The sequence below is a fragment of the Ottowia thiooxydans DSM 14619 genome (genome assembly GCF_000422885.1).
Taxonomy (GTDB): Bacteria; Pseudomonadota; Gammaproteobacteria; order Burkholderiales; family Burkholderiaceae_C; genus Ottowia; species Ottowia thiooxydans.
In genome coordinates, this window is sequence record NZ_AUGX01000010.1 from 57360 (window position 1) to 115030 (window position 57671).

General features: G+C 57.6%; 53 protein-coding genes and 1 tRNA gene (2 of these 54 cut by a window edge). 27 read left to right on the forward strand and 27 right to left on the reverse strand.

All coding sequences use genetic code 11. The features are described from left to right. Positions 1 to 458 carry the 3' portion of a 4-hydroxy-tetrahydrodipicolinate synthase gene (gene dapA, locus G518_RS34340; RefSeq protein ID WP_051236231.1) on the forward strand. The gene continues 490 nt to the left of window position 1, outside the view, so 458 of the gene's 948 nt are visible here — the last part of the coding sequence; the start codon falls outside the window, past its left edge; its stop codon occupies positions 456 to 458. Positions 459 to 618: 160 nt separating this feature from the next. Then, entirely contained in the window at positions 619 to 1380 is a 762-nt protein-coding gene (locus G518_RS0107980) for a GntR family transcriptional regulator (protein ID WP_028602080.1), read from the forward strand. Between the two features lie 43 nt (positions 1381 to 1423). On the opposite strand, the gene G518_RS0107985 is transcribed toward G518_RS0107980, so the two are convergent. The 3 genes from G518_RS0107985 to G518_RS39875 all read right to left on the reverse strand — a co-directional run bounded on the left by G518_RS0107985 (position 1424) and on the right by G518_RS39875 (position 7534). After that, positions 1424 to 1726, reverse strand: coding sequence for a YciI family protein (locus tag G518_RS0107985; RefSeq protein ID WP_028602081.1), 303 nt, complete (start codon positions 1724 to 1726; stop codon positions 1424 to 1426). Between the two features lie 66 nt (positions 1727 to 1792). Further along, positions 1793 to 6784: a DUF2298 domain-containing protein gene (locus G518_RS0107990; RefSeq protein WP_028602082.1), complete on the reverse strand. Its 4992-nt coding sequence runs from the start codon at positions 6782 to 6784 to the stop codon at positions 1793 to 1795. Between the two features lie 228 nt (positions 6785 to 7012). Next, complete coding sequence (locus G518_RS39875) at positions 7013 to 7534, reverse strand: hypothetical protein (RefSeq protein ID WP_156909319.1); 522 nt, start codon at positions 7532 to 7534, stop codon at positions 7013 to 7015. 168 nt (positions 7535 to 7702) lie between these two features. On the opposite strand from G518_RS39875, the gene G518_RS34350 reads away from it, so the two are divergent. The 12 genes from G518_RS34350 to G518_RS0108060 all read left to right on the forward strand — a co-directional run bounded on the left by G518_RS34350 (position 7703) and on the right by G518_RS0108060 (position 19611). Further along, positions 7703 to 8404 (forward strand): glycosyltransferase family 2 protein, encoded by a 702-nt coding sequence (locus G518_RS34350; protein WP_051236233.1) that lies wholly within the window; start codon positions 7703 to 7705, stop codon positions 8402 to 8404. After that, positions 8404 to 10479 (forward strand): DUF2298 domain-containing protein, encoded by a 2076-nt coding sequence (locus G518_RS0108005; RefSeq protein WP_028602083.1) that lies wholly within the window; start codon positions 8404 to 8406, stop codon positions 10477 to 10479. Before G518_RS34350 ends, G518_RS0108005 begins: the two co-directional genes overlap by 1 nt. A 178-nt stretch (positions 10480 to 10657) precedes the next feature. Further along, positions 10658 to 11170: a sigma-70 family RNA polymerase sigma factor gene (locus G518_RS0108010; RefSeq protein ID WP_028602084.1), complete on the forward strand. Its 513-nt coding sequence runs from the start codon at positions 10658 to 10660 to the stop codon at positions 11168 to 11170. Then, positions 11167 to 12234 (forward strand): FecR domain-containing protein, encoded by a 1068-nt coding sequence (locus G518_RS34355; RefSeq protein WP_084651582.1) that lies wholly within the window; start codon positions 11167 to 11169, stop codon positions 12232 to 12234. Before G518_RS0108010 ends, G518_RS34355 begins: the two co-directional genes overlap by 4 nt. Positions 12235 to 12315: 81 nt before the next feature. Beyond that, entirely contained in the window at positions 12316 to 14790 is a 2475-nt protein-coding gene (locus G518_RS0108020) for a TonB-dependent receptor (protein WP_028602085.1), read from the forward strand. A 160-nt stretch (positions 14791 to 14950) separates the two neighbouring features. Further along, positions 14951 to 15340: a hypothetical protein gene (locus G518_RS0108025; protein ID WP_028602086.1), complete on the forward strand. Its 390-nt coding sequence runs from the start codon at positions 14951 to 14953 to the stop codon at positions 15338 to 15340. 10 nt (positions 15341 to 15350) lie between these two features. Beyond that, entirely contained in the window at positions 15351 to 15950 is a 600-nt protein-coding gene (locus G518_RS0108030) for a hypothetical protein (protein ID WP_028602087.1), read from the forward strand. 73 nt (positions 15951 to 16023) lie between these two features. After that, entirely contained in the window at positions 16024 to 16986 is a 963-nt protein-coding gene (locus G518_RS0108035) for an AAA family ATPase (protein WP_028602088.1), read from the forward strand. A 109-nt stretch (positions 16987 to 17095) separates the two neighbouring features. Then, the gene (locus G518_RS0108040; RefSeq protein ID WP_169457916.1) at positions 17096 to 18466 is read left to right on the forward strand and encodes a phage/plasmid replication protein, II/X family; all 1371 of its coding nucleotides are present in this window, start codon (positions 17096 to 17098) and stop codon (positions 18464 to 18466) included. Positions 18467 to 18574: 108 nt separating this feature from the next. Further along, positions 18575 to 18814 (forward strand): AbrB/MazE/SpoVT family DNA-binding domain-containing protein, encoded by a 240-nt coding sequence (locus G518_RS34360; RefSeq protein WP_036594034.1) that lies wholly within the window; start codon positions 18575 to 18577, stop codon positions 18812 to 18814. A 69-nt stretch (positions 18815 to 18883) separates the two neighbouring features. Continuing rightward, the gene (locus G518_RS0108055) at positions 18884 to 19213 is read left to right on the forward strand and encodes a toxin-antitoxin system TumE family protein (protein WP_051236303.1); all 330 of its coding nucleotides are present in this window, start codon (positions 18884 to 18886) and stop codon (positions 19211 to 19213) included. Next, positions 19210 to 19611 (forward strand): HVO_A0114 family putative DNA-binding protein, encoded by a 402-nt coding sequence (locus tag G518_RS0108060; RefSeq protein ID WP_028602091.1) that lies wholly within the window; start codon positions 19210 to 19212, stop codon positions 19609 to 19611. Before G518_RS0108055 ends, G518_RS0108060 begins: the two co-directional genes overlap by 4 nt. Before the next feature lie 138 nt (positions 19612 to 19749). Here G518_RS0108060 and G518_RS0108065 read toward each other — a convergent pair whose 3' ends face one another. The 6 genes from G518_RS0108065 to G518_RS0108090 form a co-directional block, all read right to left on the reverse strand. Further along, on the reverse strand, positions 19750 to 21891 hold the full coding sequence (locus G518_RS0108065) for an ankyrin repeat domain-containing protein (protein WP_245597922.1): 2142 nt from the start codon (positions 21889 to 21891) through the stop codon (positions 19750 to 19752). A 59-nt stretch (positions 21892 to 21950) separates the two neighbouring features. Further along, complete coding sequence (locus G518_RS0108070; protein WP_205904793.1) at positions 21951 to 22190, reverse strand: hypothetical protein; 240 nt, start codon at positions 22188 to 22190, stop codon at positions 21951 to 21953. 14 nt (positions 22191 to 22204) lie between these two features. Continuing rightward, positions 22205 to 22375: a hypothetical protein gene (locus G518_RS39210; protein ID WP_084651585.1), complete on the reverse strand. Its 171-nt coding sequence runs from the start codon at positions 22373 to 22375 to the stop codon at positions 22205 to 22207. Between the two features lie 165 nt (positions 22376 to 22540). Further along, positions 22541 to 23503, reverse strand: coding sequence for a site-specific integrase (locus tag G518_RS0108080; RefSeq protein ID WP_240939491.1), 963 nt, complete (start codon positions 23501 to 23503; stop codon positions 22541 to 22543). Between the two features lie 116 nt (positions 23504 to 23619). Then, positions 23620 to 24015 (reverse strand): hypothetical protein, encoded by a 396-nt coding sequence (locus G518_RS0108085; protein ID WP_028602095.1) that lies wholly within the window; start codon positions 24013 to 24015, stop codon positions 23620 to 23622. Position 24016: 1 nt separating this feature from the next. Further along, a complete protein-coding gene (locus G518_RS0108090; protein WP_051236236.1) occupies positions 24017 to 24319 on the reverse strand; it encodes a hypothetical protein in 303 nt (100 codons plus the stop codon). Positions 24320 to 24613: 294 nt separating this feature from the next. On the opposite strand from G518_RS0108090, the gene G518_RS0108095 reads away from it, so the two are divergent. Further along, positions 24614 to 24847: a hypothetical protein gene (locus tag G518_RS0108095; RefSeq protein WP_028602097.1), complete on the forward strand. Its 234-nt coding sequence runs from the start codon at positions 24614 to 24616 to the stop codon at positions 24845 to 24847. Positions 24848 to 24884: 37 nt separating this feature from the next. On the opposite strand, the gene G518_RS0108100 is transcribed toward G518_RS0108095, so the two are convergent. From G518_RS0108100 to G518_RS0108160, 13 genes are all read right to left on the reverse strand, one after another. Then, the gene (locus G518_RS0108100; RefSeq protein ID WP_028602098.1) at positions 24885 to 25526 is read right to left on the reverse strand and encodes a hypothetical protein; all 642 of its coding nucleotides are present in this window, start codon (positions 25524 to 25526) and stop codon (positions 24885 to 24887) included. Beyond that, entirely contained in the window at positions 25513 to 26562 is a 1050-nt protein-coding gene (locus G518_RS0108105) for a hypothetical protein (RefSeq protein WP_028602099.1), read from the reverse strand. The genes G518_RS0108100 and G518_RS0108105 overlap by 14 nt, the downstream gene beginning before the upstream one ends. A gap of 44 nt (positions 26563 to 26606) precedes the next feature. After that, positions 26607 to 29699, reverse strand: a complete 3093-nt coding sequence (locus G518_RS0108110; protein ID WP_028602100.1) for a type III restriction-modification system endonuclease — start codon at positions 29697 to 29699, stop codon at positions 26607 to 26609. A gap of 75 nt (positions 29700 to 29774) precedes the next feature. After that, positions 29775 to 32771, reverse strand: coding sequence for an ATP-binding domain-containing protein (locus G518_RS0108115; protein ID WP_028602101.1), 2997 nt, complete (start codon positions 32769 to 32771; stop codon positions 29775 to 29777). Positions 32772 to 32921: 150 nt separating this feature from the next. Next, the gene (locus G518_RS0108120; protein ID WP_211231687.1) at positions 32922 to 34865 is read right to left on the reverse strand and encodes a site-specific DNA-methyltransferase; all 1944 of its coding nucleotides are present in this window, start codon (positions 34863 to 34865) and stop codon (positions 32922 to 32924) included. Between the two features lie 38 nt (positions 34866 to 34903). Further along, positions 34904 to 37027, reverse strand: coding sequence for a GmrSD restriction endonuclease domain-containing protein (locus tag G518_RS0108125; protein WP_028602103.1), 2124 nt, complete (start codon positions 37025 to 37027; stop codon positions 34904 to 34906). A gap of 9 nt (positions 37028 to 37036) precedes the next feature. Beyond that, positions 37037 to 37873, reverse strand: a complete 837-nt coding sequence (locus G518_RS0108130; protein WP_028602104.1) for a DUF4391 domain-containing protein — start codon at positions 37871 to 37873, stop codon at positions 37037 to 37039. Next, positions 37870 to 41103 (reverse strand): helicase-related protein, encoded by a 3234-nt coding sequence (locus tag G518_RS0108135; RefSeq protein ID WP_028602105.1) that lies wholly within the window; start codon positions 41101 to 41103, stop codon positions 37870 to 37872. Before G518_RS0108135 ends, G518_RS0108130 begins: the two co-directional genes overlap by 4 nt. Positions 41104 to 41157: 54 nt before the next feature. Next, positions 41158 to 41577, reverse strand: a complete 420-nt coding sequence (locus G518_RS0108140; protein ID WP_028602106.1) for a hypothetical protein — start codon at positions 41575 to 41577, stop codon at positions 41158 to 41160. 4 nt (positions 41578 to 41581) lie between these two features. Continuing rightward, positions 41582 to 41884, reverse strand: coding sequence for a type II toxin-antitoxin system Phd/YefM family antitoxin (locus G518_RS0108145; protein ID WP_028602107.1), 303 nt, complete (start codon positions 41882 to 41884; stop codon positions 41582 to 41584). 70 nt (positions 41885 to 41954) lie between these two features. Further along, on the reverse strand, positions 41955 to 42266 hold the full coding sequence (locus G518_RS0108150; RefSeq protein WP_028602108.1) for a hypothetical protein: 312 nt from the start codon (positions 42264 to 42266) through the stop codon (positions 41955 to 41957). Between the two features lie 72 nt (positions 42267 to 42338). Further along, positions 42339 to 43118, reverse strand: coding sequence for an alpha/beta hydrolase (locus G518_RS0108155; RefSeq protein ID WP_245597923.1), 780 nt, complete (start codon positions 43116 to 43118; stop codon positions 42339 to 42341). Positions 43119 to 43160: 42 nt separating this feature from the next. Further along, positions 43161 to 43781, reverse strand: a complete 621-nt coding sequence (locus tag G518_RS0108160; protein ID WP_028602110.1) for a hypothetical protein — start codon at positions 43779 to 43781, stop codon at positions 43161 to 43163. A gap of 120 nt (positions 43782 to 43901) precedes the next feature. On the opposite strand from G518_RS0108160, the gene G518_RS0108165 reads away from it, so the two are divergent. Further along, positions 43902 to 44204, forward strand: a complete 303-nt coding sequence (locus tag G518_RS0108165; protein ID WP_028602111.1) for a helix-turn-helix domain-containing protein — start codon at positions 43902 to 43904, stop codon at positions 44202 to 44204. A 17-nt stretch (positions 44205 to 44221) separates the two neighbouring features. On the opposite strand, the gene G518_RS0108170 is transcribed toward G518_RS0108165, so the two are convergent. Together G518_RS0108170 and G518_RS0108175 are read right to left on the reverse strand one after the other, a co-directional pair. Further along, entirely contained in the window at positions 44222 to 45040 is an 819-nt protein-coding gene (locus G518_RS0108170; RefSeq protein ID WP_028602112.1) for a hypothetical protein, read from the reverse strand. Then, on the reverse strand, positions 45030 to 45746 hold the full coding sequence (locus tag G518_RS0108175; RefSeq protein WP_028602113.1) for a cysteine peptidase family C39 domain-containing protein: 717 nt from the start codon (positions 45744 to 45746) through the stop codon (positions 45030 to 45032). Before G518_RS0108175 ends, G518_RS0108170 begins: the two co-directional genes overlap by 11 nt. Before the next feature lie 363 nt (positions 45747 to 46109). Between G518_RS0108175 and G518_RS0108180 the strand changes: the two genes are divergently transcribed. Both G518_RS0108180 and G518_RS0108185 read left to right on the forward strand, forming a co-directional pair. Further along, positions 46110 to 46185 (forward strand) — tRNA-Thr (locus G518_RS0108180). 91 nt (positions 46186 to 46276) lie between these two features. Then, complete coding sequence (locus tag G518_RS0108185) at positions 46277 to 46666, forward strand: hypothetical protein (protein ID WP_028602114.1); 390 nt, start codon at positions 46277 to 46279, stop codon at positions 46664 to 46666. Here G518_RS0108185 and G518_RS0108190 read toward each other — a convergent pair. Together G518_RS0108190 and G518_RS0108195 are read right to left on the reverse strand one after the other, a co-directional pair. Further along, entirely contained in the window at positions 46659 to 48182 is a 1524-nt protein-coding gene (locus G518_RS0108190; protein ID WP_028602115.1) for a hypothetical protein, read from the reverse strand. The two genes, G518_RS0108185 and G518_RS0108190, sit on opposite strands and share 8 nt — an antisense overlap. Next, positions 48179 to 49348 carry a tyrosine-type recombinase/integrase gene (locus G518_RS0108195; protein ID WP_028602116.1) on the reverse strand — a complete coding sequence of 390 codons (1170 nt, stop codon included), beginning with the start codon at positions 49346 to 49348 and terminating at the stop codon, positions 48179 to 48181. Before G518_RS0108195 ends, G518_RS0108190 begins: the two co-directional genes overlap by 4 nt. Positions 49349 to 49503: 155 nt before the next feature. Here G518_RS0108195 and G518_RS0108200 point away from each other — a divergent pair, with 155 nt between their 5' ends. Then, complete coding sequence (locus G518_RS0108200; RefSeq protein ID WP_028602117.1) at positions 49504 to 49791, forward strand: TonB-dependent receptor; 288 nt, start codon at positions 49504 to 49506, stop codon at positions 49789 to 49791. Position 49792: 1 nt separating this feature from the next. Then, positions 49793 to 51082: a PepSY-associated TM helix domain-containing protein gene (locus tag G518_RS0108205; RefSeq protein ID WP_036594038.1), complete on the forward strand. Its 1290-nt coding sequence runs from the start codon at positions 49793 to 49795 to the stop codon at positions 51080 to 51082. Between the two features lie 204 nt (positions 51083 to 51286). On the opposite strand, the gene G518_RS0108210 is transcribed toward G518_RS0108205, so the two are convergent. Further along, on the reverse strand, positions 51287 to 52321 hold the full coding sequence (locus G518_RS0108210) for an AraC family transcriptional regulator (RefSeq protein WP_084651589.1): 1035 nt from the start codon (positions 52319 to 52321) through the stop codon (positions 51287 to 51289). A gap of 108 nt (positions 52322 to 52429) precedes the next feature. Between G518_RS0108210 and G518_RS0108215 the strand changes: the two genes are divergently transcribed. The 7 genes from G518_RS0108215 to G518_RS34365 form a co-directional block, all read left to right on the forward strand. Then, entirely contained in the window at positions 52430 to 53620 is a 1191-nt protein-coding gene (locus tag G518_RS0108215; protein WP_028602120.1) for a lipid-transfer protein, read from the forward strand. Further along, a complete protein-coding gene (locus G518_RS0108220) occupies positions 53617 to 54057 on the forward strand; it encodes a MaoC family dehydratase N-terminal domain-containing protein (RefSeq protein WP_028602121.1) in 441 nt (146 codons plus the stop codon). Before G518_RS0108215 ends, G518_RS0108220 begins: the two co-directional genes overlap by 4 nt. 14 nt (positions 54058 to 54071) lie before the next feature. Beyond that, on the forward strand, positions 54072 to 54479 hold the full coding sequence (locus tag G518_RS0108225; RefSeq protein WP_028602122.1) for a MaoC family dehydratase: 408 nt from the start codon (positions 54072 to 54074) through the stop codon (positions 54477 to 54479). A 43-nt stretch (positions 54480 to 54522) separates the two neighbouring features. Beyond that, positions 54523 to 55353, forward strand: coding sequence for an SDR family NAD(P)-dependent oxidoreductase (locus tag G518_RS0108230; protein ID WP_028602123.1), 831 nt, complete (start codon positions 54523 to 54525; stop codon positions 55351 to 55353). A 5-nt stretch (positions 55354 to 55358) separates the two neighbouring features. Continuing rightward, complete coding sequence (locus G518_RS0108235) at positions 55359 to 56510, forward strand: acyl-CoA dehydrogenase family protein (RefSeq protein WP_028602124.1); 1152 nt, start codon at positions 55359 to 55361, stop codon at positions 56508 to 56510. Between the two features lie 100 nt (positions 56511 to 56610). Beyond that, positions 56611 to 57396 carry an ABC transporter ATP-binding protein gene (locus G518_RS0108240; protein WP_028602125.1) on the forward strand — a complete coding sequence of 262 codons (786 nt, stop codon included), beginning with the start codon at positions 56611 to 56613 and terminating at the stop codon, positions 57394 to 57396. After that, a protein-coding gene (locus G518_RS34365) for an AMP-dependent synthetase/ligase (protein ID WP_036594040.1) crosses the window boundary here: on the forward strand, positions 57393 to 57671 show its 5' end (the start). 1680 nt of this gene lie beyond the right edge of the window; 279 of the gene's 1959 nt are visible here — the first part of the coding sequence; its start codon is at positions 57393 to 57395; its stop codon lies off the right edge, out of view. The genes G518_RS0108240 and G518_RS34365 overlap by 4 nt, the downstream gene beginning before the upstream one ends.

The following is a 57671-nucleotide window of genomic DNA, read 5'->3' on the forward strand; positions in this document are numbered from 1 at the left end:
ACATCAAGGGCATTAAAGATGCGTCGGGCGATCTGGTGCGCGCCCAGCAGCTGGCCGCCGCCTTGCCCGATGATTTCATGCGTTACAGCGGCGACGACCTGACCGCCGCCGCCGCGCTCGCCCTGGGGGCACACGGCATCATCTCCGTCACCGGCAACGTAGTCCCGGCGGCGGTCCAGGCGCAATGCATGGCCATTACGGAGGGAAAGCTCGCGCAATCGCTAACACTGGTCGCCGACCTCTTCGAGCTGTCCCAAGCGCTGTTTACCGAGAGCAACCCCATTCCGGTGAAGTACCTGGCCAGTCTCATGGGCCTTTGCCAGAACATCTTGCGCGAACCGCTGGTCCCCGCCAGTTCCGCGTGCTCCAAAGACTTGGACAGGCTCCATGTGCAGTCGCCACTCATTGTCGATGCGGCTCAGGCCTTCGCCGATGATCGGGCCTTGTCTGTGGCGTGAACTAGAGGGCCCCCGAGCACGGTTAGGCTGGGGCAATGAGCGGTAGTACAAGGTGTAAAATCACGGCAAACGAAACTGTCTACACTTGTTGCAACAAAGTCGGTGGGATCACGAAAACCTGTCACGGCCTCCTTGAAGCCAGCCTCCCTCTCCCTTAAATATGGCCACCACCCCTGCTCGCCGACGCGCTGTCCCCCGACACATACCTCAACCGCGGGACGAAAGCTCTGTGGAGCGCCTGTATCTCCACCTCCGGGACCGCGCGATGCGCTACGAATTCCGTCCGGGCACCCGTATCAACGAGCAAGCGTTAGGCCGTGAGTTCGGAGTGAGCCGCGCCCCTCTGCGAGAGGCCTTGAACCGGTTGGTGGCAGAAGGCCTGCTGGATTTCGTCATGAACAAGGGGTTCTTTCGCAAGAACATCAGCGTCGACGAGGTGTTCGACCTCTACCAGGTACGCATTGCTCTGGAACGCCGTGCAGTTTACCTGGCCCTGCAACGCGCCACCGACGCCGAAATCGAAGCGGTTCGGCAATACTGGAGCGAGGTGATGTCGCGCGCAGCTGAGATGACTTCTGACGATTTCCTGCTGGCAGACGAAGAGTTCCACCGCCGCATGGTCGCGCTGGCCAGGAACAAAGAGCTGAACGCCTTCATGGAAGTGGTCACCCGGCGCATCCACATTGCGCGCCACATCGACATCCAGCAATCGGCTTGGAACACCAAGGCTTTCGATGCCCACTTCGAGATCCTGCAACTGATGCAGGATCGCAAGAAGGAAGTTGCATTGGAGTGCATCACCGAGCACATCGACATGAGCATGAAGCGGGCGGTTGAGATCACCAAGGAGATGGTGGCCAAGTTCTTTTTGGTGAACTCATCGATGCCCGAGACTTCGCCTACCCCAGCACAGGACCACTGACCCGGGCAAGAGAACAGGCATCTGACGCCGCACTGGCAGAGCATCAGCTCTGCGGTAATAACCGTATCTCTACCGTGCCGCCTGCCTCGTAGACCGGGTTGCCCGGCAGGAATACTTTCGCGTCTTCAAGGCTGGCAGCGCGTACACGAATAAATCCACCCAGATCGTTGCGCGACGGTGCAGCAGAGCTGTTTTTTCGAAACCGCTCTCCGTCCCCAATAGAGCTGCCACCATCGAACTGCCCAGATTTCCGGAGCGTGGCCAGATACTCCCCCCATAGAACCAGGTCATTAGCGACGTCCTGGTTCAATGAGTCCTGGTGCATTAGCAGGATGTATTCGTTCATGGATTTTTTCCTCACTCAGTGAAGTCTGCGTATCCAACTAAATGACGGTAACGCCCGCCATAGGCTCTACCAGGCCGGCGCTGTCGGCACCGTGGTTCCAATGACTCGATAGATGCGGTCGTCAGCCCCCTGGAACGCCACCTCAAGCTCGCCGGCGGCGACCAAGCGTTCGAATTTCGCCAGCCCCGCAACTGGGTAGACGGTACGCTCAAGCCCACCCACAACGATGTAGCGAACGCCATAGCGGCGTAGCGTTTCAATTGTGGCGCCCTCTTCTACTCCGGCGTAAAGAGCGGCCACGTTGCGGCGCCGCAATTCGATCGCTTCATGCAGGGCCGGCAGCGGACGTTGCTGGGCCTCATGGTAGCGATAGCCCAGCAGCGTAGGCAGGCCGGTGTGCACGGAAATGCGGCTACCCCAACGGTGTTCTGGAAGCTGGGCTTCAAGGATGATCGAGTCCATGGCCGCATGCGCGCGCAGCCATTCGATGAGGCGTTTATCGTCCGTTAGCGGAAGTTTATGGCCTTCGTAATCGTAGACGGCGTGCGTGAGGAAGGCTTCCCCATCCAGTGTTGGGGCAGCGCCGGGGTCGAAACGGGTCATTGCCCGCCCTACCGTGCCCGCAGGCAGGTAGAGCAGCCCTATGAGCGTAGCTAAGGTGAAAACACAGGCCCATGTCCCAAGCAGTCCGCGCTGCAATCCTCCAGCGCGAGCACGCCATCGGGGGCGAAACACGATGGAAAGCCGCGCCAATGCGATGCCAGAGGCGATCGAGAGCAGCACCCAGGCTTGCATGTGCAGCTTGAAGTAGGTGTTCATGCGTCCCATGTCTCGGCCGATGACGAAAAACTCAACGAACAGGGTCAATGCGAGACCGGCGAGCGTCAGTACCAGCGCGGCGCGTGTGGCATTGTCGGTACGTGTGCGTAGCAGCGTCTCGCCCGCCCAGGCTAGCAGCGCAAACTGAAGACCTAGCGCTGGCACGCTAGGGGTCGCACCGACAAGATACGCTCCGGCAGCGATCAACGTAAACAACACGCCGAGCTTGCGCAGGCGTTGCAGCGCCGTCGCGGCAAAACTAACCGTCGTTGCCGCCCATGGTGGAGCCGGTGGAGCAAGAGGCGTGGTCGGTCTGATCAGCCATAACCAGCCAGCGATGACTACGATAAACCATCCTTGTATGGTGACCCAGTCGACAAGCGACGTGAAACGACCGGTATATAGGTGCAGCGACACCGCTCCGGTCGCAAAGCTTGCGAACGGCCAGCGCAACACGTGCTCAAGGAACACGAACAGCAGGAGCCCCAACCCGGCCTGGGTTACGCGCACACGTAAATCACCTGTTTTTTCATGACCCAGTGGCCATGGCCAGGCAAATAGCACCGTGGCCATGCAGGCGAACACCATATAGAAAGGCCAGTCCCACGCGTTGGTGGCGCGTAGCAGCGCCACGGGAACAGCGAGAAAAGCAACGGTTGTATAGACCCGCCAGAGCTCAATCCCGCGTTGCGCACCTCCTGCGGATGGCTGTCGGGAAAGCCTGCTGATGGCCATGGCGGAAATGGCGAACAGTGCCATCAGCTGCAGAGGAAGCGCCAGCAAATGCGGGTGCAGATCCCCAAGCAGGAAAGAGAACGCTGGGAACTCATTCACCTCGAAACTGGCGCCGGGCTGCCGCCCTATCGTGCGCGAAGGCGCCCAGAACCAATCTACGGGGCGCAACTCCGCCATTGCCCCGGTCAGTCCGCTTACTGTTGCAAATAAGCCCGGCCCGGCGATACGCGCAAGATCCATGTTACCGAGCAATGCCGCCGAGACCAACGCAAACCCACCAGCTATCCAAGCGACGTACCGCCGCCTCTGTTGAAGTCCAAGAGCCGCCCACAAATTGCATGCGATGCCTCCTACACCGATGCCGAGCATGGCGTACCAGGTCGCGAGCGCAAAATTGAACGCCATGGCCGAAGGCGTTTGGGTCAGCTTGGCCAGCACGCCAACCAGTACATAGCCAAAGTAATAATAATTAAGACGCCCTCCCGCAAACCAGGGGTCATCCGGTGGGAAGCTGCTCGAATCCAGTACCCGGTTGAAGATGGCGAACTCCATCGGTTTCTCGCCTCCGAGGCCTGGCGACCACAGATCAGGATGGAGCAACCGCAGGAGCAAACCCAATGCGAAAAGAGCCGCGAATACAGCTTCAATGATCAGAGCACGCCGTAACACCGGCGCAGGAAGGATGGATTGCAAGCCACCGAAGCTTTTCGAAGCGATGAGGGTCAGCACCGTCATGCCGCCAGAGATCGCAAGCAAACCACCGAGCGACCACGCCGGGATATTCAGGCCTGCCAGCCACCACGCCGGTAGCGCACACGCGACCAGCCCGGTGATGCGCGCAACCGCATAGCCGCGATCCGGCACTTGGGGCCACAGCCGTGCAAGCCAAACCCAGGCCACCAGCCCTAGCCAAACAGTAGCCCCATACCAGAGCAGAACAAACCAAAGCTGCAGGTGCCATGGCACGGGATACGCCGGGTGCCGCTCACTGGCGTCCCGCACCGCGATGGTGCTTCCCTTGCCGTTAAGTGGGATGGCCAGCATGCCGTCTGGTGCCTGATCGGCTTCGCGTGTAGACCAGGTCAACCTGCCGGCAACACGTGGAACTGAGCTCTCCTTCGCCTCCTCCAACGTGGTCAGGTTGATGTCTGACAACAGCGCCCGGACGCGGCCACCGGCTTCACCATCTGCCTTGCGAAAAATCATCACCGCAGGGTGGTCGTAAACGCTGAATGCTTCCTCCGCTGCCAGTGCCTCAGGAACCTCAATGGAGCACTGAGGATCTTTAACAGGGACTTTATGGTCGCAAATCGAAAGCGGTCCAAGCCGTGGCCATGAGGTGGAGGTCAACGCAAGCTCGTACCCAAGCGTGCCGTCAAAAAGCCCTTGGTAGAACGCTACGGTCATCGGGAAGCGCAAAGGGTTGCGCCTCATCGGCGTATAGAGACGCTCGTTAGGCACCACCAGCCAGTCCATCTCGCCTGCCGCCGCGATCAATCGTTCACGCTTGCGGGCATCATCTGGCTCGACCATGGCAAAGTCGAGGGCTCGGTAGTAGCCGTGCGCAAACGGGTCAATATTCGGGTTGCGCCAGTGCGTCGTGCCCGAGGGGCTGCCCGCCTCAACGCTCGCGCCAAAGGGCTGCCTCGATATCCGCATGGGAATCTGGTCTGTCCAGCCGCCCTCAGTTCCGATGGTGGCGGCTTCAAGCGTAGCCAGCCCCCCTGTCACACTGACCTGCACTCGGTAAGCTTGGCCTTCCACGAGCGTCACCGCCCGGCTGAGCGGCAGGCGAACGTTCTCAAGCACATCCGATGCGCCGAACTCTAGCGCGGCCGGCAAACTGCGGGCGATGAGCTTGTCCTGCTCGTCGTATATTTGCACAGAGACTGCAGGCTCCCCCTCCTCGCGTCGGATTCTGAATAGCGAAGCCGTCTCTATATCCCCGCTCGCCATCGCCACTGAGCGAACCCCATCGCCCGGGGCCTGAGTGTCGCCATAACGCCCGGCAAGACCCCAACCAATCGCGATGGATCCGCTCTCAGCAGTTCGCGCATAGACCGGCGCAGGCACATTGCGCAGCATCCAGTGGGTCGCCGCGACGTAGGGGTGCAATGAGCGGTGTACTTGGTGAAACGCAAAAGCCCACAGTAACGATGCCGTGATGACCACGAGGGCCGCGACAGGGTACGGACGATGGGTAAACCGAGCTGTGCCATTTGTACGCCTCGGATGCGCGAGGCGCCGCTTTCGCCAGCGGGTGACAAGCCAAGCGCCCGCGAACACGCACAGCACGGGGTAGATCGGCAAGAAGTAGCGCATGCTGGAAACCCACTGCTGCCCCATCCAGACGAAATAGCCCACTGCCCATAGCCAGGCGAGCGCACGCGCTCGGTTCATGGGGGAAACGCTGGCGAAACGGGGAATTTGCAGCACCAGCGCAATCGCCGCCGCAAACCCAAGCGCTGGCCCCAGACCCCACACGACCAGATTCATGCCTGGCCAGACCCAGGGCGTGCGGCCTAGCCATTGCCAATTGGGAGGAATATCAACGAATCCCAGGGAAATTTGACGTGTACGCTCGGTTTGCTCGATGAACGACTGCGCTGGCCACAAGTCAATCCACCCCGCCCCGCCAAAGGCAGCCGGCGAGGCCAGGCGGAAAGTGAGCCAGACGGCGGCTAGTCCGACGATGACCGGCGGCAGGCGTACCAAAATTCTGGTGAAGAGATCTGGGCGTTTGGCGAAGGCCAATCGAATCGGTGCCCACGCCGCTGCCAGAGCAAGCATCACGATCAGCGGTGCGATGCTGATCTTGCAAGCAAGCCCTAGTCCGAACGCAATACCGAACGCAACCGCGTCGCCAAGTTGCCCGAAACGCTGCAACCGGATCAGGAACAACAGCGCAAGCGTTGCAAACAGCGTCGCGCTGGTATCGACCGTGAAGAAATGTGCCAACTGGATTGGCAGAACGGCAAAGCCATACAGCGCCGCAGCCAGCACCCCAACGCCACGCCCCCACAACTGGCGGCCAAGCAGAAAGACGACCAGCACAGTAAGTAGATCGCAAACGGCCGAAAAGGCGCGGCCAATCTCAACGATACCGCCAAGTTCTGTCCAATCAGCGCGTCCGGTGGCCTGTGCAATTCCCACAGCGGCCTGGCGCACGACCAACAACGGCAGTTGGCCATAGGCGAAATCCTTGAAGCCCGCATTCAGAGGATTCAGGTCGCTGCAGGCGCCATCCAGCCAACTGCCAACGCCTTCAGGGCCATGCCGCCGCCGGCACTCTTGAAGCGCGGCTTCACTCAGGCCGATGAGCCGCCCCGATCCGAGGCCACTCGCGACCATCGCCATATGCCGCTCATCCGGGTGCGCATAACTACCGTCGTCCCAGCGTGCTCCGTCGAAACGGAACCAGGCCGCCAACAGCACGGCAACTGCAAGGAGCAGGATCCGGACAGCCGGGGAGCGTTGTAGCACGACACCAATGTCTAGTTGCATAAGTCCAGTTGCATTCAAGCCGCCCGGCCTCCCCCGCTGCTGCGTTGCAACAAGCCTTACGCAACTCACACACATGCGCCTTGCGGAAGAGGCTTAAGCCACGAACAGGTGCCTTCGCGGGTGTGTTATGACCCGGAATGTATCTGATTCTATAATCCCACTTATCCACCGACCGTTGGACTCCTCCGTCTGAGGATCCGGCAGTGGCGGCATTTGCCAGGAAGGCAGTCAAGTGGACAGCAACAAAATCATGACTTTGACAGCGCGAGGGCCTGCGCTGTTGATCGCATTGGCGTTCACCGTGTCGAGCGTTTGGGCCCAGGTAAATACGCCCACACCCACCCCGACCAACACGCCAACCAACACCCCGACGCCCACACCGACTAATACGCCGACGAACACTCCGACGCCCACACCGGTTACGCCGACCAACACGCCGACGAACACTCCGACGCCCACACCGGTTACACCGACCAACACGCCGACGAACACCCCGACGCCTACGCCGGTTACGCCAACCAACACGCCAACCAATACCCCGACGTCCACACCGACGCTTACCGGGACGCCAACCAATACCCCGACCAACACTCCGACATCCACCCCCACACCTACAGGAGGGCCAACCGTCACCTTGAGCCCTTCGCTGACCCCCAGCCTGGCGCCCACGATCACCCCGTACGCGACACCCACACCATTCAACGTACCGACAAACAGCTCAGGCAGCTTGGCCGCCTTGGGAATTCTCATTTCGGCGGTAATTTGGTTGACTCGGCGCTCCATTCGCCGCAGGTAGGAGGCAGCCTCCTATGCGCGGCGACAAGAAATTCTTCTTGAATCTCTTCTTCAAACGAAAGTCGGCTCGACTCACGTAGCGTCTGTCAGGACGCCTTCACTTCGAGAATCCCAGGGAGAGATGTGCTGCTTCAGCTTTCGGTGATCATGCCCTGCTACAACGAAGCCGGCAGTATCTCTGCTGCTATCGAAGAAGTGGTCGTCAATGTCTTGGCCCTCGTCCCCGCTTCCGAACTCGTCGTCATGGACGACGGCAGTACCGATGACTCGGCTGAAATCGCCCGCCAGTGGTCCGCGCGTGACCCGCGTGTGCGCGTTGTATCTCAGCCGAACGCGGGCCATGGCCCTGCCCTGGTAAACGGCATCCGCGAAGCGCATGGTGAATGGTGCTTGCTGCTGGACAGTGACCGCCAGGTTTCCCTTGAGGGCTTCGGCGACACCTGGGCATTGGCTTCAGAGCACGAAGCGGTACTCGGCATACGCCGGCCGCGTTTTGATCCCAAACACCGGCTCGTTTTGAGCGCTGCAGTACATTGGGTTCTGGTGAACTGGGCAGGCGTGCGCGTCACCGACGCGAACGTCCCCTATAAACTGATCCGCCGGCGCTTCCTGCTCGACGCCGTTGCAGCCATGCCGGTGCGCCCTCGCATACCTTCCATTTTGCTGACCGTTTACCTCTCGCACCTCGGCGTTCGCATTGCCGAGCAGCCTATCCAGCATCGCGCGCGAACCACTGGCCAGAGCGTGCTTCGCCCGTTAAAATTGGCACGCTTTTGCGCGGCCTCGGCACTTGAGCTCTGGCACTTCCGCCGCTCTCTGCCGTGATGGAAGGAGCGGTTCCGGCGCTAGCCGATTCTTTCACGCATGCGCTGCGCTGGATCACCATGCTGCTGGTCCTGCAGACCGCAGGGTGGTTAGCCATAGGCCGTGCCACAGCGACCTGGCGAGACCGGGGTTTCGCCATGGCTCTGCCGCTCGCCATGCTCGCGCTGGCGGTGCCGGTGTTCGCGCTCGCACACCTGGCTCCGGTGTTTCGAACGGACGTGCTTCGATCCACGGTCGCATTGGCACTGCTGTGGCTGCTGTTGCGTGGAGTCCCAAACATGGATTCGGGCGCGCGCATAGCGCTTGGGGTCGCCCTGCTGCGCTTCCTGCTGGCCTTTGGCTTCTACACGGCGCTGCGCGGCCTCAGCCATGACGTGATCGGCCTGGAAAAATTCATGGACTTCGGCTTCTTGTCCGCCACCGCGGGCGTAGAGCGTCTTCCAGCGCCTGACCCCTGGTTCAGCGGCCACCCGATCAACTACTACTACTTTGGCCACTATCTCGCGGCGCTGCTGTGCAAATTATCCGGAGTTCCGGTGGCCTTCGGCTACAACCTGATGTTGGCCACGCTGTTCGCGATGGTGTTCTGTCTTGCCTTCGCGTTCGTTACCGAGATGACATCGGGTCTTGGCAAATCGATTCAGAGTTCCATGGCACTCGTTGCGGCGCTTTGGCTTTCACTGGGCGGCAACATTCACGGCTTTTTATATGGGTTCGTCCGCCCCTGGCTAGTAGGCGCAGGGCTGGCGCAAAAGCCAGAAAGAGATTTCCTGATTTCGGATCCCACACGTTTCGTTGGTTGGAATCCACCTACCAATGACAAGCTAATCCACGAGTTCCCTGCCTACGCCTTCTATGTGGGAGATCTTCACGGGCATCTCATCAACCTGCCTTTTGTGCTGCTGCTGTGCTGCGTTCTTCTGGCGTGGCTGCGTGCAGACGCGCATCGCCAGCCATCAAGCCTGGGTTGGCTCGCAGTGGCTGGCGCGCTCACCGGCGTGTTCGCAATGACCAACACGTGGGATGCCGCCATGTACGCCGCACTCCTCGGCACCTTGCTCCTAGGCAAGACGATCGTTTCGGTGGTCCATGGGCGGCGTGCCTTGGCCACAGCGATTAGCCACGGACTTCTGGCAGGTGCAGCCTCCGTGATCGTCGCTCTAACATTCTTGCTCAGTTTTGTAGCGCATAGCAGGGGCTTCTTCCCGACTCACTCGCACACCCCGGTTTGGCAATGGCTAGTCCTTTATGGCTTGCAGAGCTTTTTGGCAGTGGCCGGCGTGGTGCTCGCGTTCGGGAAATGGTCCAGCTCGCGGCCACAACCCGAACGCTGGCTGCTCACCGCCATGACCGCATTCGGAATCGGTTTTGCGCTGCTGCCGGAGTTTATCTACCTCGAAGATATCTACGACAAATCTTTCTATCGTGGCAATACTGCTTTCAAGTTCGGCTTTCAGGCCTTCACCCTACTTACGCTTGCGGCCTGTATCGCATTGGCGATGATCGCGCGGATAGCGCGAGAGCGCTCCAGAGTACCCCGTACAGCGCTGGCAATCTTGCTGCAACTCGTGCTGGTGCCCCCGCTCTACTATGGCTGGTTCGTTTTGCAAGGCGGTTTTGGAGTCTGGGCGGAACGCGAATGGACACTTGATGGCCAGCGCTACCTCGCGCTTTCACATCCGGAAGACCGTCAAGCGGCTGCCTGGCTGACAGCCAACGCGGACCGGACTGCACCGCTGGTGGAGGCGGTTGGAGACAGCTACACCTTCGCCGCGCGTATCTCCGCAAACACCGGGCTTCCCACCGTAATCGGTTGGCCGGTCCACGAGCAACTCTGGCGCGGAAGCGACCCGGATGTCTGGAAACGGCGCGATGACGTGAACCGCCTGTACGAAACTGAGTCGCTCGAAGAGGCGCGAACGGTACTCAGCCGCTATCGCGTGCGCTACATCGTTGTGGGCCGCTACGAGCGAGAGCGCTATGGTGCCAAGCTCAATCCGGACCGACTTACTGGCTTGGGGCGCGTGGTCTTCCGGGCTGGTGAGACTTTTATCGTCGACACAAGTCCGAGCTGATTCAACACGCACGGATTTTTGGGGCGCCGTTTCTCTGAGCGGGACGCCACAACAACGTCGTGCGTTTACCCCCTCTCACACCCAAGACTATGAAGAGGTCAATTCGCTTCAGTTAAAATGATAATGAGTCTTATTTGTATGTAAGAAGGTGCAAAGCGCCTCATTGAAAGGAGTGAAAGTGCAGGCCGCTGAGTCTTCTTTGAATCAGGAAGTTCATTCTCTCTACCTCAATCACCACAGTTGGCTTTATCGGTGGCTCTGGAAAAGATTGGGCAACTCCTTCGATGCCGCCGATCTCGCGCACGATACTTTCACTCGCCTGCTGACACGCGACGCGCCAATCGCGGCCCAAGAGCCGCGCGCATTTCTCACGACCGTGGCGCAAGGCGTGGTGTCCAACTTCCATCGGCGCCGCAAAGTGGAAGCAGCCTACTTTGAGACGCTCGCAGGCCTGCCGGAGCCGCAGGTGCCATGCCTGGAGACACGTGCGATCCTGCTCGAAACCCTCATCGAAATTGATCGCAGGCTCGACGGTCTGAAAATGCCAGTCCGCCAAGCCTTTCTCTTGTCGCAGCTCGACGGCTTGACCCAGCCGCAGATTGCCGCTGAGTTGGGGGTTTCGCTGGCTACGGTGCAACGCTACATCGCCAAGGCTGTGCAACAGTGCTTCTTTGGAGCCGAAAGAAATTGAACGCACAGCCCCAGGCTTCTCTTCTGCTGCCCGAGCTGCAGGGCCCACGCATCACGCAGGCGGTCAGCTTGCAGGCAGCGCAATGGCTGGTGGCGTTACAGGCTGCTGATGTAAATCCGGAGGACCAAGCAGCGTGGAAAGCGTGGCGCGCCGCTAATCCTGAACATGAGCGGGCCTGGCAGCACATCGAGTCGTTTGGAACCAGCCTGCGCGAGCTAAACCTGCCGTTGGCCCATGCAGCACTCGCCGGTAGCGATGACAAGTTGCGCCGCAGCCGCCGGCAGGCGATCAAAGTGCTGACTATCGCTGCATTCGCAGGAACCGGCGCATGGTGGATGCGAAGTAGCGCCCCATGGGGTGATTGGCAAACCGACCACAGCACGGCCATTGGTGAGCGCGCGAACGTTACTCTGCCGGATGGCACGGTCATCATCCTGAATACCCGGACAGCCGTTGATGTGCGTTTCGACTCGACGCAACGCCTCGTGTCCCTGATTCGGGGTGAAATCCTGATCACCACCGCCCCAGATCCACAAATCAGCCACACAGGCACCGCACGCCCTTTCCTGGTGGATACCACTGAAGGCAGGCTTCGCGCACTGGGTACGCGTTTCGCAGTGCGTCAACACGAAAGCCGCAGCCAGGTCAGCGTCTTTGAAGGGGCTGTAGAAATTCACCCTACGAGCGTCAGTGCCCCTTCCATGGTGCTGCAAGCCGGCCAAGAAACCTTCTTCACACGCCATAGCGCAGAAGCGCCGCACGAAGCCCACGCACTCACAGCAACCGCATGGACGACAGGCATGCTGGTCGTTCATGAGATGCCGTTAGGAGACTTCATTGCCGAGCTGGCACGCTATAGGCCAGGCCGGTTGAACTGCGCGGCATCCATCGCCAACTTGCGCGTCTCTGGCATCTACCCGGTGACGGACACTGAGCGCGTGCTCGACATGCTGCAGCGCACTTTGCCTGTCGAACTTCAGAGCTTTACTCGCTACTGGGTTACCGTGCGAGGTCGGTACGGGGCCTCACAAGGCCATTCATTTCAGATCAATCAAAAAAACTGACCAAAAACTGAGGTGTTTTTATTTCTCGCGGGGCATAGGAGATAGGAGCCACATCTTCAACCCCTGACAAGGAACACCCTCATGGGCCAACGCCTGCACCGCGCACCTGCGGATACCTCGCTACAACAGCGCAAATGCCATGCGCTAGCCATTGCCGTTGGCCAGGCGCTACTGGTCGTGACCGCATTGGCAGCCTTGCCAACGGTGGCTCAGACGCAGATCGTTCGAGGCACCTATGCCATTGCCGCTGGTCCGCTCGAAGTTGTTCTGGTGCGCTTCGGACAGGAAGCGGGCGTGATGATTTCCTACTCCGCTGCTTCGATCACCGGCAGGCATAGCCCGGGCGTCAGCGGAAATCGAACCGTGAGCGAGGCACTCCTCAGCATACTTCAGGGCACCGGATTGGAGGCTGTAGCGCAGCCCAATGGAGGCTACGCCATTCGGCTCGCTGCGCCGGTGCAGACTCCCATCGCCGTCGATACGAACAACACTCTCGCCGTGGTCACGGTGACTGCTCAGGCGATTTCCAGTGATCTACCCAAGCCTTACGCCGGTGGGCAGGTCGCACGCGGTGCCCGGCTCGGTATCCTGGGCAATGCGGACTACATGGACGCACCGTTTTCAGTCAAGTCCTTCACCCGCGAATTTCTTGACAACCAGCAGGCTCAAACGGTCAGTGACGCCATCCGCTACGACGCATCTGTGCAATCAGCGCAGGCATCACCGAACGGCATCAATGATGTTTTCTACATACGGGGGTTCCAGACCCACGCGGGCCGTGCATCCTTTGACGGTCTGCCCAATCTACTCAACCGCATGCTGCCCCTGGACGTGGTGGAGCGCGTCGAGCTATTCAAGGGGCCAAGCTCATTCCTGAATGGGCGAACCGATGCAGTGGGCGGCACCGTGAATCTGGTGCCCAAACGCGCAGGTGAGAAACCGCTGAACCAGATCACAGCGAGCTACGAGTCAGCCAGCGTTTTGGGCGTTCATGCAGACTTGAGCCGACGCTTCGGTAAGGACAATGCTTGGGGTCTGCGCGTCAACGCCGCGAAAGAAGATGGCGAGACGTCGGTTCGGCCATCGTCGCGCGACACCACTTCCGCCGCCGTCGCCCTTGACTACCGTGGTGATGCGGTGCGTTTTTCGCTCGACTACATCCACCAGCAACGGCGTCAACAGCCCAGCACAGGTGAATCAGTCATCCTGAATAACAATGTACCCGTACCGGCTGCTCCGGATGCGGCGCGAGCATTTGGTCAGCGCTGGACTTCGTACGACCGCGAGTTCAACCTGTTGGTAGCGCGCGCGGATTGGGACATTGCTCCTGATCTCACCGCCACCTTGTCGTACGGTCATTCAGACGACAAGGAATCTCAGTTCAGCCCGATCTCTCGCGTGACAAATGCGACAGGCAACATCACAAATCAGTCGTTCGACTACACCCTGGCGCCCATCGTTCAAGATTCTGCACAGGCGTTATTGACTAAGCGGTTCAGGACCGGAGGTTTGGCCCACACGCTGACGGCCGGGTTCAACGCAACCCGCTACGACCAGCGCAATGATCGCCGCACCCTGACCAACGTCTACGCCTCTAACCTCTACGCCCCGGTTTTCTACGATGCGCCGGTGGTGCCCGCCGGTTTCAACCGAAGCGAGCGTACGCGTGTTTTCAACAACGCTGTTTTCATTGGCGATCAGATTTCTGCTTTCGACGACAAGTTGTTGCTGACACTCGGCCTTCGTCACGTCAAGCTCAAGACTGACACGCGCAACTTGATGACCGGCATTCAAACCGCCGCGTACGAAAAGGGCAAGATCACACCGGCATTTGGCTTGCTCATCAAGGCATCTCCGCAATGGTCCTTCTACGGTAACTACGTCGAAGCACTGGAGCAAGGCGGTACAGCACCCGCCACGGTGAGCAATGCGGGAGAAACACTGCCGCCCTTGATGTCCAAACAATTCGAAGTGGGGGTAAAAGCCGATTTCGGTGTGGTGGGGGCAACGCTCGGCGCGTTTCACATTCAACAGCCCGCAGAAATCACTCGAAACGGCGCGTTGGTGCAGGAAGGAAAGCAGGTCAACCAAGGGCTGGAGCTGAGTGTTTTTGGATCCCCTCTCAAATCAGTTCGGCTATTGGGCGGCCTGACTCTGATCAATGCACGGAACAGGATCACAGGGGATGCGCTGCTGGACGGCAAGACCTCAATCGGTGTGCCACGCGTTACAGCAACCGCCAATGTCGAATTTTCTCCGGCTGGTAAATCAGAATTATACAGAAACAACAGCGACTGTAAGTCATTGTCGCCATTGAAGTTTCCGCACTCTGCGCTGAAGGTGGGTGCAACGCAACCTCCTGCAAAACGCTCCATGAGTGTGCCAGAGCTGTGCCGCGCGGATCAACGCGCTGTGCCAGCCAAGAGCCGTGGCCCGCCAGTGCCAGCGGCCACCCGCGATAAAGCACGACACAGCAGCTTTGCTTGCTTTGGTGCGGCTAAACGTGACATCGGGCTTATTTCCCCACGGCAGATTTTCAGTCGATCTGCCCATTGAAAGAGGCGTCTTCTCCAGCGAAGACGCCTCTTCTTTTTTGTCCGCTCGTCATCGCGCTGTGTCGCAGCTTATCGCCCCGTGACCCATTCAGCCGCCATCGACATTATTCACCCCGTTGGCCAACACAACACGCAATTCAACAGATCAAAGGAGCCTAAACATGGCACGACATCACAACCAATTTCCGTCCTTGAGCCCGTTCTCAGGACTGGCGTCACCTTACGGTGCCGTCACCATCAATCGCATTACGCCGATGCAAGGATTCCATCACACGCCGCAGCCTCAACCGGCCATGCAAATCGAAGCCGCCCCGGTGTCACGGTATTTGCCAATCAAGAAGATGGCACTGGCCTACAGCGACTTTGTCAGCGAAGGGGCACTGCGCCATTTGGTGTGGCAGGCGGAGGCATACGAAAAAGCGCCGAAATCGGGGCTCAAGTCCAACGGCTTCTTGGCGGTGATCGTTCGGCCACCGGGTCAGCGCAAGGTTTTGCTCGACCGCGTCGAATTTGAAAAGTGGTTGACCTCCCAACAACGCAACGCACGCTAAGGAGCACGAAATGGAATACGTCGTGGACGCTTGTGTGCGAGAAACCGAAGAGCTTTTTGAACTCGCTAAGTCATGGTTTCATCAGTGTCGTAGCAACCCCTTCTTGGCTCTTGAAATCCAGCGAGGATATTACTTTGAGATCGGCGTTTTTGATGGGAATGTGATGAACATCGCGCTGGATGAAAACGCCGAGGAAACACGCATCTTTGTTAGTGAAGATAACGAGGGCAGTGTTTTACTTACCCTGCCACAACAGCATCACTGGGAGAGCGATATCTCCGTGGAAAAGCCGCCGAAATGGGTACGCATGGCATTCAACAGGTTTTGCGGGCAGGGCGGCCTGGTACTTCATTGCCTTCCTTATTGGGACGGAAAGTTTTCCTTATCGGAAGTGGCAGCCTTTCTGAATCGACCTGTGGCAGAGGTCGCAAAGGATGTATTGGAGGCCGATGCGAATCGGCTTGATACGGGCCAGCAAGTCTTGGCGCTTTCCGTGGATATGACTGCAGAAAACCCCGCCAATTGGATGGTCGATATCCGTGGCTTCTTGCTGGGCAGTTTGTATACCGAATACCCCCGAGAAATCTACGGCGGGATGGTCCGCCGCTGAACTCCTGCTACCACTGACTTTGACCATATGACCCCGGCCACGACCTCGTGGCCGCATTCAACCAAGGAATGACATGAACCAAGAAACACCTGAACCCAAGCGTGTCCGTGCCGTGCAACTCGGCCAGATGCTCAAGATGAAGTTCACACCCGATATTCAACTGCTGGGGCAGTTGATCTTTGCAAAAACCATCGGAATGATCGCAGGCCCGCGTGGCGGCGGCAAGTCGCTTCTGAGCATGCTGATGTCTTATGCAATCGCAGGCGGAAAACCGCTGGAACCCTGGGGTTCTGGCAGTGGCATGCCGGTAGCCTATCTCGATGGGGAGATGCGGGCGATTGGCTTTCAGAGTCGGCTGCGCTTGCTACATGCGCGGAATCAGGACCCTGAGTCGATTCGCAAAGTGCAGCAGAACCTCCACATCATCAGCCGCGACTTTGCGAAGGATGTGATTGGTTCGATTGACCAAGTGGAAGGTCAGCGCCGCATTGATGCCTTGATTCCTGATGAGGTGAAGTTGATCGTCATCGACAACCTCTCCGCATGGACCAGCGGCGGACGTGAGGACGGGGGCAGCTGGGCAACCATCAAGTCCTGGCTGATTGAAAAGCGGCTTCAAGGCAAGTCGGTCCTTTTGGTGCACCACACGGGCAAGAACGGCAAGCAGCGTGGCTCCAGCGCCCATGAAGACTTGCTCGACTACTCGATTCTTCTCAGCCCGATGGCTAGTAACGGCGAAGAGCAAGACACCCGATTCACGGTGGAGCACACGAAGCTACGTGACCATCTGCCGCATCTGAAGCAGCGGTACGAATTCGCGATCTACACCAAGGACAACAAGCTGTTCTTCGATGTGGCACCGGCAGGTGTTCGCATTTCGGAGCATGCGCAGGAGATGCTTGAAATGCACACCAACAACATCCCGATGTCGGAGATCGCCGAGAAGTTCAAGGTCAACAAGTCAACCGTCAGCCGGACGATTCAGCGCCTCAAGGCCGCTAAATCTGGTCAAGAGATCGAGGTCGCCGTTGCGTAGTTGCAATCCCTAGGCACACGCGCCCGTGCAACGCAACGTGCGGACAGAAATGACTTGCAACGCAACGGCAATGAAGGCCGTCTGCGGGGCACCAATAAAAGGAATGGAAATGAAAGAAAAGCCGAAAGCCCCACTGGCAGGGTTTAATACACGCACCACTAAGATTGTCAGCGCACTGGCAGGGAAGCCGAAGCAGCAGCAAACCGTCGCCGCTCGTGCCATCAGTAATACCGTAAGTAATACAGCAAGCCAGCCAGACTTGATGGTGTATCAGCAACTGGTTGAGAAGTGCATCAATATCGACACGGTGGGGGTGGTGCTGGACTACAGCGATGCCGATTTGCCGAAGACATTCGCCGTGGTGTCAGACAGCGATGACGTAGAACCCGATAGCCATCGAGGATGGGGCAGGGCCGAATCGGATTTCGGTGCCAAGACGATCCGTGTTGAATGTCGTAAGCGCAGGGCCAAGAAGGGTGAGCCTGTTACCGACAGGAAGAAGCTTCTATACATCGAAGGAAGCCCGTCGTACCACTACCAAGGGCACAACGTCGCGTCGTCCGACGATCTGGTCATGCTTACCCATGATTTGGTCAAGGCCGTGCACCAAAGTCACCCGCTCAATATTCCACGGCCTTTGCGTGCGTTGCTGGCCCAAGGTCGGTATGGCGAAGTGACTCGGCTGGACGTGGCGATTTTGGTCCGCGTGCCGGACGGTGTGTCCAAGGCTGCGCTGATAAATGCTGTCGCCCTGGCGAACGTGATGGCGGGCGCGAATATGAGTCTGTATGCCAACGAATCGACCTACGGTGACCCCAGCTCACAGTTGAGGGCGTGGAAGCTGTACGACAAGGCGCTGGAAATTCAGCGCAAGGGTAAACAGGCGCTGCCCGATACCGAAGCCGGGAAGGCGCTGGCCCACCTCTGCGAGCAGACCGTGCGCTTGGAGTTTGTGTTCCGCAAAAAGTACTTTGCCAACCACGCCTACTTCAAGGGCAAACCGGTCTACCCGATGCGACTTACCCGCGAAACGATTGCTTGGATGGTTATTGAAGAACTGCACCGCTTGCAGCTCAAGGGCAAGGTGCATCGTCGCTACGGCCTGAATGAGCTGTTGATGATTCCCATGCCTTACAGGAGCACGCTGGCCCACTGGCAAAACAAGCTCAAGGTGCGGAATTTCTTGGAAAGTGACCAAGAGGCCAAAAGGCACTGGCGCTACCTGAAGAATCGGCTGGGAGTCGATGTCTTTGGTGAGCCGCCCGCTGAAATCGAATTGCCGATATCGCTTCTTGAGGTTTTGCACCCAAATAATTTTGTGCCAGTCCCTGCGTCCATCAAAGCTGACGCATCGGTCTTTCACCAGTCGGACATGAACGCGGCGCTCCAGTGCCAACTGTCCAAAATGGACCGCAAGGCGCGGGGTGTCGGTTTGGTGTGGGTTGACCCATACGGCGATCCGTTGGATGAAGCGGCGTGAGCGCCACCAAGGTATCAAGCTGGCTGGCATCAAAACCGGCCAGCTTCGTGTGCAGTTGGCCGCGCTTGGCAATTTGTAGCCGTTGTATATCAATGGAGCAAACCCGCTATGGCAACCGTTTCCGCCTGGGGCAACAGCCTCGGACTCAGACTTCCCAAATACGTGACGGAGCGTGCAGCCATCCGGGCGGGCGATCAAGTCTATGTGCGCTTGCTCGACTCGGGCGAAATCCTGGTACGAGTAGTCAAGGCGCGGGACATTCCCGCAGTCTTCAAGCCGCTGGTCGGAGACGGGGTTCCTACTGCTGCCAAGCCTCTCTCAGACGAAGAGGTCGCGGCGCAGTGGTGACCCCCCGCAAGGGCAATCCGCCCGCGCCACTTGACAGCAGGCATGACTTCATACATCATTACTGAAAACATGAAGCAACCCAAAAAGCAGGAAATCTACGCCCCGTCGGACGTGAAAATCCCCAGCCGACTGGGCGGAGGAACCTTGAAAGAGCGGGTGATTCGTGAACTGCCTTCAAAGAAGGTCGTCAGCTATGCGCTCGCGTACATCAACCCGCGGATCTTCAGCGGCGACAACGGCCGGGTGCTTGGGTATGACAACAGCCACGATTACTCTCATCGCCACTATATGGGTTCTATCGCCGCTGACCCATTCACCAGCTACGAAGAGTTGTATGAGCGGTTCGAGCGGGAGTGGCAGGCGATTGCCATCAAGTTCGTCAACGGAGAACAGATATGACGAAACAAAAGATCACTTTGGCAGACTTTGCGAAAAGTCCAGCCCTGAAAGCTCACTCGTTGAGGAGCAAAGCGGTTGCGCGTGCCTTGGATGAACAAGCCGAATCGTTGCCCTATTCAAAGGTCTTTACCAGCTTCGAGTTTGAAGACTTTCTGACTCAGCTCACCCCGAAGCGGTTCGAGCTGCTGCGTATTGCCAGCAAAGGGCGGCATTCGATTGCTGACCTCGCCATCGCATCGCATCGCAACCCGAGTGCGGTGTCGCGGGACGTGTCCAAACTGTCAGAGCTTGGGCTCGTCAAGGTGGAGTCAGTCAGCAATGAAGGACATGGCCGGAAGAAGGTCGTGATGCCGGTGGCAAGCACCATCTCTATCAACGCCTCGATTGCTGCTGCATAGAGACAAGGAGCCTCCTGAGGTGAAATCCGCCGTAGGGCTTGCACCTGGCAAAGTCACGGCATAACAGCGTCTTTGGTAATTCCCGAGTGCAAAGAGAACTCCGCATTACCTTTTGATAAGTGATGCGGATTTCAAACTTCAAAAGCCTCGACTCCGAAGGTAGCCCATGATTTTCACTGACCTGAACGAGGCTGCGATTTGCATGCAGTTCTGACCAGCAGTATCTGGCCGTAGTGGTTCTCCGCCATGTTGCATCATGAGGTCAAAAACCTCTGGTAGGTCGCTTTCAGCCGCCAGCATTAAGGGCGTGCGCCCTGGAACCGGATAGTGGTGTGGGGCGTTGGGGCTAGCCTTGGACTCCAGCAGAATTGCCGCAATCTCAGTCAACTTACCGACGGTGTGCCGTTTGGTGTGAAGATTTACGAGTGATCTAGCCGTCGCCAAGGCCCATTCAGGGTTGGATCGCACGAGATCGGTATCATTACCGAATGTGCCCGAAAAACCAACCCCAAACCGTCTCATCGTGTCCTGTTGAACGAGATCGGGCTCGGTGAGCAGCGCCAGAGTCAACTTTTCAAGCATCCTATTCGGATTCACCTTGAAAAACAGTTGTGAGACCAGGTAATACAGTGGCGTCTGGTTGTCTGTGAGCGCGTGTTGGTTTTTGTCGGCCTTCTGATCTAACAATGCTCGGACTACATCTGGCGCCCCCAAATCAATGGCGCACATAAGTGGAGTGAGGCGCTTTTTGTGCGTCATGGCATTGATGGTCGCCACTTGGTGAGGGATGACCAAGAGCAAGTCGAGTACATCACGGTTTCCGGTGGCTTCCGCGTATTGCAATGCGCAGAGAAGTGCCGAAGCACCGGAACTGTCCAGATCGTCGACCGGGGCACCGGCATCCAGCAAGGCTTTCACTTGAGATGCCTGACCGAATGACGCAAAGAGCCTGAGTTGTGGCCAACGCCGCACCTCGCCGCTGGCAAACTGCACTGACCGGACGCGATCAAGTTTTTTGAGGTCTATCTTGAGTTCTTCGACCGTTTCCTTGGATATAGCCATGAGGCCGGGCGCAGGTAGCTCCGACAGGTCTGGCTCACATTCAACGAAGCGCCCTCGTGTTGGGAAAAGCCTGGGCAGCATCTGCACAAACTGCTCTATTTCCCATTCGTCAAGCACGCCCGTACCGGACGCAGGTTTCCGGAACAGGCCCAGCGTGATTCCAACGTGCTTGAGCTGCTTCAGGAAGTTTTTCTTCGCTAGAAAGCCAGCGACGCATGCGGATTCTTCGATGAGGTCCTTGATCTGACGTCCTACGCGGTAGCTCGCCAACTCGAAGGCCCGCTGGTAGTAAGGAAGGGCATCTTGATACTGACCAGACAAGGTGTGCCAGCGAGCCCTCATCCATTCGTAGTGGTAGGCCGTCAGCCCATTTGGGTCGCATTCAGCAGCCCGCGCTTCTAGTTTGCTGATCTCATCCCGTGTTCGCTGTTGGTCGCCCGCTTGTTTGGAGGATGTTCGCCTCAATTCATACCAAAGCTTCCTGCCCGGCTCTGCTAGTTCAGGCCAACTGTGGCCAACGCGCCCGACCAGCTCCCACAGTCGGTCTTGCACTGCATGATCGGTAGGTGATCTCTCAAACCCTCGAATAATCAACGGCCTGACTGGCCTGCTCCAATCGCGTTCGAATCGAGTGAGGGCCGTGGCGATCATTAGCCACAATGCGGCGGTGCTGCCTTTTGTGCTGTCGCGCTTTACGTCCAAGACCCGTTGCGAAAACAGCTTGATACCCTGTGCAGAGGGCAAGTCAATGCCATTACGCCACTTGCTTACCTTTTCGCGATCCGTGCGATCTGTCCCGGTGCTTTCTGGATACAACAGCTTTTCTGTTGGACCTTGCAGATACCCGTCCAGCCACCCGAAAACGACAGCAAGCGGTGAATCCGCGGTACTCAACATCAGGGACAAGTCAGGGCCAGGCGACAGAGCCTGCGCTTTCAGCAGAAACTGGGCCACGAAAGGGATGAAGAAGTCCTCGATCAGAATTGGCAGTGTGTCGTCCCTGCCCACTGAGTCAAGCGTTACGTCCAAGAGCAGGTGGCAATAGCTTTCCTTGACCTCTGCAAACCAAGCCAGCACTAGCTTGTGGGCCGTTTTGCCGTAGTAGCGTTCCGTGCCTTCAAGCAACACAGTTTGTATGACGGCGTCAAGCTTCTCCCAGTCAAAGTCTCCTTCACGGGCAAGGCGACCGACATCACTGCCAACCTTTTTGATGTCCAATGCCCCGACTATCGCGCTGACGCATTCTCCGAGCCTGGGGTATGGGGGTAGAGCAGAGGTCATATCTGAGTACAAAATGAAATACGGCGGATGTCTCGCCTGAAGTTTAGGCTGGCACGCCAATCGCTGGGAGTGCCGGGAACGGCGAGTTTCTTTCCATTGGGTGAAATTAGTTTTCCATGTTTTTTGCCAGAGATGTATCGCCAGCCGTTAGTCAATAGGTGCCGCACAGTGGCGGCGATTTCTTTGTCATTGCTGTAGTGCATGGTAATCGGCAGGTTCGATACCAAAAGCGACATCGAACCCTCTCCTGTTACTTGGAGCCTGCCGCCTTACCTTGATTCGTCGTCGCCGCACTTTGGGCACGGGCAGCGAATGAGCCAGCTTTGACTTGTCCGCCGCCACCTTTAGCTGTGCTTGATTGAATGCGAGCGGCGGCTTGGGTGGTCATGGGGCTAGACTTGGGGGAAGATTTTGCAGACATGTCGGTCCTTTCAATGAACGTTGCTCGAATCGGCAACGGACTGAAGGTTATTGAACGGACTGCAATTCGTCTGCCGCGCCACAGCTCAAAGTTTTCGGATTTTTGAACAGCGGTACTCGCCAGTCACCGCCCACGTTCTTAAATCCCTCGAATTCGAGGGTATTGCTACAGCAAGCTTGGCAGCTTCCGCTTTGCCACCGGCCGGATGTACCTTGCCAGCATCAAGTCACTGGTGTGGCCCGTTTGGTCGCGTATTTGCCAAGGCTGAAGACCGGCAATCGCGGCTTGGGTGCAATAGCCTGAGCGCAAACTGTGGCCGCTCACTGCGGACGGGTCGCCACCAACGCGCCGCACAGCATCTTTGACGATCAATGCCACCGACTGTGCCGACAACGGCTTTTCCGACACGTTGTCGTGCCGGTCAACGGAACGGAACAGCCAGCCGGTGCGGATGCCCGTCAACTCTTGCCACTGCTTCAGAGCTTTCACTGGGCAGCGTTCACCGTTGGCGTGCGGAATGAAACAAGTTCGGCCCGCCCCTTCCTGGTCAGTCTTGGAGCGCACGATCAGCAGTTCAAGCCCGGTAGCGTGTTCAGTAATGTCCTCACAGCGCAATGCCACCAGTTCCGATCTGCGCATGGCCGAACCCCAGCCGATCAGCAGCAAGGCTTGGTCACGCGCCGCTTTAACCGGCTTTTGTTGCCCCAGCACCAGCAGCATTTCCAGCAGATCGTCCTTCACCACGGGTTTGACACGCCGCTGGCGCGTGCCAATGGTGCGCCGGATGCCTTGCATCGTGCGTTTCACCTGAGGGTGCTTGGTGGGGGAGGGGTGACCAGCATCTACGCAGGCCTTGCCAATGGCGATCAGCCTGCGTTCGAGGGTGGCAACCGCCAAAGTTGACGCCGCGTCAACCATGTACGCAATCACTTGCTCCGGCGTGGCCGGAATGGTGCCGCCATGGTCACAGAAGTGGCGCACGTCGGCGGCATAGCCGTGCTTGGTGGCGCTTGACTGCGCGGCAGCCATGTAGCTGTCTGCCGTCAACTTTCGCCGCTTCCCCGGCATGGCAGTGGCTGGGGTGGTTTCGGCGCATGGCATATCGTTGTTTGGGTGTTGGTTTTTCATGGTTGCTTGGTTAGCGGTAATGTTGACTTTTCGCTAGTCAGCCGACTTTGAACAAGCGGCACGGTGGCCGCTTGTTGTCTCTGCCGCTGAACTGGCGGGGAATGCGTTGGCTCAGTTCATGGTCGCACGCTGGCGATTGCCCTGGGTGTTGGTGGCGCGAAGTCGGCGGTGTGGCGGCGGCATGCAGCGGAGAGGCAAAACGCCGTGGCTGCAAAATCTCCCAGCTCAGCCAGCAGCCAGCCAAGTGCCTCCGTGGCATCACCGGAAATTTCGCCGGTTTCAACTTCCGGCGCTGCACGCGCCAGGATTTGCCCCACGGCCGACAAACCGAGGTGAATGGTGTTCATGGCCACTTCCGCGTTTTCAGCGATTTGCACCAGCAGGAAAGCATCCGCTTCCTCGTACTGAATGGCTTCACCGGGGCGTGCGGTCAGTAACGGCAACTGCAACAGCAAGTCGCGCATTGGCCGCTCGGAGCCGCCCGAATGGAAATGCTCAGTGTTTCGCTGCATTTCAATACTCACTGGGGTACAAGAGGCAAGTTGAACTGCGGTCAGCTTCAGTTATGACCCAAACTCGCTCCCCCGCTACCGTGTAGCTTGAAAGCAGACGCAAGCGGCGCGTTACTGCGAACTCGTTTTCAGCGGCATCTTCTGGCGGCACTTCGCCCCAATCGCCGCGCACATGGCGATTCAAGTATTCGCTGGCATTGATGCCGTGCCGCTCAAGGTGTTCGAGCACAGCAGGGGTAGCCACGACTTGGCCGAGTGCGAAGCGCGGGGACACACTTGGTGTGCCGGTGTTTTTTGTTTGCATTGCATTTGCTCCGATAACGAGTTGGCCGCGCCATCCGTTGCAACGCAACTGGAAATGAAAAAAGCCAAGTCAGTTGCCCGACTTGGCTTTTCATTCAGAGGTGTATCGCTGCTTTGGTGGTATTGCGGCACGGCGCGGTATGCGCCGCTTTTTCAAGTTATCAGAGCGTGTGGGAAAGATCGAGCACTGTTTAACTTTGGCAAGACCAAACGTCTTGAAGCTTCCTGTGCGAACTGTAAAGGCTGAGTGCCCGCACACCCGTGCGATTGGCAATTAACCTTAAAGGAAAATCACATGCTTGCAAAGATCATTCAAGAAGGCCTCCTGAACCATGGGTTTCATATCTTGGAGACTAGAACAATTCAATACGGTACGCAGATTCGACTGCTTGAAGGTGCCATCATCAACGTGTACCGCACCCCGAAAGTCCTGGTTCAAGGAAAGTCCATTTCCGCATCGCCGGAGCAGCTGAGGAAAAACCTTGAATATGTGCTTCCGGCGCGGATCACGGTTTGGAACATCACTTAAGGCCTAGTTGGGGTCGAAGTGCCCCAGGCAAAGCCATTCAATGCCCCTCTGGGGGCTTCTCCAGCTCCCAACGGACAGTGGTTGTGATGACTTGAAACGTGTTGTAGACAAAAGACTTGAGCAGCAATACTAGATAGACGCTCCAAGCACCAAAAATAACAAGTGCCAAAGACACAGGTGCCTTGTAAATCAATCCAACTTTCCAGGCGCAATCAGAGGTGGCCAGCGCCTTGCCGATCAGAACTGAAACCAGCCCTTGTGGCTGTGAAAAAAGCGCAAAGCAGATACAGACAAACAGGTAGGCAATGTAGTGACTGAAAACCAACATGAACTGTACAAGGTTGTATTTCAAATAGCTTTCGCCCGTCGATTCGTATTCAACCTTCGCCATCGTAACGAAAATGTCCAGCTTGGTTACCGTTACGAAGACGGTGAAACCAGCAATCAAGAACCCCAAGATGGACGTGCTAAAAGAGAGCCCAACCTCCGCATACTTTCGGAGCGCAGCCGAAAGCACAGGTGCGTTGTGCCATTGCATGTAGCAGAATGCAGTCAAGGCGATTGCTACCGCCAAGGCTACGCGTCGATTGAATTTCGAGTGAGGGAACTTTCGTCCCAATAGATACAAGGCCAGGACGGTCTTTTCTCGACCAAGATCGTCCGGTTCAGGTATTGCCATCTTGCCCGCCAGAGAATTGTTGAGCCAATCGGACTAACTTGACTTCTTTTTCAACAGATATCTCTTGGGCTCCGGTGCGGACTTGACCTGACTGTTTGTAAGTGGCGAAGATTGAAAACAACTTCTGGGCCGCCGCCTTCATCGCTTTCGGAACCCCATCTATCAAGACCTGAATTTTGAAGTCATCATTGGTGCCAGATAACTTGCGCCCTTCTGTATCCGTGCCTGAAAGTGCTACCTCCGCATTTCCATCAAGTGCGCTTTCCGCATGGTCCTTGACCTGAGTTTTAACAAGGCCTTCTGGATTTCGATAGCTGACGGTTGCGGATGATGCGTGAAGCTGATTCCCTTGGGCTCGGAATTTCTTAAAAAGACCGTCATTGTTGATTTCGTTATTCGGCTTCAGCAACTTGATGGAGAAGGCTTTCAACTTATCAAACCGGTCTACAAACGCATCTAGAGAGTCTTCGCTCGCAAGGGAGACAACCTCAAGATTTGGATGGGGATACCTGTCCAGCACAGACTCCTTCATTTTCTTTTTTTGATCGCGATTGGCACCGTCTGGAAATTCTTGTTCCAGAAGACTTTCTAAAGTGGTTTTTACAAACGCCTCGTGTGCATGCTTCAGGAATCGCTCAGTGGTTGTGCAGAAGCTTTCTAGTCCAGGCGCACCTGTCACCTCAGGCAGGAATAACAACTTGTGGTCTCTCAGGATCAGAACAAACAATGACGACGGAGCTGATGGTAGTTTTTGGACGCTTGTGACCAGCTTCCCATTTTCATAAATCTGATCGCGCTGAAGAATGGTGTCCTTGACGAATTTTCCAACGATGGCAGGTTCAGGATGTTTTCCATCCACCTGGATAGAGATCAACTCGACATCGTGGAAAAAATAGGATGTGTCCTTGTATGCCCTCCTGAATTTGGAGTCGGTGAACGCTGGAATCACGACCTCTTCGCACAGGTCGAGCATTTCCAAGCTGCCAAAGTGGCAAATAAAGTTCGCAAACTGGACTGAGCGTTTATTCGTAGCCATTGTTTTCCCTGAAATGTGGTTTTTCTATATGTCGCAGTTTAGATTCACTGCAAAGACTCGGCCTTGCTGAGCAACCCATCCACATCCGTGAACTTGCCATAAACAGCCGGGTTCTCCCCGACTGCCAGCGCCTTGAAGTGCGCCGTGCCGCATTTAATCTTGCCGCCCTCGCGGTCGCGCAGGTCTTCGTCGAACAGGCTGCTCTTGGTTTCCACCACGAAGTACAAGCGTTCGGTTCCGTCGCGCTCCACCAGTACGGCCCAGTCAGGGTTGTAGCTGCCCAATGGCGTAGGCACCTTGAACCAGCTTGGGAGCTTGGCGTAGACCTTGACCGCGTTGTTCTTCTCCAACTGGTCGGCAAACTCCCACTCAACCGCTGAATCAATGGCTACATGCTCGTAGACCGACTTTTCGGCGTTCATCCGGGCGTTGTGCTCGTTCAGGTAGCCCATCAACACGTTTTTTGGGTCTTCAAACAGCTCCTGCGCCCAATAGGCCTCGTCGCCCAGCCGCTGGTACTTGATACCGTCGACCAGGGCGAGACGCTTGCAGCGGTTGATGGACTCCGCCGTCAGCTCAATAAACTGCTGGGGGTTGCGTTTGAATTCGTTCAGGCGCGTGCTCTCAGTCAGGATGCGTGCAATCGTCTTGCGCGTAAGCTGGGTGCGGTCTTGCAGCTCCGTGAGCAAGTCCGGCAATTCAATGTCGTTCTCGTTCAGCGTGACTGAGTCTGCACCGGCCTTCTCGGTGGCATTAACACCAGACTTCCCTATCGCAATGCCAGCCTTGCGCCATTGCAGCCGGGTTTTGGCGATCTGCGGCATGTCGTTCAAGGCGTCTATGCACTTCTCGATCAACTTTTCGTTGTCGAAGTGCACGCGGTACGTGGTCTTGTGCTTGATGCGGTCCCACAGGGCTTTGAACTCGGCACTGACCAGCACCGACTTGCGCACGGCAATCTGCTTGCGCTCGTCGGCGTTCTTCACCTCCAGCTTGCCCGACAGCTTTTTCAGCACACCCGCGATTTGTGCGCGTTGGGCTTCAAAGTCAGCAGGTAGAACCAGCGTGCCATTCTTCAATGCGGTCTTCAGTGCGTCTTGAACTTTGCCCTTGTCCGTGATGTAGCCCTGCGCTTTCAGGTGCGCCCACAAGGTCTTCGATGCCTCAAAGCCTAAAGCGGCCAGCTCTCCGTTTTCCTGTTCCACAGAGATTGCAGAGAAGACATGCGGCTTGACGATGCCGAAGTCAATGCCAGCATCCTCATAGTCCTTCTGCAGCTTTTCGGCGAACTGTTCGTAGCTTTCCGTGGCAATCACGGTCAGGGTGTTGATCTCGAAGCCACGCAGCCGCTCGCCTTGCTGGTTCACGCACAGCCGCAGTCCGCGGCCAATCGTCTGCCTGCGCCAGCGTTCCGTCTCGCGGGTGGAGAAGTTGCAAATCTGGAAGACGTTGGGGTTGTCCCAGCCTTCTTTCAGGGCACTGTGCGAGAAGATGAACTTCAATGGCGACTCAAAGCTCAGCAGCTTTTCCTTGTCGCGCATGATGAGGTTGTAGGTGTCGTCATCAGCCGCAGTACTACCGCTGGTGTCCTTCACCATTTCCACCGTCTTGCCGCCCACCTTTTTCTTGTCGATGGAGAAGTAACCGTTGTGCACTTCTTCGGCGGCGGTGCTCAGGTCAATCTCGTTGAAGAGGCTTTGGTAGTCGGGGTGGCGTGCCCACCGCTTGTACTCCTCTTCAAACATCAAGGCGTACTCGGCTTTCACGGCGTTGCCCTGGTCATCGTACTGGCGGTACTTCGCTACCTCGTCAATGAAGAACAGGCTCAACACTTTCACCCCCAGCGGGCGAAGGCGCTTTTCCTTGTCCAGGTGTTCTTTGATGGTGCGGCGGATCATTTCGCGCTGCACGGCGCTGGCATCCACATCGCCCCAGGCATCGCCCACGCGCAAATAGACCTCGCTGCCAGGCACCTTCAGTTCGATGAACTGGTCACCCTTAGCCGTGCGAATTTCACCGATACGGATGTTGCCGTACAGCGGGCGTTTGGTTTCCTGTTCAAGGTCAAAGCCGTCCTGCACCGTGATGGTCTCGCGGCGCACGGCGCCCACCGCGTTCTCTTTGTCCACCTCGATGCTGGCGGTAATGAACCCCTTCTTGTTGCTCACCGCAAGTAGCTTCACGTAGGGCTTGTTGTTGCCGCCTTGCACCGTGGCTGCGGCCACCTCGATCTGCTTGACCAGCTTTTGCTCATAGGCATCCACGGCATCCAACTGGTAGACCATGTTGTGCTTGTCCACGTGCGTGGCGGAGTAGCGCAAAGCACACAGCGGGTTCATGTGGGCCAAGGCCTTCTTGCCTTTGCCGTCAATGCCGCCGTCCACACTCTGTGGCTCGTCCACGATCAAGATGGGGCTGGTATTGCGAATCAAGTCGATGGGGCGTTCACCACCGGTCTTCTCGCTGGCTCGGTACATCTTGTTCTTCGACTTCTCGCGACGCTTGGCCTCGTCGGATTCTTCTGCTGCCGCTGCAGCCTCGTCACCGAACTTGTTGATCGCACCCACGGTGATGACCATCACCTGAATGTTGGGGCTGGTCGCAAAGTTCCGCACCTGGCCCAGCTTTTCGGAGTCGTACTGAAAGAACTCGTAGCCCTTGGCACCAGGGTACAGGCCCTCAAAGTGCTCGCGGGTAATCTCAAGCGTCTTGTTGACGCCTTCCTTGATGGCCACGGACGGCACCACCACCACAAACTTGGTGAAGCCATAACGCTGGTTCAGCTCAAACACCGTGCGCAGGTAAACATAGGTCTTGCCCGTGCCTGTTTCCATCTCCACGGTGAAGTCCAGCGCCTGCTTGGCCTTCAGCGGATCAGACGGCTGCAGGCCGTTGCGCAGCTGCACCTTCTGCAAGTTCTCGCTCAACTCTTCGTCCACGAGTAACTGCAAGGCGTTGCCAATGCCACCCTCGGCCGTGAACTGCTTGCCCTCAAAGCTCTGCTGGCCAGAATCGGCCAATGCTTGCGCCGTCACGGTGAACACCGAGCGGCAGACCTCTTGCCCACGGAAGATATCGCACACCGCCTCGATGGCAGCGGCTTGATAGGGCAGGTCGGATTCAAAATGCAGTTTCATGCTTCGTACCTTGGTCTGTTCCCTGTGCGTACACACAAGCCAGACTCAAATTCATATTGCTGTGGAACGGGAGTGTCATGGCTGGCCTACACAGTCTTGGTAGATAGTGCGAACGTCAGCCAACTGTGGAGCCAGTGTCTTGGTGCCGGATAGCAGCATGAGACTTTGCCGTGCGCGTGTGATTCCAACATACAGACGATTGATATGCGAGGCATTGCTGAGGTCGTAGCGGTCAACCCCGGCCAGCAGCACTACGTCGAACTCCAAGCCTTTGGAATTCGCCACGTCCGCAAAGTGCCGTACATGCCGCCGGGCCAGATTTACCTTCTCTGAAAGCTCCGCCTCAACCATGCGTTCACGCAATTCCACCTCAAGGCGCTTGTAGGTCTTCGCGGCCGCAGCGGAATCAGGGAACAAGACGGCCACGGTCTGGTGGCGCTTAGCCGACACCAGGGCATCAACAATGCGTGCGTCCATGGCGTCATCTGTTTCGCACACCTGGATGCGAGGCCGCACCAAGCTTGCGCCTTCTTGTCGTGCCTTCTCTGCCAAAGCTGTGGAGGGTTGCTCTCCACCTTGTAAAACTGCACGGAAGCTCGCACTAAACAAAGCCAATCCTGGTGCATCGGCTTGACGAAGGTTTTCCGTCAGCATTACATGCGGCAGTGCTTGGCCGGGGAAACAGGCCTTCAGATCGATGCTGCTGCCGTGGTGCAGCTTTTGCGCAATGTCGCCCACTACCGTCACAGCGTGGTACTTGGGATTGGACTGCCCGACCATCAAGAACACTTGCTGTTCGGTGAAGTCTTGAACCTCATCGACAAACACAGCTTGATAGAACGCTGGTTCCTGTAGTTGCCGCAAACCACCTTGCTTCAGGCCACGCCCCATTAAATGGCTCAAGCACAGCAGTAGGTCAATGTCTTCGTCCGCTAATTTGAACTTGCTCAGCTGCGCATGTAGGCGGTTTGCCAGTGCGACGTCAGGGAACTGACCTGCAGACTCTTGCATAGCAGTAAGGTACTGATCGGCCACGCTGGTCAAGGGTTGCAAAAGCTTGCGGCGCAGAATACGGCGAAACATGGTGTCCGGCGTACTGCTTCTTGGCTGGCCTGGCGCTGTTGTCTCTACCGTTGTATCCGCTTCTTCATCTGCCAGTTCTTCGTCTCCCTTGCCATCATCGGTAGGCAACAACGGCAGCTTGGCGCGTCCCCAACCCAGCATGCGAGGAAGGCGGCGCAATGCACCGTCTACAGGTGCGTAAATCAATTCTGTTGCCTCAGGCAACAGACGAATGAACAAGTGGTTTACATCGGATGCCACAGCGTAGACATTTTTGCCAGACGGCTCGCGTGCAATCACTTTGCCAGCGGTCATTAGTGCTCGTGTTTCATCTGACCACTGCAAGGGCTCTCCCGTGACCGTCAGCAATTGCAACGATGAGTCGATGGGGCCATTTGCATCCAAGAAAACCAGTCGCTGGCCGGAGACGAAGTACAGGGCCGCCTTGCATTCGACAAGCTTTTGCGCCAACGCATTTTCATCGTTCGCAAACAATGTCTGGTCTTCAACGCGGGTCCAGATCACCTTGGCACCCATCACGCGCTTGCGAACGTCTTCCACTTTGTTCAGCAGTCGAACGGCCAGGCGGTCCAGCGCAAATGCGCCAGTGCGTGGGGCTTGAGCCAGTTCAACGGCGATTTCATGCAGGTCATGTTGCAAATGTTCGAGTGCAACTTTGGTAACCCGCGTTACCTTGGCGCGGGCATCTGGCTCAAACGGTTCGGCCAATTCTGAAGAGCTTGGTAGGGCATCAATGAGTCGTGCAGATATTTGCCGGGCGATGGCCTGATCTGCTGCATGCAGCCAGCTCATGGTTGTCGCTTGGTTTGCTTCACGAGCCTCGGTAAACCCAGCCCATCTGCGGCCAGGCACTGGACTACTGGTCAGGCGGCGGTGCTCGCGTAACTTGGTTTGCAACTCTTTGTATTCATGTACAGGCAGGTTAGGCAGGTCGATGCGACGGCAAGTTTCTTGCAGATATTGAATCAGCTCGCCGGTGCGAACAAAGCCAACGCAACTTTCCTGGGAAAACTGCCCTGCAAAATCCGCTGACCAGTAGTCCTGGTCTTGTCCCACCACATCGCGGAATAACTTCTCATCGCTCACGCTTGCTGCGTTGAAGGTGGTCAACATCTTCGTTCGGCCCAATGCTGCTGAAGTCTTGCCGGAGCCCGCAATACCCTCGACAAACATTGCACCCATCGGGGACCGGGCAATGATCTGATTTTGTTCGACGGTTTGGTGCGTAAAAAAACGTTCACTCAGACCGTAATACTCTTCTTGCTTGACCGGTGGCTCGTCAGGGTTCCAGTCCTCGTCGCCGTCAATGTCCAAATCGGCGTCGGCGTCGTCGGGTTCGTCCACCACGGTGAACGCGGCAATCTCTACCACGGCGGGTGGCAGATCGATCGGCTCAGGCTGCACGACCGACGCCCGGGGCTCAATGACCTGTGGTTGAGCCTCTTCAGCAGGTGTCGTCGGCTTGGCTGATCGTTTCTTCCCAATGAAGGCACGCAGGTCTGAAACGGCACCTTTGCCGTCATCACCCAATATCCCCATGTGCAGGAAGTTGCGCACATTGGGTTCAAACTCGGGTCCGCCGAAGCGGTCAAATGAACGAACCTCTGTGATGCGGTAGTCGCCCCACAGCTTGCTACGGCCTTCATAGCCGGGCTGGAAGATGGTGGCCACTCGGCCCACCGGCGAGTGGGGCGTACAGTAGCCCGAAGCTTGATTGGGGTATACGGCCTCGGTTTGACTCAGGCGGAATTTCAGTCGTCCCTTCAATTCGGTATCGATGACTACCGTCTTGGCATAGGCACTGCGGCGAAGCAGCTTGTACAAGGGTGCGCTGGAATGCGACACGTAACCGTACGTGTCGGCAAATCCGCCTAGGGCATCGAGATTCTGATCTTCGTAGATCATCCTGTCGGCATAGTCGATCACGCCCTCCAGAATCGCAATCTCGTCTGCGCTGTATTCGCGCTTGATCTTCTCGCTCAGAGTCATGCTTCTCCCTTATCTTGCTATTAGGTGCTATATGGTCAGGTTTCTCTCGCGCTTGGTAGCGTCAGTGAATGGGCGTAATCTGTCGGTCGCACTCGGGTTGAACCGTTTCCATTTTGGAAATAGTTGTCGGGTGAACGGTGAACACTGGCATCACAAACTCCGCACCTGCTTGACACCATGCTGTTCGAGGATGGCAGCCAGATTGCTCTTGGCCACGTCATTCTCAAATGCACTGTCGCGGAATACGGCGGTGGTAGCTCCGGCGGTAGCTTGCTCATCGCGCCATGCCGCAATACCCAATGCCAAAGGTTCCGCGTCGGCTACCGAAATATGCTCGTGTAGGCAAGCCATGAGCGTGCCACCGCCTATGCTGTGAACGGGCTTACCTGCAATCTCTCGCAAATCAGCATCGGTGCAAAGATCGAGCCCCAACTTGATGAGTACCTCGTAAAGCACATCGTTTTCAGACCGACCGCTTTCGATGTGTTCCAAGTTGGCAAGTAAAGAACCTGCAATATCCGACGAGTTTGGATTCCAGGCGCGAATGTTGGATGTGTCCAGCTTGAACGAGCGAAATCCAATATCTCCAGCAAACATTGGATTTTCTGATTTCACTTTCTGACCGGCACGCCGCAATCGTTCTTTTGTCAGCTCTGCAATATTCTTAGGCTTCCCATTTTGTTCACAAAACAGTGCGGCACTACGCTGATCGTTGTTATCAACAGAAAGTGGCTCTGGCAGCTGAACCATGATGAACCGGCGATTCCCATTGTCTTCAGAATTGGCCTTCAAAACTGCATGTGCAGTTGAACCTGATCCTGCAAAGAAGTCGAGAACGATTGAATCTGGCGGTGCCGCGATTGTCAACATTCGCTGTATCAAGCGAATCGGCTTTGGTGTTGAAAACACTTTTTGCCCGATAAGTGTTGAGGTCTCCTTTTGAGCCTCATCGTTGTGACCACATTCTTCAAACGTCCACCAAGTTGGTGGAACAATTCCTTGCTGTACCTCGTTGAGGTATCGCTTCAGTCGAGGCTTTTTATAGGACTGATCTGGTCCCCAGTAAAGACGACCCTCCCTTTCAATCTCAATATGTTTTTCCTTGGAGTAACGCCAGACTGCATGCTCTTCCGGCCAGACGTCATCTCCGGTTCGGGGATGACGCACTGAATACCAGAGAGTCGGTCGTTCATCTTTGGATTTGTTGCTAACGTAATTGTCGGATGCCCACTCCCCACGAGGGTCATTATCTGGATTTGTATAGCGTGCATTTTGCTGTTCCGTTCTAGGAAGTAATCCTCGGACAAAAGATTCTGATTTCCGATATACAAGAACATGATCGTGCATAACACCAATGCCTGGATCGTCGTTTGCAACCGCATATTTTTTCTGCCACACAACGTTGGCAACGAAATTTTCCTCTCCGAAAATTTCATCAGCGACCTTGCGCATGTTCGCCACTTCAGTGTCGTCCAATGTTAAAAACAAAGCGCCATCTTCAGCCAGAAGGCTTCTTGCCAATCGCAGCCGTGGATAAATCATGTTTAACCAGTCGGTATGAAATCGACCACTGGTTTCGGCATTGCTAGTAATCTTCGAGCCATCAGTTGATTGGCCTGTCAACTCAAGGTAGTTCTTAATGTTGTCCTGGAAGTTGTCGGGGTATACGAAATCCTTACCAGTGTTGTACGGCGGGTCGATGTAGATCAGTTTGATTTTGCCCGCATAGCTCTTTTGCAGCAGCTTCAGCACTTCAAGGTTGTCGCCCTCGATCATCAGATTTTGGGTGCTATCCCAGTCCACGCTTTCATCCGGGCAAGGGCGCAAGGTGCCGGTGCTGGGCGTCAACGCAATCTGACGTGCACGGCGCTTGCCATGCCAGTTGAGTCCGTACTTTTCTTCGGAGTCCGCTGCGGTGGCATCACCGATCAGGTTCTTCAAGACTTCGACGTTTAGGGTTGCCGTGGTCTTTCCGCCTTGGGCAGTCTCGGTCACCAACTCAGGGAACATTGCCTTTAGCTTGGCTATGTTGTCGGCAATCAGATCGGTGCTTCGTGCTTCTGGCGACTGCGCTTCGATTTTTTGGATGCTCATCTTTGGGTACTTTCGATATTCTTTGATTCAATGCTGGCTCAGGCGTCTTGGGGGCCGCCCATCTGGCGGTCGAACGACTGACGAATCAGGCCCATCACATAGGGCAATTCATCGACGCTGCTCAGGCCAATCTCCACGTCGCCATTGCCCCAGCGTCCAATGTTGGAAATGTCGCGGCACAAGCCCTTGGGATCTTCAATGTCGTCGATGCCCAGGTTGAGCACCAGAAGCAGGCGCTTGGCCTGCGGCACCACATCCACGAAGTTGGTCTCAGCCTTGTAGGCCACATAGAGCTTCAAGAATTCTTCGCTGACACATGGGTCAAGTGCCATAACCGATTTGCGCAGTGTCTCAAACAGGTCGCGCATGGGGCCTGTGACCAAGTGCGCGTGGTCTGCCACGCTGTATTGCTGGCCGGGTTTGGCGGCAGCGGGGCGGTAGGCGTCCAACATATCGTCGGCCAGGTCCGGGGCTCTCCAAACTTTGGCCGCGTCTGCGGCCAGTCGGTCGGCGCGATCTTTGATGGACGCCTCATTCCATTGGCTGACTTTGCCAAGCCCAATGTTTAGCTTGAGCGGGCTGTGGGCGAAGCCGACGGGGTTGCCCTCCTTGTCGGTGACTTGGTCTCGTTTGTAGGCAAAGGGGTGGTCGCTATATTCGCTGTTGTAGCCGGTCAGCGTGAGGTTGCCCAATGTGTGCAACCAGTCTTGCTGGATGCGTTGCCAGTCGGAGCCCAGCTCGGCTTGCCATTCCTTGGACAAGGCTTCGTTTTGGGGAAGGATGTGCTCAATGGTGTAGTCCTCAACCATAACTCGCTCTTTGCGGCCATGGTTTTCAAGGCGGCGCAGCCAATAGCTGCGGCTGCGGAAGTTGTAGAGGTCGCGCACCTTCACATCGCGCTGAAATTCGTCATCACTGGGAAAACGGCGGTACGAGGGCAGCAGAAGGAAAGCCGCTTGCACGCTTTCAAGGTATCTGTCCTTCTTGAGGGTGCGGCTCATCCCCGCAAAGGTCTTGTTCAGCGAGTTGGTAGGAATGGCGCAGATGGCGCGGCGGAACACGTAGCTCTCCACCAATCGCACGATGCGCAGCACCTCTTCGCTGGTTAGGCGGCCTTGCTTGTAGTCGTGGTAAACGTCGAGCAAGAAGGGATAGGCCACATCCACCTTCAGCTCACGTAAGTCATGGAAGGCTTGCTTGAGCGAGGCATCTGTTTCAGTGCCCAAGGCCATGGCACAGTAGTAGGACGCGTAGGCGTGAATGTCGGCCACCAGGTCGCGCGTGTCGCCTTTGAGCCCACGTGCAAAGGTCTTGAACGCGACATAGACCTCACGCACATTCGGAATCTCACCCGTCTTGGCCGTCAGGTAATGGCGCATGAAGGCGTCGAAGTGCACCACGTAAGCCGCTTGGCCAAACGCCCTCTCCATGGGGCGCCAGTAGGTCTTGTACAGCTCGGTCTGTAGCTTAGGCTCCAAGCCCATCAAAATGAAGTTGCGGATGAGGTCCGCCTGGCTGAGTTCCAGCCCGGTGGAGTTCATGCTTTCAAAGATCAGCTGCGGGTTGTCTTGGGCGCGGTCGAGCGACACATCCACGATCACCAACTTGGCAAGGCCTTGGCACATAGCTTCCAGCTCGCCTTGGTTGGCGGCGATCAGCTCTTGGAACAAGGCATAGTTTTCGGTGATGCGGCTACTGGCCTCAGCGGGCATGGGCGTGTTTTGAAGGATTGCCAACAGCGTTTCTTTGTCGGTTTCGGACAGGATCAGCTTGAAGTGCCGTTCACCTTCTTCGTCTGGGTTCAAAAGGTAGTAGTTGCGCAACTTCTTGTTCGAGAAGGCCTCCAGCAGTTCGCCCAGTCCTTGCGTCTCGAAGTGTTTGGCCAGAGCTGCAATGAGCAAGGTGCTGGTGGTCAGGCGTTGCTGTCCGTCAATGACCAACAAGGCTTCTTGGCTGGTGACGGAAGACAGGCCACGCTCTACATAAACAATGGAGCCGATGAAGTGGGCTTGAACCTTCTCCTCGCGTCCAGCACGCATCAAGTCTGACCAGAGTTGACGGCACTGCTCCGCAGTCCACGAATAGTTGCGCTGGTATATGGGAATGACAAACTGCGGAGACTTCCGGAGGAACTTGAGTAGGTTCGCTTCTGTTGCTTTCACTGTGATCCCTTAAAGACTGTTTGCGGCCTGCTGGCGTTCTGCCATCAGTGCCTTTATTTCGAGATTGGCCGCCACTTGGCGGGCCATCTGTTTTTCTTTGCTGGCGGCCGCACGCAGGCTGCTGATTTGCGCATCCAGCTCATGGCAGCGGCGCAAGGCAGCACGGCGTGCCGTGGCCTGCTGTGGGCTGACGCACTCAAAGCGACCAGTGACGGCGGCGGCTTGCCATGCGGACAGCGTGTCCATCCAGCCCTGGTAGAGCGTCAGCAGGTCAGTGCGCGGCTGCTTGCTCAGGTCCATGGCGTTGATGAACGCGTTCACAGTGTCTGCGTCCATCACCGATGCGGCGGGAGACCCGTTGTGCACAAAGACACCTTGAATCAAATCGCCGTCGAGCACGGCTTTGTCGGCTTCTTTCTGAGCCCAACGGATGTGCACCAGCGAGAGGTACAGTCGTGCGTTGTCATCCAAGACCAGAAGCACCGGGTAAGGAATGGCTCGGTGCACCAGCTCGGCAAGCCTCGCCACGCTCGGTGAAACTTTGGCAGGAATCGGGGCGAGCTGGCTGCCTTCTCGCAGGCGCACACTCAGCACGGCCAGTTCAAGGTAGCTGCGCACCTCGTCTTGGTACACCGGGATACCCGCATTGGTGGGCTTGAGGGCCGCAACCCAAGTGACCTCGTCGATCTGCTCATGCAACAGCTTGCGGTCGGCGCTGGTGGCCGTGCCGCGAGAGGTCAGGTTCTCGGTCAGCATCTTCTTGGGCACGCGTTGGCCAACTGTGGCCTCAGCAGGCAAGCACAGAGCTGAAATAAGCAGTTCTGAGGACAGATCAACCACGCTCATGCAGCTTGTTCCTCGCCTGCACTCGGCAGGATCACCATGTAGGCCAACACCTCAAAATCGTTGGAGCCAGCGAACTCACCCTTCATGGCGTGCGTGCCGCCCGGTGAAAACAGGCTGGCTACTGCGCGTTCTTCAGACTTGCCAACGATGGATGCCACACTGGCTGCCAACAGCTTTTGGGCGTGGCGCATGTCTTCGCCATGCTTGGTGGCGCGGTCAAAACGGGCGCATGCCGTTGCATCCGGGAAGTCGCGGCCCAAGGCCATGCGTTTGAGTCGGTCGAGTGTGGTCTTGGCTTGGGTGTAGGGCAACAGCACAGCACCGTCTTCGCTGGCGTGCACAAGGTAATGCGGTGCTAAAGGGTAGCTGGGGTCGATGGCTTTCTCGGCGGCAGTGTCTTCGGCACGCAGGCAGAAGATCACGCCGGGCGGGATGTCCAGGTCATTGCTGGTGGCGACGGCAAACGCGCCCAGCGGCAGGCCGTCGAGCTTGCCGGGGTGCAGCTTGTTGAACTCGGCCAGGTCGATGCGGAAATCGGTCAGCGTCAAATCGGTGATGGCAACGCCGCTGGACAAGTCTTCCAGATCAATGACGCTGTCTTGCATTTTTAGCAACTGGTTGCGGCGGTATTCCAGATCGTTCATCTGGTTTCCGGACTGCTGCTCGATGATGTTCTCTTCGCCAGTGGCGGAGATGTCCAACAGCACCATGCGGCCACTGACACGTTGCTCAAGGTTGATGTATTCCTCTAACTCCATGTTGGGCCAGAAGTTCACCAGTTGAATGCAGGTGTTGCGCGAGCCAATGCGGTCAATCCGCCCGAACCGCTGGATGATGCGAACCGGATTCCAGTGAATGTCGTAGTTCACCAGCCAGTCGCAGTCTTGAAGGTTCTGGCCTTCGCTGATGCAATCGGTGGCGATCAACAGGTCCAGCTGACCCTCGGTGGCGAGGTCTTCGGGGCGCTCTTTCGAGCGTGGCGAGAACGCGGTCAGGATGCTGCTCAGGTCGCGGCGCAATGGCAAAGTGGATTGGTTGCGGCCTGAACCTGTGACCAAGGCACTTTCGACGCCCAGCTCGGACTTGGCCCAGCCAGCCAACTGCCCATAGAGATAATTGGCTGTGTCGGCAAACGCCGTGAAGATGATGACCTTGCGGTTGCCCGCGTTGATTGGGTTCTTGCATTTGGCGGCGATGAGATCGCGCAAGCGGAGCAACTTGTCATCGCGTGCGGCGCTGACTTGTTCTGCCGCAGCGTACAGCGTGGCGAGGCGGTTGCGGTCTTCGGTGAGGTCTTGCTTCCACCGCACCAAGTCCACATCGCCCAGCAGCACCTTGACTTTGCGGCCCACCAGCAGGGATTCAAAGGCGGGGTCGTCGATGTCCACATCGGCAATGTCGAGTTCCTCAATCTCTGCCGGGTGCGAGTCGATTTGGGCCAAGGTGGCTTCCACGTCTTCAAGCTGGCGGTGCACCGTGAGGGCAAAGGACGACACGGCGCTTTCCATGCGCTTGAGCACGTTGACCCGCAGCAGGTGGATCAAGCTTTCTTCGCGGTCCACTTGCCGGAAGAAGCTTTCGCCACCGCGAATCTGCGTGCTGTACTTCTGGTCGTAGGCCTCTTGCTTGTGCGGCAGCACGTAGCGCAGCGGCGCATACGCAGCGAGGTTGAGGCGGCGAATCTCAAGGTTGATGTCGCGGATAGATCTGAATTCTCCCGCACGGTCTACGTCCGCTTTGATGTTGATCGGTGGCAGGCGATCAGGGAAGCGGCCGGTTTCGGCGGTGCCGTAGTACTTCTCGATGTGTCTGCGTGAGCGGGCAATGGTCAGATGGTCGAGCAAGGCGAAGTAGTCGAAGCCAAGCATTTCGACCAGCAGCGCGGGGGTCTTTTCTTCGTTGGGCAGTTCCAGCCAGCGGTTGAACGCCTTTTGTGCGCGGCGTGTGGTGCTGTCGATGCTGGCAATGCCATGGTCAAACAATGCGGTGTCGTCGCCTTCCGTGACGAATGCAATCTGGTTTTTGAGGTCTGCCAGCCGGTTGTTGACCGGGGTAGCGGAGAGCATCAGCACGCGGGTCTTAACGCCTTCGCGGATGATCTTGCGCATCAGGCGGTCGTAGCGCGTTTCGTTGCCTTGGCGCGGGGACTTCTTGTTGCGGAAGTTGTGCGACTCGTCAATGACCACCAGGTCGTAGTTGCCCCAGTTCACGTGGGACAGGTCAATGTCACCAGACAAGCCGCCGTCTCGCGACAAGTCGGTGTGGTTCAGAACGTCGTAGTTGAAGCGGTCAGACGCCAGGACGTTACGCTTGTCGTTGGCCTTGTAGAGCGTCCAGTTGTCGCGCAATCGTTTGGGGCACAGCACCAGCACGCGGTCGTTGCGCAGCTCGCTGTACTTGATGATGGCCAAGGCCTCAAATGTCTTACCGAGGCCCACGCTGTCTGCAATGATGCAGCCGCCAAAGCGTTCCAGCTTGTCGATAGCCCCCACCACGCCGTCACGCTGGAACTTGTAGAGCTTTTTCCAGACCACGGTGTTGCGAATGCCGGTGGCAGACTTGACGATACGTTCTTCGTCCATGCCTTCGCCGTTGGAGGCGAACAAGTGTTGAAGCATCAATGTGTAGACGCTGGTTGCGTCTCGGTGCGTACTCAGTTCTTTGACTGATGCGATTAGCGCCGCCTTGGCTTCGGGCTGGTCTTTGAGTCCACCCCACTGCATGTCGAACCACTGGCTCAGCATGTGGGCTTCTGCTGGGTTCTCAGACGTTTGAATTAGGCTTAGCGGGTTGCCGGGGGTGATGCCTAAGCCCTCGGTGCTGAAAGCAAATGAACCCAGAACCGCCTGTTGCGCTATGCCTTGGTCATCACGCAAGACCATAGTGCCCTGCGGAATGGAGCCCGAGGCGTGGCGGACCTGTGCCTTGGCATCAAGCCACGTTGAGAACTTGCGAGCCAGCCAAGGTGCTTGCAGCTTGTTGCGTGCGGCGCGGTCAGCCTTGGTGCCCAGCAAGCCCAACTGCTCGTGGACGCTGATGGAGCCATCCTGATGCCGTTTGGGTGGCACAACCAAGCGTGCATTGGCGAGACGAGGTACGTCCGCCAAGACTTCGGCAAATGCGAACAAAGAGAAGGACGGTGAAACAACGTCCAGTTGGTGGTTGGGTTTCAACCACGGACGCACCAAGTCCACGACACGATCTGTGCCCGCATTGCTGACGAACTTCATGTACCGATCCCCTCCTTATGACATTCTGTTTTTCTCATCATTATCTGCGCCGGATTATTCGCCAGCGACCGTATTAGGGAAACTGTGCGAACCTGCCAGCCACATGGATTCCAGGTCGAACGACAACTGCCCGTAATACCGTAAGTTCAACAGATATACGGCATCCTTCGCCGCAGCGTAGATGAGCAAAAATGAGGGCGAAACATACTGCCGGGGCTGAAGGTGGCCCGCACGCCGTTTCAAAGCTTCTTGGGCAGTCAGAGATTCAACTGCACCGGCTTTCTCGTCTAACAAGGCGCGGCCAAGGAGTGGAAACCGGCCCAGATTTGGGACGATCTTCGTCAAAAGCTCGTCGAGCAGGGTATCGAAGGCTTGTGGCTGTCCTGCGGCAATCAGAAATCGCTCGGCATCCTGAAGGCTCGCCTCGAAGCTGGCGCTGACCTTCACTGGGTGCAATTCGGCCTTGGCGGTCACGGGGTCAGGTCCTTGACTTATCAGTGCGGCTGCGTTTGATGGCATTCAAGGCGACTTTTGCGTCTTTTACTTTACCTGCCTGCACGTCATCCAGGCCCTTGTTTGCGCAGTCAATCAGGAGTAGGTGGATGCGTTCACGCTCCAATTGGTGGTAGTAATCCAGCCGCTGCGCGTCTATGAGGGCAACGTAGCTCTCGCCATTCTTGGTGATGACCTTTTCCGCACCGGCTTTCACTTGGTCGGCCAATTCAGACAGGTTCGCCCTGGCTTGCGAAAACGGAATCACATCACAGGCAGAGATCGCCATAGGGGCCTCCAGTTGGCAGATGGTTTGTACAAAGTCTTGCACATCATAACTGCCGTCGGGAGATGGGCTGTCAACCATCGATCTCGGAAACGACGGAGGCGAGGTCGTGCAAAGCAATGGCTGGCGGGTCGTCAGGCGTGGTTTCTCGCACCAGCGTGAGCTTTTCGACCCCGTGGTACAGGTATACGGCTGGCGCCGGGCAGTTTTCGCCTGCTTGATTCCAGACCTGCGCCCAATGACGGTTGATCTGTGAGTAGTGCTGCAAGTCGAGAGGGGCTGCGACGAACCAACTGTTCAGTGTTTGCCAAGGGATCGCAACCGCGATGTCTGTTCGCAGGGCGGACAGGGCGTTGCGAAGTTGGTTCAAGTGATGTTCATTCATGGCTGTTCCTGGTATGAGTTGCGGTAAGCCATCAAATTGCCTTGCCCGCTGTACCAAAGCCCGCTTGCCAAGTCAGTTAGTCGGATGAGCGATCCAGCCAGCAATGGTGCCTACGGCCTCCCGCTCCATGCCGATATAGCCATGGAAGTGCTGCCCAGCGCACGGGTCACCAGTTGGGTTCGCCCCGCCATCAACAAAGATCAGCTTCTTGACCGGCGCATTGCGAAACCCCTTGAAGGCGGCAGGCACCTCGTCTGGTCGGCAATGAATACAGGCATCCTTGCTGTGGTGGAACATCAGCACCGGAACTTTGATTGCCTGCAAGTCCTGCTTGGGCACCGCGCCAGGCTTTTTGAAGTTGACCACGCTGGAGGTCAGTACCAACCCGGCAATCTCGGCCTGTGCATGGATGGCAGTCGAGGTGGCAGAGATCGTGCCTCGGCTGGTGCCGACAATCCAGACCGGCGCGAGGCTCTTGGTCTTCACGAAGTCGAGCACCTTGCGCACGTCGGTCATGTGGGTGTCGCTGATGCGGTCGGCGTAATCCAGATCTTCCGAGTCGCTGGGCCTGCCAAAGATGGCCACGTTGAAGCCGTTGGCGGTGAAGTATGGCGCGGAGCGCACCAGAAAGTTGTTGCTGGTGGCTTTGCCGTTCTCCACCTTGCCAAAGCCGCCACCACCACCGGGGAACAGGAAAACCGTTGCCTTGGCGTTGTCGGCTGGTTCCCAGAACAGCGTTGTGTTCACCCCTTCGCGGGTCGGCACCTTGAACAACACGCCTTCGGCCCACAGCAAACCGGGGAAGCAGCCCATGGCCACCAAGACCAGCCGAAGCAGCAAGTTGCGGAACATTGTCTGACTTGTTATTGCCTTGTATGCGTTGACCATGTGCAACTATTCCAGTTCAGCCATGACCTTGACCCGACTGTTGCCGTTGGCTGTGATGAGGTGGATGCACTCATCCCGCTTGAGCTTGTTGGTGAAGCTGATGCGCCGTGACCCGAAGTCGCCATGCAGAAACACTCTCTTTCCGGCTTGGCGGGTGATGCGTTGCACATCCGCCAGCGGCACGCTGTCCAAGGTGGTGAACTGGCGAACCACTGGCATGACGGTCAGATAGTCGGAAATGTCCAGACTCTCGGAGTTCGGTGGAAAGTAAACCAAACCTTTTTGGTAGTCCACCACCACACCTAGAAACGCCTGCGCTTGAACCTTGCCCACCCAGTTCAGCACCACCAAGCCCAGCGGCACCGAGAGCACCATGGTCCACGGCGCACGTTGGTAGAGCAACCATGCCATTGCAGCGTAGGCAAAGGCCATAACACTGCTGCGCAGCATGGCTTCCCAGTTCGTCCCCATGTCAAAGACCCGGCGAGTGTGAGGTCCGGTCAGGTACTTGGCCTTGAGTTTTGCGTAGTGGTACAGGCTGAACGCGATAGCGGCCAGGATGAATGGAATCAGCGCGAAGGCGAGATTGGTGTCTGCCTGCGCTTCTTTTTGCTTTTTGGTTGCCATTGAGATTTCCTTCCTTTGGATGAAGACACACTATGTGTTTGTTTTGTTGGTTGGCGAGTTTGCCAGAAAACAAACACATAGTTTGTGTACTTATAGATGGTGAAATTCGAGACTTGGGGGATGTCTCGCGTTGTCATCAATAAACCCCAACCCTTAGAAGCTCGGTTCGCAAAAGAACGCGATCAGCTCCAGGTTGTGTTTGGCGCACGCCTGCGGGAATTGCGCACATCGCATAACCTGACGCTGGAAATGCTGGCCGAGCGGGCTGACTTGCACGCCAACTATGTGGGCGCGGTAGAGCGCGGCGAGCGCAATCTGACCCTGTTCAATATCTGGCGCATCGCGGGTGCGTTGGGCTTGCCCACAACGGACCTTGTTAATGAACTGCCAATGCGCAAGGTAAAGCGCACCGGTACTTCGTAGCCGTTCAGTCAAAAACGCTACGCAAGGGCTTGTGCGATTTCCTCGATCAAGCCTTCCGGCACGTCTTTGACTTGCACGGGGTAGCGCAGTGCCAGCAACCGCTGACGGAGCAATGGCCGCTGCTGGAACCTCGCCATCAATGCTCGGCGCATCGTTTGACAGTAGAACGCTTCCGGCACTTGGTGACTTTGCAGCGCCTTGCGTAAGGCATGCGGCCAATCGGCAACCTTGGCGCTTCGCCATACCTGATCGTCCAGAATGAAATCCAACGGCGCGGCCGGATGCAGCCAGCCAAAGTCTTGTTCAGGCCCATCGACCGTGATCCGGTCAATCTGGAAGTGGTGGCCGGGTTCGGCCAGTTCGATGCATCCGTCAATATCGGCGCGGTAGTTGAGCCTGAGTCGTTGACCAGATGCAAACGTCATATCGACCCCCCAGCTTGGCGAACCAGCCGCCCAGATTTCGGCGGTCACGTCGATGTGGTTGAGTGTCTGCGCCGTGGCTGAGTGGGCAAGCCTTATCCACGGTGCCCACTGCGTGGGGGAGACAGCATTTCGCAAGGCGGAGGCATCGGTCACGTCGCACTGGGTGATTCGGTAGCCAAGTGAAACGGCATCGCCTGACGCCAAGCCGAAGACCGTGCCCTTCGGGCTGTGAAGGTAGCGCAACGGTGATGTGCAGATCAGCGACGTGGCCGTGTGGCCGCTGCCAAAGGTCAGCACGAACGCTCCTGCCAGGTCTTGGCGCACCGCAGGCTGCGTCGTTAGGGCTTTCGCCCATGGCTCGCAGACCTCAATGCCCGTCAACGGTGAGCCGATCAGTGTTTCAAGCTGCATCGCCTTGCCCCTCGTCGGCTGCTGTATTGCTAGTGCTGGTCGGCGTGCCACCGTTGCCCCATTCGTCGGCAAGCGAAGTGGATGTGTCTGGCGCGGTCATGTCGTCGGTTGCCAGCGGTGTTTTTTGCTTGGCCGGTCTTACTGTCTTTGCTGCGACTTTCGGCGCTGGCTTCTTCGGCTTGCTGGCCTTGGCTGGCTTCACCGCTGCGGTCACTTTGACTTGCGCTTCGTCGGCGGTGGTCACCGTGACAGGTGTCTTGGTGGTCTTTGATCCCTTTTTGCTTGTCGATTCGTTGCCAGTCAGAATCGGTATGAACGTGTCGAGTTTGATGCGGTTCCAGTCACTGCGGACTTGCACTTTGAGCCACCAGCCGGGGTCAAGTGCGTGTTCGTCACCGTCAGCGGTGCGTTCAAACACAACGAGGTGCGAGTTCCCCGTAGAGGGCATTTTGCGTGTCTCCATGATGGCCAGCGGCGGCAATGCTTCGACGGTTTTCACCTTTTGCTTCTTGCCGTACTTGATGCCGAAGTGATCGAGCAGCTTGAACAGGTTTTCGTCGGTGGTGGTGTGTGGGCCTTCTTTCGGGTAGCCGCACTCTTTGACGGCAACACGCAACACGGTGTCCAGCGATTTGCCCGCGATCATGGCGACGCAGGCAAGCCCGCAGTCGGTGAGGTTGGCTTGGGTGACGTGTTTGATTGGCATGTGAATTTCCTTGGCAAAGCTCCGCCTCGCTTGTCGGTTGACCCGACCGGCGACTGGCACTGACGTGAACGGAAGCGGTTGTGGTGAGCAGCGAAGCTGCGGCGGTTTGCGAAGCAACGCGGCGACGTGGCACGGTTGATCGCTTTTTCAAGCTAACCGCCTTGCCGTGAACAGATCAAGCAGCTGCTGACTTCGCCAGAGCGCAGCTCAGGGCGCGGCTGATCTGCGGGGTCGATTGACATGCTGACGTTTCGTCTGATGGAACGTGAAAAGTTCTTCCGTTGCCGCTCCGTGCGGGGCTTCCGATCAGGAAGTTTTTTGCTAGAATGCAAGGCTCTGTTTGGCTCGCGTCAGGCAGGTAGTGCCGCTTTAGCTCAGTTGGTAGAGCAATTCATTCGTAATGAAGAGGTCGACAGTTCGATTCCGTCAAGCGGCACCACCTTGACTCAGCAGACCAAAAGCAAAAGCCGCCCCGAGCGGCTTTTTTTGCGCCTGTCTTCAGGCTGTATAAACGGTTTGGAGGATCAGAAATGGATTACGCAAAACTGCCTCGCCCTTTCCAAGGGGCACTTCATGTCACGCCGGACCAGTTCACCTTGGAGGCAACCCGGTTGATCGTTCACGCCGACAAGGTTTCGTTTGAATTTTCCGGTGCAGATGGAAACAACGGCCCATTCGACGTTTCTGGCTCTGCACAAAAAACCGGCAACGGCACGTTCCTGGCTCAAAGCGTTGAGCCAAAGTACAAGACCTCGATTGCTTGTCCGATAGGCACCATCGAGTTTCTGGTTGTCGATATCAAGGAAGACGAAGCTGGCGAGGTGGAATATGACCAGTGCCGTGTTGAGGGTGTTTGGCGTGAGCCGACTGAGCAATGGGCTTTCTCTGGGACTCTGCGAGCCTTCATTCCGGTTAGGTAGGCCTGCGTTTTGCTGGTGCTGCCAGTACCTCTTTGCCGTCCACGTAGCGTCTTGCTTTGGATGGCGTTCTGGTCGGTGACTTGGCTTTTGGAGCAGCCTCGGCGGTTGGCAACAGGTCATCAACCGCTGCGCCGATGAGGTAGGCATATTGCCCCAACGCCAAGGCTTTGCCGGTCTCAACAGCATCGCGGATGGTGTCGGCTTCCAGTTCGATTTGCGTGGGCTCCCGGCTTGCAGGGCTTGCGCCTCGAACCGCAGCATGCAACGGATGTGATGGTGACAGGATTGCCTCAGAAAGGTTCTTCCGGCCGAAGGTTTCGGTTGGATGCCTGGCAGTCAATGCCAGTTGCGCTTCCAGGCAACAGAGCGCAGCCTTCAGCCAGAACAGCTTTTCGTTCTTGGTGCCTGCGCGATGACGCACAGTTGTTGCGAGCAGGCCGGCTTTGGATAGCGTGAGTTGCCTGTCCTTCAGCGAAGTAACGGCACTTTCCAGTTGTCCTTGAATGTCAAAACGGACATCAAACAAGGCTAGGCACCAGTTGCGCCTGCCGTGCGGGGCGGATTCGGTCAGTTCGCGGAGATCGGTGTTGAGTTTGCCGAATTTCTCGACCCGTGGATGCGTGCCCGTGAAGATGATGGGCTCATAGGCTGGTAGGTTCGGTGCAGCGAGCGTCGCTGGAAACAGTTCCGCCTGAGCTGACCGCAACAGCAATGCCGCAACCTTTATCTGTGCTGTCACATTGCCATCCAAGCAGACCAGCAAAGCCAACTCTGATTGAAAGTTGAACCCAGATCGTGCCGCCGGTTTTGTAGCCTTCACCATCCTGCTCAAAACAGTGCCATCAGCAGCTTGAACGGATTGCTGTTCGAAATGAGTCATTGAATTCGTGCGGAGTCGCACACCGATGTCCGGCTCCATGCCCACGTTGACGTTGACGTTGCCTTCGCTGAGTTTGACCCAAGTGTCTGGATTGGGCAGCAGCGAATGCTCTGGGCTTTCCCAAAGAGGCTCAATCAGGGCGTAGAACCAGGAACGCACGCTTTCCGAGTTGGGGAGCGCCGGAAGTTCGAGCAAGTCTGGGTTGAACCAACATCCGACGCCGTAGAGTCTGGCGGCATCCAGTTCGCGGACGACGATGCCAGCCTCTCGACTTGTCACTGTGGGCAACATCTGACTAAGGGTTGCTGCCTGAATGCTTGGCCACTCAATGGCACAACCGAGGGGCTTGCCATCAAAGGCGAAATACCGTGAGTCGGCCTCCAGCATGGCTTTCCAGTCAGCGGCGGGCAGTTCCGCTTTCAACGTTGCCAAGCTCTTGTTGGCCTGCTGTTCCAGCCATACCGGTCGTGCAGTCCATAAGGCGTAGTCGTGTCGGTACGGTGGGCTCAGTCGCAGAAATCGCCAAGCCCATTGATCGCCCGACAGGTTTCGTGCCGGATCATCGGCAGTCAGTGCGAAAGGGTATGCACCTGGGGCGAAAGCCAAGGAGGTGATGCCTGCGACCGATTCGCTCATGGCCCCTTTGCCTTAAGTCGCTGGTTCATTGTGGCAACTACCGAGCCAAGGTGCTTCTGCGTCAGGTGGGAATAGCGTTTAGCCATCGCCATGGTCTTGTGACCCAAGACCTCGGCAATCTCACGGGTGCTGGCGCCAGACATCGCCAAAAGGCTCCCAGCTGTGTGGCGCAGATCATGAAACCGGAAATCGTCCAATTCGGCTCGTTTGCGGCAGGTTTCCCATGCCTTGCGAATCTCGACAGGCTTGTTATCCACGGTGTCACTGGGAAACAGCAGTTGGCTGACGGGCACGCGACCGGCGTTGTTCTTGATGGCCTTGTCGCGCAGCGCCAGGACGGCAGTGAAGGCGTCCTCCGCAAGCGGGGAGGTGCGGGCGTCACCATTTTTAGTCTTCTCCATGACCAGCAAACCCATGTCCGCTCCGTCTTCGACCAATACGTTGCGCCATCGCAGTGTCATGATTTCGCTTTGCCTCATGCCTGTGGATAGAGCGAGGAGCACGACGGTGTAAAGGAATCGGTTTTCGCTTTCCTTGGCGACCTCCAGGACTCGCTGAATCTCGTCGTCGGACAGAAACCGGCGCCGCTCGTTGTCCACTTTTGGCTTCTTGACGCCGACCATGGGGGATTTTTCCATCCAGCCCCACTCGTTGACGGCGGTGTTCAGCGCGTGGGATAACGCGCCCATGTAGCGCACGACAGTAGCCGGTGCGCGGACGCGATCCTTTTCCTCGGTCCGGGTGACGACCTTGCCTTTGGCATCTTTGGTTTGCACCTTAACCGTGCGCTTGCCATAGGGCTCGGTTGAGAGTGCGTTGCGGGCCTGACCAATGAGGTTGGAATTCAACTCGGCCAGGTTGTAGCGGCCTAGCTTGGTTTCCCACCAATCTAAGTGAACCGTTTGATCGCGGATGAACTTCGCCTTTTTCTGGGGAAGAACTTCTTTGCGATAGCGATCCAACAGGTCGGCAACTGTATGTCGCTCAGCGATGACACGGGGGAGGTAGCGACCAGCCTTCAACTCAGTCTCGACCATAGCGGCCCACTGCTTGGCCATGGTCTTGCTCACAAAGGTCTTGGTTTGCGGTGGAAAACCGCGGATGCGTACTTGAACGTGGTACGACTTAGCGCCAGAGGCAGATATACGTTCCCGAATCACTGCCATGCCGTCCTCCTTGTGTTCGCAAGGAGGCTGCAAGCAGTAGCGCATCTCTGTGCGTTATCTCCGTGGATTTGGCGAAGTGTGCCAAATTTGTGCCACAACTTAGTCTGTGTTACGCTAAGTCGTTGTCGTATATAGCTTTTTATTGGTAGAGCAACATGCATTACGAATGGGATGTTCCGCAAATACCTAGTTTCACCTTGACAGGTGGCGTGGTGCATATCGGCAAGCAATACTATGACGCCACCAATGCGCGCACCTTGCCAGCCTGGACTCGGCTGGACATCGGCGCACGCTACGCCTTCTCACTGGCCGGAAAACCCAGCGTACTGCGCTTGACAGTGCAGAACGCAGCTAACAAAAACTACTGGCAACAGAATGACCGCGGGCGCATCTGGCTAGGTGCACCACGCACGGTACTGCTGTCCATGACCACCAATTTCTAGCGTGCACGGCTCGAAAGCAGCGCCGGGCACGTGGCGGCGCTTCTGGACGCTCGTGCATCGGTGGGCCGGATTAAGCACTGCTGCATTCCTGACTGTAGCCGGTGTGACTGGCTCCGTGATCACGTTCGCTGACGAGTTGGATCATTGGCTCAATCCAGGCCTGTTTACGGTTAGCCCACAGCCGCAGGCCATGCTGAGCCTCGAAGCCCTTAGCGATAAGGTCCGCGAGCAACACCCCGGCGTGGTGGTGCGGCGCATATTTCCTGCGGAAGCGCCAGATCGCAGCACGAGGATTTCAGTGCTATCCGCACGCGGCCCTCAGCCTGCAGCGTTGGCCTTGAACGCCAGCGAAATCTACTTGAACCCCTATGACGGTCGTCTGTTGGGTACGCAGCAATGGCGTGACTGGCGTTGGGACCGCTCAAACGTTATCCCATTTATCTTCCGTCTTCACTACACCCTGCATTTGCCTGGCAAGGTAGGTTTCTGGTTGATGGGCGGCATTGCCATTGTCTGGTTGCTGGACTGCATAGTGGGCTTTTATCTGACCTTGCCCGTGAATTCGAGGCCATCCGCCAACAGACGCGGCTTCTGGAAGCGTTGGTCTATCGCATGGAAGATCAAGCGGGACAGCAGCCGATATCGATGGAACCTGGACTTGCACCGCGCAAGTGGCTTGTGGCTTTGGATCTTCCTGTTTTTCCTGGCATTGAGTGGCGCCGTGCTGAATCTTCGCAATGAGGTCGCCGTTCCGCTGCTTCGAAAAATTTCTACGGTCAGCCCACCACCAGCAACGAAGCTGGCGCGGATGCAGCCTGCAGCACGGCGCCACGTTTTGTACGACGACGCGGCGGCCATTGCCCGCGCATCTCTGTCCCCCACACAACAGCTATACAGTTTGCGTTCCGTGGCCTACCTGCCCGAGAAGAACGTTTACCAAGTCGTCATGCAGGAGCCTGGATGGCAACGCACCGCCTTCCGGCTTCGAGATGCGCAGCGCTTCGTCGATGCCCAACGCGGTAGCGTGGTGCTTGAAGCTAGCTACGAGACAGGCACGGTGGCAGATCAATTTCTGGCGCTTCAGTATCCGATTCACTCCGGCGCAATCCTTGGAATGACCGGTCGGGTGCTGGTGTGCATCAGCGGGATCGCTGTGGCGCTGCTGTCGATTACTGGGGTAGTAATATGGCGGCGAAAGACGGGTGCTAAGAGTCGAAACTCTCGACACGAACCTTCCCGCAAGCGCCCAAAGACGCCGAGGATTGACGCATCCACCACAACATCGACCTGAACTCAAGACGGATAAGGCGCCAACTGAGTTGCGAACAACGTGACCATCAGCATGGGCATACCCACCATGTTTTTCCCGCTACAGGCCTCACCCCGTTCCTTCAACGCTCCACATGAAAGGCGTGGAGAGTGGCTGATGTAGGCACCCTACCCTCACCGCGCAACCGGCTGTCAGGGTGAGCTATGCGAAGAAGTGACGGGAAACCTATCGTCGCCTGTAAGCTCCGCAGTTTTTCCCAGTCCAAGCTTTGAACGCACGTTGAAACGTTGGGCTGTCGCTAAATCCAAGTTCAGTGGCAAGCTGCGCAAGCGAAACACGCGATGTGGATAGACGCGATATGGCCAAGTCCCGCCGCAGGTCGTCCTTCAACCATTGCAGGGAGGTGTTTTCCGCAGCCAGACGACGCTGAAGGGTGGCGGGCGAAAAGTGAAGCTGCTCGGCAACTTCTGGCAACGACGGCCATCTGGGATAACTGCGCATCAGATAGTTGCGCACCTTCTGGCCCACCACACCAAAGTCCCGGGGCGGCGAGATGATCTGGGTGTAGGCGTCTGTCAGGAATGCGCGCAACGCCGGCTCGTCCCGACTCACCGGAGTCCGCAACTTGGAAGCTGTGAACCAGAAGCCGAAGGCGCTCTGCTGGTATCGCCTGGGCGCAGGAAACACCAGGTTATAGCCTTCGTGGTGGCTAGGCTCGGGGTAGGTGAAATCGAAGTGCAGGATAGGCAGAGGCGCGTTTAGCAGCCAGGCCGCGAGCCGCCACAGCACACGCACCATAGTTTCCTCCAGGAACACCGGGGCTTCGCTGTCGGGGGCGATCCATTGCATGTGCAGTCCAGCCTCATCGCCATCGACCTGCAGGGAAAAGGTCACGTCGTCCTGAAGCAGGTTCAAGGCTACTGCCATGCGCTTGATCGCGCTGCGCAGATCCGTGGCGGAGAGTCCCTCGCGCGCTGTCAGTGCGAAGCTACCTGGCTTGAACGGACGCGAAAACAGCCCTAGGCATTCGTCCTTCAGATCGTTCATCAGGGCATAGAAAAGCGCCACGTACTGCATGGGGGTCACGCCCTGGTCACCCGGCGTTCTCAGGGCTCTGGGGTCCACACCGACCTGACGTAAAAAGCCATCTACGTTCATGCCCTGGCGTTCCAGCCCGGAGAGCATGCCAAACACAAAAACAGGGGCTATGAGAGCCCCAGGGTTTTCCCGAGGTTCCCGCTGTTTGAGGTCTTTTGCCATGGCTTCAAGGTTTTTGGCTATCGCTAGGAAGTGGGGCCGAGCTTAGCATCCGCTCGGGATTCAGCATAAATTTCTGGGGCTCTTGGCCCGCCGTACAAAGGACAGTTCATGAAGCAAGACGTGTATGTCGTCGGGGTCGGCATGGTGCCGTTCACCAAACCCGGGGCCAGCGAGCCCTACCCCCAAATGGCCGCCAAGGCTGTGCACGCCGCACTGCGCGATGCGGGCCTGGATTACACCAAGGTGCAGCAGGCTTACGTGGGTTATGTCTACGGTGATTCGACCGCCGGCCAACGCGCGCTGTATGAAGTGGGCATGACGGGGATCCCCGTCCTCAACGTGAACAACAACTGCTCCACCGGATCTTCCGCGCTGTTCCTTGCGCGGCAGGCGGTGATGAGCGGCGCGGCAGATTGCGTGCTCGCCCTGGGCTTCGAAGAGATGAAGCCTGGCGCGCTGGGCGCCGTGTTCACCGACCGGGCCAGCCCGTTCCAGCGTTTCGATGAAGCCACGCAAGAGCTCGTCGGCCAAAGCGAGATTCCGCTGGCGCTGCGCTACTTTGGTGGCGCGGGTCTGGCGCACATGCAGGAGTTCGGCACACCGATGAATACCTTCGCCAAGATCCGGGCAAAGGCCAGCCGCCATGCCTCCAACAACCCGCTGGCGCTGTTCCGCACTGTGGTCACTGAAGAAGAAGTGATGAACACGCCGGTCATGTGGCCGGGCGTGATGACGCGCTTGATGGCCTGCCCGCCCACCTGCGGTTCAGCGGCTGCCATTGTGTGTTCCGAAGCCTTTGCCCGCAAACATGGATTGAACACCACAGTGCGCATCCGTGCCCAGGCGATGACAACTGATGGCCCGCAAACCTTCGGCGCCAAGGACATGCGCGAGGTCGTTGGCTTCAGCATGGCCAAGGCATGCGCCGAGCAGGTGTACGCTGAAGCGGGCCTGGGCCCACGGGACGTGCAGGTGGTTGAACTGCACGACTGCTTCGCGCACAACGAACTGCTGAGCTACGAAGCGCTGGGCCTTTGCGAGCGCGGGGGCGCGCAGAAATTCGTGGAAGACGGGGACAACACCTACGGCGGTCAGGTGGTCACAAACCCCTCAGGTGGGCTGTTATCCAAAGGCCACCCACTGGGCGCCACGGGCCTGGCTCAATGTACCGAACTCGTCCAGCAATTGCGCGGGCAGGCGGAGAAGCGACAGGTGGAAGGCGCGCGTATTGCGCTGCAGCACAACCTGGGCCTGGGTGGTGCCTGCGTGGTGACCATGTATGAAAAGGTCGCGGCATGATCGACAAGAAATTCATTGGCTACCAGCTAAAGCCCTCAGTGCTCACTGTGGACCGCACGCGTCTGCAGTTCTTCGCCAAGGCCATTGGTGAGCAGAACCCGGTCTACTTAGACCAAGTCGCTGCCCAGGCCGCCGGCTACGCAGATGTGCCCGCACCGCCCACATTTCTATTCGCTGCCGAGCTAGACAGCGGCGCCACCGACCAGTTGCTGGCGGATCTGGAGATACCGCTGGCCAAGCTGTTGCACGGCGAGCAGTCGTTCAGCTACCACCAGCCGGTATGCGCTGGTGACACGGTCACCGTGCAATCGACCATCACTGACATCTACGACAAGAAAGGCGGCCAGCTTGAGTTCGCCGTCAAGGCATCGCGCGTAACCAACCAGCGCAGTGAGCTGGTGGCCGAAATGCGCACAGTGCTCGTTGTTCGCCATTGAAAGAAGAAACCACCATGACCACTTCAATCAAGGTGGGCGATCGCCTGCCCACCCTACAGCTTCCCTCTGTGGACCGCGCCACGCTTGCGCTGTTCGGAGGCGCCTCGGGCGACCACAACCCGATTCACATTGACACCGATTTCGCCCGCCGGTCGGGCATGCCTGACGTGTTCGCGCAAGGGATGCTGGGCATGGCTTGGCTGGGCCGCTTGCTCACGCAGTGGGTGCCGCAGTCGCGTATCCGCCAGTACGACGCGCGCTTCGCGGGCATCACACATCTGGGCAACGCCATGAGCTGCAGCGGTGAGGTGGTTGAGCTCATGGAGCGCGCCGGCGAGGCCTGTGCTCGCGTGACTGTGACCTCCGCCAACCAATACGGCCAGACCAAGATCGTAGGCGAAGCCATCGTCGCCCTGGCCTGACCCTTTCTGACCTAAAGAACACCACAAAGAGGACACACAAGATATGAGCAAGAAACTCGACGGTAAGGTCGCCATGATTACAGGCTCGGGGCGCGGCATTGGCCGTAGCATCGCCATGAAACTCGCCGAAGACGGTGCGCGCCTGGTAATCAACGATCTCGATGCAGATCCGGCCCAGGAAACCGTGGAGGCCATCAAAGCCATGGGCGGCGAGGCCGTGGCCTGCGTGGGCAGCGTGACCGCCCCAGATTTCTCCGAACGCTTCATCGGCACTGCGGTGGAGAACTTCAAAGGCATCGACATCATCGTCAATAACGCCGGCTACACCTGGGACAACGTGATCCAGAAAATGACCGACGAGCAGTGGTATGCCATCATGGATTGCCACCTCACGGCGCCCTTTCGCATTCTGCGCGCGGCGCAGCCAGTGATTCGCGCGCTGTCCAAGTCAGAGCTCGACAAAGGCGTGCGCAACATGCGCAAGGTGGTCAACATTTCATCGATGGCTGGCGTGTTCGGCAATGTTGGGCAGAGCAATTACTCGGCAGCCAAGGCCGGCATCATGGGCCTCACGCAGGCGCTAGCCAAAGAATGGGGCCGCATGAATGTCACCGTGAATTGCGTGGCATTCGGTCTGATCAAGACACGCCTGACTGGCAGCACCGCAGAAGGCGCCACCACGAACATCGACGGCCGCGATATCAAGGTGGGCGTGAACCCGGGCCTGCTGTCGCTGATGGAGCAGACCATTCCCCTCGGCCGTGGCGGTACCCCCGAAGAAGCGGCGGGCTCCGTATACCTGTTTTGCATTCCTGAGTCGGACTACGTCAGCGGCCAGACGCTGATTTGCTCCGGTGGCCTGACGGGCATGTGATGAGTATGTTGCCACGCCTATTGCAGCATCCCTGGATGGATGCAGAGATCGAGAGCTTTCGCGAGCAGGTCCGCCGCTGTGTGGCGGACAAGCTGGTGCCGCAGCTCGACTCCTGGCGCCGCCAGGGTTTCATCCCCCGCGAAACCTGGCGCGCTCTTGGCGATCTGGGTTTCCTGTTGCCTGAGATGCCTGAGGCCTACGGTGGCCCGGGCGCCACGCTGGCTTACCAGTTAGTGGTGCAGGACGAGCTCGCCAAGGCGGAGGTGCCGGCCAACACGGCCGTGCACTCCATCGCGGCGCACTACATCCTTGACTACGGCACTGAAGCGCAGAAGCAGCGCTGGCTGCCTAAGCTCACCAGCGGCGAGATGCTCGCCGGGATTGCGATGACCGAGCCAGGCGCGGGCTCGGACCTCAAGGCGATCAGCACACGGGCGCGGCTGGACGGCGACCACTACGTGGTGGACGGTGCCAAAACCTTTATTACCAACGGCTTCACCGCCAACCTGCTGGTGGTGGTTGTGCGCACTGGTGAGGCTGGTGCCAAGGGCGTTTCTCTGCTGGTGCTGGAAACTGAAAACCTGCGGGGTTTCAGCGTCGGCAGGCGACTGGAAAAGCTCGGGCAGCATGCCTCTGACACGGCTGAGCTGAACTTCGACGGTGTGCGTGTGCCGGTTTCTCACCTAGTGGGTGGTGTAGAAGGCCAAGGCTTCGTACAGCTAATGAGCCAGCTCACCTACGAGCGCCTGCTGCTCGCCGTGCCCGCCGCGGCAGTGATCGAGCGCGCGCTCGAGCTGACGGTGGAATACACCAAGAACCGCAAGGCCTTCGGTCAAGCCCTCGCTGACTTCCAGAACACCCGTTTCAAGTTGGCCGAATGCGCCACGCTGGCGCATGTGGTGCGCAGCTTCGTCAACGACTGCATCCAGCGCCAGCTTGACGGCACGCTGGACAACGAAGCCGCCTACATGGCCAAGTGGTGGTGCTCTGAACAGCAGTGCAAAGTGACGGACGAATGCCTGCAGCTTTTCGGCGGCTACGGCTACATGGCCGAATACCCGATCGCCCGCATGTACGCCGACTCGCGAGTGCAACGCATCTACGGCGGCGCCAACGAGATCATGAAAGATCTGATCGCTCGCAAAGTGGTGGCCTGATGAGTCCTTTGTACCTCGTGAACGCCGGCACACACGCCTTCGAGCGAACGGTGCTCCAGCGCCGCGCCCCGCTTTACCACCTTGCAAGGGGCCCACACCCATGACTGAAGCCATGCGCTCGCCCGCCATGCTGGAAGCGCGCGATCTGACCTTGAAGTTCGGCGGCGTCACTGCGTTGTCAGAGATCTCGGTGGACATCGGCCACCAGGAACTGGTGGCTCTCATCGGCCCCAACGGCGCGGGCAAGAGTTCGTTGCTGAACGTGCTCTCCGGTTTCTACCGGCCTAGCAAGGGCTCAGTGCGATTTGAAGGCCAGGACATTGGGCGCTGGCCCGTGCACCGCGTGGCCAAGGCTGGCCTGGCGCGCACCTTCCAAGGTACCCACCTGCTGCCTCATATGAGTGTGCTGGACAACATTCTGGCTGGCCGCTTCATGCACATGAAGAGCACGCTGACACAAGCCTTTTTCTACTATCCGTTCACCCACCGCGAAGAGGTCGCGCACCGCACTGTGGCTGAAGAAATCCTGAGCTTTCTCGAACTTGAGCATCTTCGACACCACCCAGTGGGCACGCTGGGCTACGGTATGCGAAAAAGGGTCGATCTGGGTCGCGCGCTCGCCATGGAGCCCCGCATGCTGCTGCTTGACGAACCCATGGCCGGTATGAACAGCGAAGAAAAGGAAGACCTCGCGCGCTTCATTCTGGACATTCGCGAGTCGCGACAGATCCCTGTCGTGCTGGTGGAACATGACATGGGCGTGGTGATGGACATCGCCGACCGCGTGATCGTGCTCAACTTTGGCCGCAAGATTGCCGACGCCTCGCCCACGGCCGTGCAGCAGGACGAAAACGTGATCTCGGCGTACCTGGGAGGCCATGAATGAGCGGCGCAAACAAACCGCAAACCCTGCCGCAATGGCTGCTGCACAATGCGGCCACGCGCGGCAGCGAAGTGGCGCAACGCCACAAGCGCGAAGGCGTGTGGAAGCAATTTAGCTGGTCCGACGTACGTGACGAAGTGCGCGCGCTCGCTCTCGGCTTGCGTGCACGCGGCGTGCAGCGCGGCCAGTCCGTGGTGCTGCTGAGTGAGAACCGACCTGAACTCTACTGGGCAGAATGGGCCGCGATGGCGGTGGGCGCCAAAGTAGTCGCCCTCTAC

Bases quoted from the DNA above. Each gene is read 5' to 3' on its own strand.
- G518_RS0107980 (WP_028602080.1), top strand. From the start codon at position 619: ATGGCCACCACCCCTGCTCGCCGACGCGCTGTCCCCCGACACATACCT.
- G518_RS0107985 (WP_028602081.1), bottom strand. From the start codon at position 1,726: ATGAACGAATACATCCTGCTAATGCACCAGGACTCATTGAACCAGGAC.
- G518_RS0107990 (WP_028602082.1), bottom strand. From the start codon at position 6,784: ATGCAACTAGACATTGGTGTCGTGCTACAACGCTCCCCGGCTGTCCGG.
- G518_RS39875 (WP_156909319.1), bottom strand. From the start codon at position 7,534: ATGAGAATTCCCAAGGCGGCCAAGCTGCCTGAGCTGTTTGTCGGTACG.
- G518_RS0108005 (WP_028602083.1), top strand. From the start codon at position 8,404: ATGGAAGGAGCGGTTCCGGCGCTAGCCGATTCTTTCACGCATGCGCTG.
- G518_RS0108020 (WP_028602085.1), top strand. From the start codon at position 12,316: ATGGGCCAACGCCTGCACCGCGCACCTGCGGATACCTCGCTACAACAG.
- G518_RS0108025 (WP_028602086.1), top strand. From the start codon at position 14,951: ATGGCACGACATCACAACCAATTTCCGTCCTTGAGCCCGTTCTCAGGA.
- G518_RS0108030 (WP_028602087.1), top strand. From the start codon at position 15,351: ATGGAATACGTCGTGGACGCTTGTGTGCGAGAAACCGAAGAGCTTTTT.
- G518_RS0108035 (WP_028602088.1), top strand. From the start codon at position 16,024: ATGAACCAAGAAACACCTGAACCCAAGCGTGTCCGTGCCGTGCAACTC.
- G518_RS0108040 (WP_169457916.1), top strand. From the start codon at position 17,096: ATGAAAGAAAAGCCGAAAGCCCCACTGGCAGGGTTTAATACACGCACC.
- G518_RS34360 (WP_036594034.1), top strand. From the start codon at position 18,575: ATGGCAACCGTTTCCGCCTGGGGCAACAGCCTCGGACTCAGACTTCCC.
- G518_RS0108055 (WP_051236303.1), top strand. From the start codon at position 18,884: ATGAAGCAACCCAAAAAGCAGGAAATCTACGCCCCGTCGGACGTGAAA.
- G518_RS0108060 (WP_028602091.1), top strand. From the start codon at position 19,210: ATGACGAAACAAAAGATCACTTTGGCAGACTTTGCGAAAAGTCCAGCC.
- G518_RS0108070 (WP_205904793.1), bottom strand. From the start codon at position 22,190: ATGTCGCTTTTGGTATCGAACCTGCCGATTACCATGCACTACAGCAAT.
- G518_RS39210 (WP_084651585.1), bottom strand. From the start codon at position 22,375: ATGTCTGCAAAATCTTCCCCCAAGTCTAGCCCCATGACCACCCAAGCC.
- G518_RS0108080 (WP_240939491.1), bottom strand. From the start codon at position 23,503: ATGAAAAACCAACACCCAAACAACGATATGCCATGCGCCGAAACCACC.
- G518_RS0108085 (WP_028602095.1), bottom strand. From the start codon at position 24,015: ATGCAGCGAAACACTGAGCATTTCCATTCGGGCGGCTCCGAGCGGCCA.
- G518_RS0108090 (WP_051236236.1), bottom strand. From the start codon at position 24,319: ATGCAAACAAAAAACACCGGCACACCAAGTGTGTCCCCGCGCTTCGCA.
- G518_RS0108095 (WP_028602097.1), top strand. From the start codon at position 24,614: ATGCTTGCAAAGATCATTCAAGAAGGCCTCCTGAACCATGGGTTTCAT.
- G518_RS0108100 (WP_028602098.1), bottom strand. From the start codon at position 25,526: ATGGCAATACCTGAACCGGACGATCTTGGTCGAGAAAAGACCGTCCTG.
- G518_RS0108105 (WP_028602099.1), bottom strand. From the start codon at position 26,562: ATGGCTACGAATAAACGCTCAGTCCAGTTTGCGAACTTTATTTGCCAC.
- G518_RS0108110 (WP_028602100.1), bottom strand. From the start codon at position 29,699: ATGAAACTGCATTTTGAATCCGACCTGCCCTATCAAGCCGCTGCCATC.
- G518_RS0108115 (WP_028602101.1), bottom strand. From the start codon at position 32,771: ATGACTCTGAGCGAGAAGATCAAGCGCGAATACAGCGCAGACGAGATT.
- G518_RS0108120 (WP_211231687.1), bottom strand. From the start codon at position 34,865: ATGAGCATCCAAAAAATCGAAGCGCAGTCGCCAGAAGCACGAAGCACC.
- G518_RS0108130 (WP_028602104.1), bottom strand. From the start codon at position 37,873: ATGAGCGTGGTTGATCTGTCCTCAGAACTGCTTATTTCAGCTCTGTGC.
- G518_RS0108135 (WP_028602105.1), bottom strand. From the start codon at position 41,103: ATGAAGTTCGTCAGCAATGCGGGCACAGATCGTGTCGTGGACTTGGTG.
- G518_RS0108145 (WP_028602107.1), bottom strand. From the start codon at position 41,884: ATGGCGATCTCTGCCTGTGATGTGATTCCGTTTTCGCAAGCCAGGGCG.
- G518_RS0108150 (WP_028602108.1), bottom strand. From the start codon at position 42,266: ATGAATGAACATCACTTGAACCAACTTCGCAACGCCCTGTCCGCCCTG.
- G518_RS0108155 (WP_245597923.1), bottom strand. From the start codon at position 43,118: ATGTTCCGCAACTTGCTGCTTCGGCTGGTCTTGGTGGCCATGGGCTGC.
- G518_RS0108160 (WP_028602110.1), bottom strand. From the start codon at position 43,781: ATGGCAACCAAAAAGCAAAAAGAAGCGCAGGCAGACACCAATCTCGCC.
- G518_RS0108165 (WP_028602111.1), top strand. From the start codon at position 43,902: ATGTCTCGCGTTGTCATCAATAAACCCCAACCCTTAGAAGCTCGGTTC.
- G518_RS0108170 (WP_028602112.1), bottom strand. From the start codon at position 45,040: ATGCAGCTTGAAACACTGATCGGCTCACCGTTGACGGGCATTGAGGTC.
- G518_RS0108175 (WP_028602113.1), bottom strand. From the start codon at position 45,746: ATGCCAATCAAACACGTCACCCAAGCCAACCTCACCGACTGCGGGCTT.
- G518_RS0108185 (WP_028602114.1), top strand. From the start codon at position 46,277: ATGGATTACGCAAAACTGCCTCGCCCTTTCCAAGGGGCACTTCATGTC.
- G518_RS0108190 (WP_028602115.1), bottom strand. From the start codon at position 48,182: ATGAGCGAATCGGTCGCAGGCATCACCTCCTTGGCTTTCGCCCCAGGT.
- G518_RS0108195 (WP_028602116.1), bottom strand. From the start codon at position 49,348: ATGGCAGTGATTCGGGAACGTATATCTGCCTCTGGCGCTAAGTCGTAC.
- G518_RS0108200 (WP_028602117.1), top strand. From the start codon at position 49,504: ATGCATTACGAATGGGATGTTCCGCAAATACCTAGTTTCACCTTGACA.
- G518_RS0108210 (WP_084651589.1), bottom strand. From the start codon at position 52,321: ATGGCAAAAGACCTCAAACAGCGGGAACCTCGGGAAAACCCTGGGGCT.
- G518_RS0108215 (WP_028602120.1), top strand. From the start codon at position 52,430: ATGAAGCAAGACGTGTATGTCGTCGGGGTCGGCATGGTGCCGTTCACC.
- G518_RS0108220 (WP_028602121.1), top strand. From the start codon at position 53,617: ATGATCGACAAGAAATTCATTGGCTACCAGCTAAAGCCCTCAGTGCTC.
- G518_RS0108225 (WP_028602122.1), top strand. From the start codon at position 54,072: ATGACCACTTCAATCAAGGTGGGCGATCGCCTGCCCACCCTACAGCTT.
- G518_RS0108230 (WP_028602123.1), top strand. From the start codon at position 54,523: ATGAGCAAGAAACTCGACGGTAAGGTCGCCATGATTACAGGCTCGGGG.
- G518_RS0108235 (WP_028602124.1), top strand. From the start codon at position 55,359: ATGTTGCCACGCCTATTGCAGCATCCCTGGATGGATGCAGAGATCGAG.
- G518_RS0108240 (WP_028602125.1), top strand. From the start codon at position 56,611: ATGACTGAAGCCATGCGCTCGCCCGCCATGCTGGAAGCGCGCGATCTG.